Annotated in this window: 55 protein-coding genes, 2 tRNA genes and 1 pseudogene (1 of these 58 running past the window's edge); 15 read left to right on the top strand and 43 right to left on the bottom strand. The window is 68.0% G+C overall.

The annotated features are described in order from the left end of the window. Positions 1-102 carry the 5' portion of an N-acetylmuramoyl-L-alanine amidase gene (locus tag IPG05_07825; GenBank protein MBK6494996.1) on the bottom strand. 1,119 nt of this gene lie to the left of the window's left edge, so only the first 102 of its 1,221 coding nucleotides appear in the window; the start codon lies at positions 100-102; its stop codon lies beyond the left edge, outside the window. Next, on the bottom strand, positions 99-593 hold the full coding sequence (gene smpB, locus IPG05_07820) for an SsrA-binding protein SmpB (GenBank protein ID MBK6494995.1): 495 nt from the start codon (positions 591-593) through the stop codon (positions 99-101). Before smpB ends, IPG05_07825 begins: the two co-directional genes overlap by 4 nt. 72 nt (positions 594-665) lie before the next feature. Between smpB and IPG05_07815 the strand changes: the two genes are divergently transcribed. Beyond that, a tRNA-Leu gene (locus IPG05_07815) sits at positions 666-749 on the top strand. A 23-nt stretch (positions 750-772) separates the two neighbouring features. Here the strand turns inward: IPG05_07815 and moeB are convergent. From moeB to IPG05_07800, 3 genes are all read right to left on the bottom strand, one after another. Beyond that, positions 773-1,942, bottom strand: coding sequence for a molybdopterin-synthase adenylyltransferase MoeB (moeB, locus tag IPG05_07810; protein MBK6494994.1), 1,170 nt, complete (start codon positions 1,940-1,942; stop codon positions 773-775). 3 nt (positions 1,943-1,945) lie between these two features. Next, a complete protein-coding gene (locus IPG05_07805; protein MBK6494993.1) occupies positions 1,946-2,401 on the bottom strand; it encodes an Rrf2 family transcriptional regulator in 456 nt (151 codons plus the stop codon). 157 nt (positions 2,402-2,558) lie between these two features. Further along, positions 2,559-3,074, bottom strand: coding sequence for a hypothetical protein (locus IPG05_07800; protein MBK6494992.1), 516 nt, complete (start codon positions 3,072-3,074; stop codon positions 2,559-2,561). Between the two features lie 153 nt (positions 3,075-3,227). On the opposite strand from IPG05_07800, the gene IPG05_07795 reads away from it, so the two are divergent. Then, positions 3,228-3,779, top strand: a complete 552-nt coding sequence (locus IPG05_07795) for a LuxR family transcriptional regulator (protein MBK6494991.1) — start codon at positions 3,228-3,230, stop codon at positions 3,777-3,779. Positions 3,780-3,835: 56 nt separating this feature from the next. On the opposite strand, the gene IPG05_07790 is transcribed toward IPG05_07795, so the two are convergent. The 18 genes and pseudogenes from IPG05_07790 to IPG05_07705 form a co-directional block, all read right to left on the bottom strand. Then, a complete protein-coding gene (locus tag IPG05_07790; protein ID MBK6494990.1) occupies positions 3,836-5,011 on the bottom strand; it encodes an MFS transporter in 1,176 nt (391 codons plus the stop codon). Beyond that, positions 5,008-6,429 (bottom strand): aspartate ammonia-lyase, encoded by a 1,422-nt coding sequence (locus tag IPG05_07785; GenBank protein MBK6494989.1) that lies wholly within the window; start codon positions 6,427-6,429, stop codon positions 5,008-5,010. The genes IPG05_07790 and IPG05_07785 overlap by 4 nt, the downstream gene beginning before the upstream one ends. Before the next feature lie 49 nt (positions 6,430-6,478). Then, positions 6,479-7,141, bottom strand: coding sequence for an MBL fold metallo-hydrolase (locus IPG05_07780; protein ID MBK6494988.1), 663 nt, complete (start codon positions 7,139-7,141; stop codon positions 6,479-6,481). Continuing rightward, positions 7,141-8,121: a thioredoxin-disulfide reductase gene (gene trxB / locus IPG05_07775; protein ID MBK6494987.1), complete on the bottom strand. Its 981-nt coding sequence runs from the start codon at positions 8,119-8,121 to the stop codon at positions 7,141-7,143. The genes IPG05_07780 and trxB overlap by 1 nt, the downstream gene beginning before the upstream one ends. Positions 8,122-8,279: 158 nt before the next feature. After that, a complete protein-coding gene (locus IPG05_07770) occupies positions 8,280-9,017 on the bottom strand; it encodes a hypothetical protein (protein MBK6494986.1) in 738 nt (245 codons plus the stop codon). Then, positions 9,014-9,751, bottom strand: a complete 738-nt coding sequence (locus IPG05_07765; GenBank protein MBK6494985.1) for an SDR family oxidoreductase — start codon at positions 9,749-9,751, stop codon at positions 9,014-9,016. Before IPG05_07765 ends, IPG05_07770 begins: the two co-directional genes overlap by 4 nt. After that, a complete protein-coding gene (locus tag IPG05_07760) occupies positions 9,748-10,584 on the bottom strand; it encodes a PHP domain-containing protein (GenBank protein ID MBK6494984.1) in 837 nt (278 codons plus the stop codon). The genes IPG05_07765 and IPG05_07760 overlap by 4 nt, the downstream gene beginning before the upstream one ends. After that, positions 10,581-10,847, bottom strand: coding sequence for a hypothetical protein (locus tag IPG05_07755; GenBank protein MBK6494983.1), 267 nt, complete (start codon positions 10,845-10,847; stop codon positions 10,581-10,583). The genes IPG05_07760 and IPG05_07755 overlap by 4 nt, the downstream gene beginning before the upstream one ends. A 1-nt stretch (position 10,848) precedes the next feature. Beyond that, positions 10,849-11,166 carry a hypothetical protein gene (locus tag IPG05_07750; protein MBK6494982.1) on the bottom strand — a complete coding sequence of 106 codons (318 nt, stop codon included), beginning with the start codon at positions 11,164-11,166 and terminating at the stop codon, positions 10,849-10,851. Between the two features lie 2 nt (positions 11,167-11,168). Continuing rightward, positions 11,169-12,555: pseudogene (locus IPG05_07745) on the bottom strand (2-oxo acid dehydrogenase subunit E2). A 25-nt stretch (positions 12,556-12,580) separates the two neighbouring features. Next, positions 12,581-13,558: an alpha-ketoacid dehydrogenase subunit beta gene (locus IPG05_07740; GenBank protein MBK6494981.1), complete on the bottom strand. Its 978-nt coding sequence runs from the start codon at positions 13,556-13,558 to the stop codon at positions 12,581-12,583. Beyond that, positions 13,551-14,651 (bottom strand): thiamine pyrophosphate-dependent dehydrogenase E1 component subunit alpha, encoded by a 1,101-nt coding sequence (locus IPG05_07735; GenBank protein MBK6494980.1) that lies wholly within the window; start codon positions 14,649-14,651, stop codon positions 13,551-13,553. Before IPG05_07735 ends, IPG05_07740 begins: the two co-directional genes overlap by 8 nt. A 110-nt stretch (positions 14,652-14,761) precedes the next feature. Then, entirely contained in the window at positions 14,762-15,790 is a 1,029-nt protein-coding gene (locus tag IPG05_07730; protein ID MBK6494979.1) for an inorganic phosphate transporter, read from the bottom strand. A 3-nt stretch (positions 15,791-15,793) separates the two neighbouring features. After that, positions 15,794-16,420, bottom strand: coding sequence for a DUF47 domain-containing protein (locus IPG05_07725; GenBank protein ID MBK6494978.1), 627 nt, complete (start codon positions 16,418-16,420; stop codon positions 15,794-15,796). Positions 16,421-16,448: 28 nt separating this feature from the next. Further along, positions 16,449-16,739, bottom strand: coding sequence for a hypothetical protein (locus tag IPG05_07720; protein ID MBK6494977.1), 291 nt, complete (start codon positions 16,737-16,739; stop codon positions 16,449-16,451). Between the two features lie 117 nt (positions 16,740-16,856). Continuing rightward, a complete protein-coding gene (locus tag IPG05_07715; protein MBK6494976.1) occupies positions 16,857-18,209 on the bottom strand; it encodes an inositol-3-phosphate synthase in 1,353 nt (450 codons plus the stop codon). Next, complete coding sequence (locus IPG05_07710) at positions 18,178-18,780, bottom strand: CDP-alcohol phosphatidyltransferase family protein (protein MBK6494975.1); 603 nt, start codon at positions 18,778-18,780, stop codon at positions 18,178-18,180. Before IPG05_07710 ends, IPG05_07715 begins: the two co-directional genes overlap by 32 nt. A gap of 153 nt (positions 18,781-18,933) precedes the next feature. After that, positions 18,934-20,220 (bottom strand): DUF1343 domain-containing protein, encoded by a 1,287-nt coding sequence (locus tag IPG05_07705; GenBank protein ID MBK6494974.1) that lies wholly within the window; start codon positions 20,218-20,220, stop codon positions 18,934-18,936. Between IPG05_07705 and IPG05_07700 the strand changes: the two genes are divergently transcribed. From IPG05_07700 to IPG05_07675, 6 genes are all read left to right on the top strand, one after another. Beyond that, positions 20,209-21,981: a hypothetical protein gene (locus IPG05_07700; protein ID MBK6494973.1), complete on the top strand. Its 1,773-nt coding sequence runs from the start codon at positions 20,209-20,211 to the stop codon at positions 21,979-21,981. The genes IPG05_07705 and IPG05_07700 overlap by 12 nt on opposite strands. After that, positions 21,978-23,171, top strand: a complete 1,194-nt coding sequence (locus tag IPG05_07695; GenBank protein MBK6494972.1) for a beta-lactamase family protein — start codon at positions 21,978-21,980, stop codon at positions 23,169-23,171. Before IPG05_07700 ends, IPG05_07695 begins: the two co-directional genes overlap by 4 nt. A gap of 139 nt (positions 23,172-23,310) precedes the next feature. Continuing rightward, positions 23,311-23,640 carry an iron-sulfur cluster assembly accessory protein gene (locus tag IPG05_07690; GenBank protein ID MBK6494971.1) on the top strand — a complete coding sequence of 110 codons (330 nt, stop codon included), beginning with the start codon at positions 23,311-23,313 and terminating at the stop codon, positions 23,638-23,640. 134 nt (positions 23,641-23,774) lie between these two features. After that, positions 23,775-25,244 (top strand): sodium:solute symporter, encoded by a 1,470-nt coding sequence (locus IPG05_07685; GenBank protein MBK6494970.1) that lies wholly within the window; start codon positions 23,775-23,777, stop codon positions 25,242-25,244. Further along, a complete protein-coding gene (locus IPG05_07680; GenBank protein MBK6494969.1) occupies positions 25,241-26,122 on the top strand; it encodes a hypothetical protein in 882 nt (293 codons plus the stop codon). Before IPG05_07685 ends, IPG05_07680 begins: the two co-directional genes overlap by 4 nt. Before the next feature lie 96 nt (positions 26,123-26,218). Next, positions 26,219-27,760 carry a S41 family peptidase gene (locus IPG05_07675; GenBank protein ID MBK6494968.1) on the top strand — a complete coding sequence of 514 codons (1,542 nt, stop codon included), beginning with the start codon at positions 26,219-26,221 and terminating at the stop codon, positions 27,758-27,760. Positions 27,761-27,848: 88 nt separating this feature from the next. Here IPG05_07675 and IPG05_07670 read toward each other — a convergent pair whose 3' ends face one another. The 12 genes from IPG05_07670 to IPG05_07615 form a co-directional block, all read right to left on the bottom strand. After that, positions 27,849-29,345: an amino acid permease gene (locus tag IPG05_07670; protein MBK6494967.1), complete on the bottom strand. Its 1,497-nt coding sequence runs from the start codon at positions 29,343-29,345 to the stop codon at positions 27,849-27,851. Next, positions 29,342-30,133, bottom strand: coding sequence for a hypothetical protein (locus IPG05_07665; protein ID MBK6494966.1), 792 nt, complete (start codon positions 30,131-30,133; stop codon positions 29,342-29,344). The genes IPG05_07670 and IPG05_07665 overlap by 4 nt, the downstream gene beginning before the upstream one ends. A gap of 7 nt (positions 30,134-30,140) precedes the next feature. Further along, a complete protein-coding gene (locus tag IPG05_07660; protein MBK6494965.1) occupies positions 30,141-30,560 on the bottom strand; it encodes a biopolymer transporter ExbD in 420 nt (139 codons plus the stop codon). A gap of 2 nt (positions 30,561-30,562) precedes the next feature. Then, positions 30,563-30,997, bottom strand: a complete 435-nt coding sequence (locus IPG05_07655) for a biopolymer transporter ExbD (protein ID MBK6494964.1) — start codon at positions 30,995-30,997, stop codon at positions 30,563-30,565. Beyond that, complete coding sequence (locus IPG05_07650; GenBank protein MBK6494963.1) at positions 30,978-31,727, bottom strand: MotA/TolQ/ExbB proton channel family protein; 750 nt, start codon at positions 31,725-31,727, stop codon at positions 30,978-30,980. Before IPG05_07650 ends, IPG05_07655 begins: the two co-directional genes overlap by 20 nt. Positions 31,728-31,798: 71 nt before the next feature. Further along, positions 31,799-32,509 (bottom strand): energy transducer TonB, encoded by a 711-nt coding sequence (locus IPG05_07645; GenBank protein ID MBK6494962.1) that lies wholly within the window; start codon positions 32,507-32,509, stop codon positions 31,799-31,801. Positions 32,510-32,617: 108 nt separating this feature from the next. After that, complete coding sequence (locus IPG05_07640; GenBank protein ID MBK6494961.1) at positions 32,618-34,135, bottom strand: HAMP domain-containing protein; 1,518 nt, start codon at positions 34,133-34,135, stop codon at positions 32,618-32,620. 6 nt (positions 34,136-34,141) lie between these two features. Further along, a complete protein-coding gene (locus IPG05_07635) occupies positions 34,142-34,810 on the bottom strand; it encodes a response regulator transcription factor (protein MBK6494960.1) in 669 nt (222 codons plus the stop codon). Further along, positions 34,807-36,267, bottom strand: a complete 1,461-nt coding sequence (locus tag IPG05_07630; protein MBK6494959.1) for a PAS domain-containing protein — start codon at positions 36,265-36,267, stop codon at positions 34,807-34,809. The genes IPG05_07635 and IPG05_07630 overlap by 4 nt, the downstream gene beginning before the upstream one ends. Further along, the gene (locus tag IPG05_07625; GenBank protein ID MBK6494958.1) at positions 36,243-36,734 is read right to left on the bottom strand and encodes a hypothetical protein; all 492 of its coding nucleotides are present in this window, start codon (positions 36,732-36,734) and stop codon (positions 36,243-36,245) included. Before IPG05_07625 ends, IPG05_07630 begins: the two co-directional genes overlap by 25 nt. Continuing rightward, positions 36,731-37,192 carry a redoxin domain-containing protein gene (locus IPG05_07620; protein MBK6494957.1) on the bottom strand — a complete coding sequence of 154 codons (462 nt, stop codon included), beginning with the start codon at positions 37,190-37,192 and terminating at the stop codon, positions 36,731-36,733. Before IPG05_07620 ends, IPG05_07625 begins: the two co-directional genes overlap by 4 nt. Before the next feature lie 10 nt (positions 37,193-37,202). Further along, positions 37,203-37,814: a superoxide dismutase gene (locus tag IPG05_07615; GenBank protein MBK6494956.1), complete on the bottom strand. Its 612-nt coding sequence runs from the start codon at positions 37,812-37,814 to the stop codon at positions 37,203-37,205. 197 nt (positions 37,815-38,011) lie between these two features. Here IPG05_07615 and IPG05_07610 point away from each other — a divergent pair, with 197 nt between their 5' ends. After that, the gene (locus tag IPG05_07610) at positions 38,012-38,530 is read left to right on the top strand and encodes a hypothetical protein (GenBank protein MBK6494955.1); all 519 of its coding nucleotides are present in this window, start codon (positions 38,012-38,014) and stop codon (positions 38,528-38,530) included. Here IPG05_07610 and IPG05_07605 read toward each other — a convergent pair. The 4 genes from IPG05_07605 to IPG05_07590 all read right to left on the bottom strand — a co-directional run bounded on the left by IPG05_07605 (position 38,513) and on the right by IPG05_07590 (position 43,549). Next, complete coding sequence (locus IPG05_07605) at positions 38,513-38,800, bottom strand: DUF167 domain-containing protein (protein ID MBK6494954.1); 288 nt, start codon at positions 38,798-38,800, stop codon at positions 38,513-38,515. The genes IPG05_07610 and IPG05_07605 overlap by 18 nt on opposite strands. Continuing rightward, the gene (locus IPG05_07600; GenBank protein MBK6494953.1) at positions 38,797-40,239 is read right to left on the bottom strand and encodes a peptidylprolyl isomerase; all 1,443 of its coding nucleotides are present in this window, start codon (positions 40,237-40,239) and stop codon (positions 38,797-38,799) included. Before IPG05_07600 ends, IPG05_07605 begins: the two co-directional genes overlap by 4 nt. Before the next feature lie 202 nt (positions 40,240-40,441). Next, positions 40,442-42,073 (bottom strand): M20/M25/M40 family metallo-hydrolase, encoded by a 1,632-nt coding sequence (locus IPG05_07595; GenBank protein MBK6494952.1) that lies wholly within the window; start codon positions 42,071-42,073, stop codon positions 40,442-40,444. A gap of 237 nt (positions 42,074-42,310) precedes the next feature. After that, entirely contained in the window at positions 42,311-43,549 is a 1,239-nt protein-coding gene (locus tag IPG05_07590) for a DUF3472 domain-containing protein (GenBank protein ID MBK6494951.1), read from the bottom strand. A 217-nt stretch (positions 43,550-43,766) separates the two neighbouring features. On the opposite strand from IPG05_07590, the gene IPG05_07585 reads away from it, so the two are divergent. From IPG05_07585 to IPG05_07560, 6 genes are all read left to right on the top strand, one after another. After that, positions 43,767-44,597: an ABC transporter ATP-binding protein gene (locus IPG05_07585; protein MBK6494950.1), complete on the top strand. Its 831-nt coding sequence runs from the start codon at positions 43,767-43,769 to the stop codon at positions 44,595-44,597. Next, entirely contained in the window at positions 44,594-45,379 is a 786-nt protein-coding gene (locus IPG05_07580; protein ID MBK6494949.1) for an ABC transporter permease, read from the top strand. Before IPG05_07585 ends, IPG05_07580 begins: the two co-directional genes overlap by 4 nt. Positions 45,380-45,420: 41 nt before the next feature. Further along, a complete protein-coding gene (locus tag IPG05_07575) occupies positions 45,421-47,025 on the top strand; it encodes a hypothetical protein (protein MBK6494948.1) in 1,605 nt (534 codons plus the stop codon). Then, a complete protein-coding gene (locus tag IPG05_07570; protein ID MBK6494947.1) occupies positions 47,022-48,032 on the top strand; it encodes an ABC transporter substrate-binding protein in 1,011 nt (336 codons plus the stop codon). Before IPG05_07575 ends, IPG05_07570 begins: the two co-directional genes overlap by 4 nt. After that, the gene (locus tag IPG05_07565; GenBank protein ID MBK6494946.1) at positions 48,029-50,158 is read left to right on the top strand and encodes a TonB-dependent receptor; all 2,130 of its coding nucleotides are present in this window, start codon (positions 48,029-48,031) and stop codon (positions 50,156-50,158) included. Before IPG05_07570 ends, IPG05_07565 begins: the two co-directional genes overlap by 4 nt. Positions 50,159-50,344: 186 nt before the next feature. Then, entirely contained in the window at positions 50,345-52,042 is a 1,698-nt protein-coding gene (locus IPG05_07560) for an ABC transporter ATP-binding protein (protein ID MBK6494945.1), read from the top strand. On the opposite strand, the gene IPG05_07555 is transcribed toward IPG05_07560, so the two are convergent. The 4 genes from IPG05_07555 to IPG05_07540 all read right to left on the bottom strand — a co-directional run bounded on the left by IPG05_07555 (position 52,026) and on the right by IPG05_07540 (position 57,212). After that, complete coding sequence (locus IPG05_07555; GenBank protein ID MBK6494944.1) at positions 52,026-53,288, bottom strand: glycosyltransferase family 4 protein; 1,263 nt, start codon at positions 53,286-53,288, stop codon at positions 52,026-52,028. The genes IPG05_07560 and IPG05_07555 overlap by 17 nt on opposite strands. 13 nt (positions 53,289-53,301) lie before the next feature. Next, positions 53,302-53,374: transfer RNA gene (locus IPG05_07550), tRNA-Ala, on the bottom strand. Positions 53,375-53,426: 52 nt separating this feature from the next. Further along, positions 53,427-53,795, bottom strand: coding sequence for a hypothetical protein (locus IPG05_07545; protein ID MBK6494943.1), 369 nt, complete (start codon positions 53,793-53,795; stop codon positions 53,427-53,429). A 1,161-nt stretch (positions 53,796-54,956) separates the two neighbouring features. Next, positions 54,957-57,212: a hypothetical protein gene (locus tag IPG05_07540; protein MBK6494942.1), complete on the bottom strand. Its 2,256-nt coding sequence runs from the start codon at positions 57,210-57,212 to the stop codon at positions 54,957-54,959. Between the last annotated feature and the right edge of the window lie 459 nt (positions 57,213-57,671).

Here is a 57,671-nt window from a genome sequence, read left to right as displayed (position 1 = left end):
CACGCTCACGGTGCCACGCGCCGTGTTGATCTGCAGCCTGGCCGGTGGAGGGCCGACGAACAGCAGCGCGAGGGCGCCGCTCAGGAGCGCGGGGCGATTCACTGGCGTCCCTTCCACGAGGCCGCGCGCGCAATCTCGCGCGTGGCAATCTGCTTCTTGAGAGTCTCGCGCTTGTCATGCGCCTTCTTCCCACGCGCGAGGGCGAGCTGGATCTTGGCCCGACCGCCGAGGAAGTAGAGTTCCAACGGCACCAGCGAGAGTCCCTGCCGCTCGACGGAGCCGATCAACTTCTCGATCTCCTTCTTGTGGAGCAGCAGCTTCCGCGACCTCACCGGATCGTGGTTGTATCGGTTGCCCTGTTCGTACGGGGTGATGTTCATCCCTTCAAGCCAGACTTCGCCCTTGTAGACGCGCGCGAAGGCCTCCTTGATCGACGCGCCGCGCCGACGCAACGACTTCACCTCGGTCCCGGTCAGCACCACGCCCGCTTCCATCGTGTCCAGGACGAAATAGTCATACGTCGCCTTGGGGTTGCGGGCGACGGAGAGGCGAGCTTTGGGCTCGGCGGCGGGGGCGGTGTCCTTGGGGGCCATGCTTCGAAAGTAACGGACGATTGGGTCGACTGCTTGACGCTCGGGCCGCGACGGGACTAGGTTTGCCGCCTCGCCGAAGTGGTGGAACTGGTAGACGCGCTGCGTTCAGGGCGCAGTGGGCGCAAGCCCGTGGGGGTTCGAGTCCCCCCTTCGGCACTCGCAGGACCCGGCACTGCCGGTTAGTACCGCGCCATTTGCTGGTCCACAAGCCTCGCCCAGGCGTCCACTCCGCCGGCGAGGCTTGTCACATGTGGAAACCCCGCGCGCCGCAACAGGTCGCGGGCGGCGGCCGAGCGGAGGCCATGGTGGCAGACCGTCACGATCGGCCGCGTCGTGGGGAGTTCGCGGAGCCTGGCCGGCAGCTCGCCCAATGGGATGACGGTGGAGCCGGGCAACACGGCGATCGCCACCTCCCACTCTTCCCGCACGTCGAGGAGGACCGGGAGCTCGCTCGCCCCGAGGGCGCGCGACAGCTCGGTCGGCGTGACCTCCCCCTCCCCATCGGCCAGCGTGAGCGGCGTCAAGCCGCAGAAGGCGTCGTAGTCGACCAGGGCGGTCACGCTCGGGGTGTCGCCGCAGACGGCGCACGCCGGGTCGCGCGCCACGGCGATCTCCCGCACCGTGAGCCCCAGCGCGTCGACGAGCAGCAGGCGGCCCGCGGCGGAGCGGCCGATCCCCAGGACCCACTTGATCGCCTCGAGTGCCTGCAAGGTGCCAATGAGGCCCGGCAGGACCCCGATCACGCCCGCTTCGACACACGACGGCACCAGCTCGGGCGATGGCGGTTCCGCGAAGAGGCAGCGGTAACAGGGGCCACCGGGCATCCCAAAGAGCGAGAGCTGCCCCTCGAAGCGGAAGATGGAACCGTAGACAAACGGCTTCCCTTCGAGCACGCAGGCATCGTTGACCAGATAGCGGGTCGGGAAGTTGTCGCTGCCGTCGACGACGAGATCGTACCGTGCGATGATCGCGCGGGCGTTGGCTGCGGTGAGCCGTTCGGCGATCGGTTCGACGCGCACGAACGGATTCAGCGCCTCGAGGCGCGCCTTCGCCGACACGACCTTGAGGTGGCCGATCGATGGCGTGTCGTGCAGCACCTGACGCTGGAGGTTCGAGGCGTCGACGACATCGGCATCGACGATGCCGATGGTCCCGATGCCCGCGGCCGCGAGGTAGAGCGCCGCCGGCGAGCCGAGTCCGCCGGCACCGATCAGGAGAATGCGCGCGGACGACAGGCGCTCCTGCCCGGCCACCCCCACTTCTGGGAGGGTGAGATGCCGGGCGTAGCGCTGGAGTTCGTCGGAAGAGAGTCTGGTCACAGGCGAGGGGTGCGGCGCAACGCGCCGCACGGGCTAGGTCGTGTGCTGCAGCGTGACCAGCGTCGGAAGCTGGGCCTCGTCATTGGCCAGCAGATCCGCGAGCGTGATCGACAGCAGCAGTTCGTCGATGCGACCCTGCAGCGCCTGCCAGACGGGACGGATCGAGCAGGCAGTCGTCGGGGAACAGCGTTCGGAGTTCACCGGGTGCGTTGCGCAATTCATTTCGAACGTCTGGTGCTCCGACGCCGTCATCACGTCATGTACCGTGATCCCTTCGGGGTCGCGAGCGAGGAGATAGCCGCCCTTGGCGCCGCGAATCGATTCGACCAGCGCGCCGCGGCGAAGGCGCAGGAGGATCTGTTCGACATAGTCCGGCGGCAGCTTCTCGAGTTCCGCAAGTTCACGCGCGGCGATGGCGCGGGCACCGTCACGGCGACGCCGTGCCAGATGCAGCGAAATGATCAGCGAATATTCAGTCCACGTGGTCACGCGCATAAAATCACTTTGCTCCGAATTCGTGGTAAAGTCGACAGGGGGGGTCGGAGGTGAAGGGTGAATGATCGAGTCGGGTCATTCCCAACTCCCTACCCCCGGAAGGTAAGCGATTCCGACCGGAGTGGTGGGGGAATCGCTTGCCCGCCTGAAGTCACTCCCCGTCTTCGGCCTCCCCAGCCACAGTCGGTGCGCTTCCCCCCGGGGTCTGGGCATAGGCCGAGGCGGCTCCATGCTGATACACCAGCTGCCCGCCAGCGTGCCCGACCGAGTAGCCCGCGGCCAGGACCGCCACGGTCCCCAGGGTGGTCACGATGCGCCCGGCATTCCCGATGGCGTCCCGCCGCAGGCCAAGCAGGCTGAGGGCAAAGACGGCCACGCCGATCACGACGAAGCGATCGGCCGCCTCCTCGTGGGCCTCGAAGGCCGCCTTGGGGACGATCTGCTCGACCCGGTCCTCGCCATCCTCGCCGGTTTCCTTGGCAATGAGCCCGGTGGCGACCAGCGCCGCCGCCATGGCGACGGTGATCCCCCAGGCCGCCCGGGGTGACGCCCCCCGACGAACCGCGATCAGCCCACCGATCGCGAAGAGCGGCAACAGGACGGCGAAGGCAATCGGCAGGTGCACGATGGCCGGATGGAGGGGGACGGGAAGCAGGTCAGCGAACATGGTGGTCTCTCCTGGCTGGCTGGATCGGTGGCGAGACGCCCGGGTGGCACCCCCTGCCGATCGCGTGGGACCAAGGTGCCGAGGATTGGCGCGCCCGGCCATCCGGCATCCGCCTGCCTTGTGGTGGCGGGATGACACTCCGACATTTGCCGGATGCCCCTCCAGCCGTCATCCAGCCCCGACGACCCGCCCGCCCCTGCCGCCCTGGATGCCCTGGTCATCGGCGTCCTCGCCTTGGTTGGCATCGGGGGCGTCGTCGATCTCCTCATGGACGAGCCGACGTCGTGGTGGTCGGCCCATATCCTCCTCGAAGTCGCCCTGGTCCTGACCAGCGCCACGCTCGCCACCTTCCTCTGGCTCCGGTGGCGCGCCGTCTCCGCCGAGCTCCGCCACACCCGTCGCTCCCTCGAGGAGCGGCAGGTCGAACGAGATGCCTGGCGCGCGAGCGCGGAAGGTGCCATTCGATCATTCGGCGACGCGGTCACCGCGCAGCTCACCAAGTGGGAATTGACCCCCGCCGAGCACGAAGTCGCCCTCCTCCTCCTTCAGGGGCTGGGCCACAAGGAGATCGCCGCCCGCACCGGCCGCGCCGAACGAACCGTCCGACAGCATGCGGTCTCGGTCTATGACAAGTCCGGGCAAAGCGGGCGCGCGGAACTGGCGGGATTCTTTCTGAATGGGCTGGGAGGCGAGCGTAACGAGTGACCGTAACCTGTAACCTGTGACCTGTGACCTGTGGTGACCTGGTCACTGGTCACTCGTCACTGATCACTTCCCTTCCGCAACACCCCCACCCCAACCAACGGCCCCACCGCCAGCACCGCCAGCGCCCAGCGCCATCCGAGCGCATCGGCGAGCATCGGCACGAGTTGGATGCTCGCGATGGTGAGCAGGAAGCCAAGCGACGTTTGCAGCGCGAGGGCGGTGCCGACGGCGTGTGGCGGAGCGAGTTCGGTGGCGAGCGCTGAGAACTGCGCCGAGTCGGCGATCACGGCGATGCCCCACACCAGCAGCGCCGCCATCAACAGCCAGGCCGGTGCGCCGAAGAGCAGCGGGGAGAGCGCGGCGAGGGTGCCACTGAGCAGCATCGCCCCGCGCACGACCTGGCGCCGCCCGATGCGGTCGGCCAGCAACCCGCCGCCCACGCAGCCGATGGCGCCGATCGCGACGATCGTGAAGGCCGCCGTCCCGTGCGCGGTCGCCACCTCGCCACGCGCGGCCGCCGCCGCCGTCAGGAAGCCAGGCACCCACGCCCAGAAGGCGTAGACCTCCCACATGTGACCGAGGTAGCCGCCGGTGACGCGACGCAGTGGTCCGTCGCGCACCACCTCGCCGATCAGCCCCCAGTGGAAGGGCCTGGCCGGGAAGGCGTGCGGTCCGTCGTGCCAAGTGGTGCCAATGAGCACGGCGGCGGCGAGGGCGGCGAGCGACGGGACCAGGACCACCAGCTCGATGGCGACGGCGCCATTCCCCTGCAGCAGGTAGGGCAGCGCCTTGCCGATGGTGAGCGCACCCACCACGGTGCCGATCGCGAGCCCGCGCGAGTGACGGAACCAGGTGGCCGCCATCTTCATCGCGGGCGGGTACACGCCGGCCAGACAGAATCCGGTGGCGAGCCGCGACGCGACGAGCCATGGAAGCGTGGGCGCGACCAGCAACGCCGCGTTCGCCATCGCGGCCCCCATCGCAGACACCGCGAAGAGTCGGCGCCCCGGCACCACGTCCGCGATGTTGAGCACCGCGATCAGCAGCGTGCCCAGCACGAAGCCGAGTTGCACGCCGGATACCAACCAGCCGACCTCGCCCGAGGTGAGGGCGAGGTCGGCTGCACGGAGGGGAGCGGCGACGCTCCCCGCAAACCAGGTGGACATCCCCCCGACGACGGCGAAGGCGAGCAGCGCCAGCCGCCGCCATCGGGCGGTGTCGGTGTCGGTCACCCGCTGACCGGCACGCCCTTGCCGCCGCCCGGCACGCCGAGCTCGGTCATCGCGCGGAGGTCGAGCACCTCGTCCAGCTCCTTCCCCTCGAGGACCTTCTTGTCGGTGACCAGCTGCTTCACCGTCTTGCCGGTCGCGAGCGCCTCCTTCGAGAGCTTCGCCGACTCGGCGTAGCCGATCTTCGGCATCAGCGCCGTCACCAGCGCCGGCGACCGCTCCAGCCAGTGCGCGCACATCGCCTCGTCGGCCTCGATGCCGCTGATGCACTTCTCGGCGAAGACCGTGGCGGTGTTGCTGAGGATCTCCATGCCGAAGAGCACATTGTGCGTGATGACCGGCATCATCACGTTGAGCTCGAGTTCGCCCGCCTTCGCCGCCATCGCCACCGTGGTGTCAAAGCCGAGCAGCTGGTAGCAGACCTGATTGACCATCTCGGCGATCGACGGGTTGATCTTCCCCGGCATGATCGACGATCCCGGCTGCACCGCCGGCAGGATGATCTCGGCGAGCCCCGTGCGCGGACCCGAGGCGAGCAGGCGGATGTCATCGGCGATCTTGCAGAGGTCGAGCACGAAGGCGCGCATCGCGCCGCTGAACGTGGCGATGTCACCCATCGACTGCATCAACTGGATTCGATCGGACGAGACCTCGAGCGCGACGCCGGAGAGTCGGCTCATCTCCGTGACCATCAGCCCGGGATAGACGACTTCGACGTTGATGCCGGTTCCGACGGCGCTGCCGCCGATGTTCATCGGGCGAAGCCAATCCGCCGCCTGCGCCAGCTTGGCGCGATGCCGTGCGACGGTGTGCCCGTACGCCGTGAACTCCTGGCCCAGGCGAATCGGCGTGGCATCCTGCAGGTGCGTCCGCCCCGACTTCATGACATGGTCGAACTGCTTCCCCTTCGCGAGGAAGGCCTCGGCCAACTGATCGAGCGACGCCAGCAGCTTCGGCAACGCGCGGAGCGTCCCGAGGCGCATCGCCGTCGGAATGACGTCATTGGTCGACTGCGCCATGTTGACGTGGTCGTTCGGGTGCACCGGCGCGTAGGCGCCGCGGGCCGCGCCGAGGATCTCGTTGGCGCGATTCGCGAGCACTTCGTTGCAGTTCATGTTGTGCGAGGTGCCGGCGCCGGCCTGATACGGATCGACGACGAACTGGTCGCGATGCTGGCCGGCAAGGACTTCATCGGCGGCCTGGATGATCGCGTCCGCATACGCCGCTTCGAGGCGGCCGGTGTGCTTGTGGACGACGGCGGCGGAGCGCTTGATCATCACCACCGCTTCGACGAAGCCGGCGAGGGGGCGCAGTCCGGAGATGGGGTAGTTCTCGACGGCACGAAGGGTCTGGATCCCGTAGAGGGCGTCGGCGGGGACCTGCTTTTCGCCGAGGGGGTCCTTTTCGGTGCGGAATGACATGAGGGCGTCGCGTCCTGGTAAAGGTTCCGGCCCGGAGGCCGGGGGAAGCTTAAGGGCAGAGCGACGGAAGGTGAACGGCGAGGAAGGGATTCAGCCGTCGCTCGCGGCCAATCGTCGTTTCGGGACCGTGTCCGGGAAGGACTCGGGTCTCATCCGGAAGCGGCAGCAGGACCTCGGCGATGCTCCGGACCAGGGTCGGGAGGTCACCACCCGCCAGGTCGGTTCGGCCGATCGAGTCGACGAAGAGGACATCGCCTGCGATGGCGACCCCATGGCCGAGGAAGGCGACATGCCCCGGCGCGTGGCCGGGGACGTGGCGCACGACGAAGCGATACTCCCCAACGGCGACTTCGTCGCCCTCGGCCAGCTCATGTTCTGGAGGCGCCAGCGGCTCGAGCCCGGAGATGCCGAAGAAGCGGCCCTGCTCGGGGAGCGCGTCGTACCAGCGGCGGTCGGCGGGATGCAACCAGACCGGCGCCCCAGTGGCCTCGCGGAGCGCCGTCACGCCGAGGATGTGATCGATGTGCGCGTGCGTCAGCCAGATCCCTCGCACGACGAGACTCCGCTCGGCGATCGCCGCGAGAATCTCGTCACTGCCCTCCCCCGGATCGACGACCACCGCCTCGCGACTCGACTCGTCCCAGACCAACCAGCAGTTCTGCACGAAGCCGCCGGTGGTGATCAACGCCGTGCCGAGCCCGGCGGTGGCCATCACGCTGGCGTGGCGACGGGCTCGAGCCCATGGTGCGCCAACCACCGTTCCGCCTCGAGCGCCGCCATGCAGCCGCTGCCCGCCGAGGTGATCGCCTGACGGTAGTACTCGTCGATCACATCGCCGGCTGCGAAGACGCCCTCGACGTTGGTCTCGGTGCGCCACGAGACCGGCGTCTGGATGTATCCCTTCGGGGTCGTCGCGATCTGCCCGTCGAGGAAGGCGGTGTTGGGCGTGTGGCCAATCGCGACGAAGAGGCCGCCGACCTCCAGGGTCCGCTCCTCACCCGAGATGGTATCTCGCACGATGATGCCGGTAATCTCGTCATCACCGAGGACCGCGGTGACTTCCGAATTCCACTCCACGCGAATCTTCGGATGGTTGAGCGCGCGCTCCGCCATCACCTTCGAGGCCCGGAAGGAATCGCGCCGGTGAATGATCACCACCTGCTGCGCGAACTTGGTGAGGTAGGTCGCCTCTTCCATCGCGGAGTCGCCACCGCCGACGACGGCGAGCACCTTGTTCCGGAAGAACGGCAAGGCACCGTCGCACACGGCACACGCCGAGACGCCGCCACCGCTCTGTGCCAGGCGCGACTCGTTGGGCACGTCGAGCCAGATGGCGCGGGCGCCCGTGGCCACGATCACCGCCTGGGCCTGCACCGGCTCGCTCCAGCTGGGCCGCAGCGTGAACGGGCGCTGGGAAAAATCGACCGACGCGATGTTCTCGCTCACGACCCGCGTGCCGAAGCGCACCGCCTGCGCCTTCATCCGCTCCATCAATCCCTGGCCATCGACGCCCTCGTGGAAGCCGGGGAAGTTGTCGATGTCCGTGGTCCACATCAGCTGGCCACCCGGGATCATCTCGCGCGACGGCTCGCCCTCATAGACCACGGGGTCAAGATTGGCGCGGGCCGCGTAGATGGCGGCGGTCCAGGCGGCAGGGCCTGAGCCGATGATGGCAAGAGTTTCGGTGCGCATGCGGAGATCCGGAAAAGGGGTCGTATGGTGCGTGGCGAATATAGAACGATTGGGGGGTGGGGTGGGTTCCGGGGCCGAAGGTAGCCAGTAACCAGTAACCAGTAACCTGTGACCGGTAACCAGGAACAACTCACTGGTCACTGGTCACTGGTCACTGGTCACTGGTCACTGGTCACCCGCAGCACCCCCACCGCCCCATGACACGCCGACACCGACCCCACGACCAGGTCGGCGCCATCCGGCGTCCCGGCCATCTGGGTGGCCAGCGCCTGAAATCCTTCGAAGGCGAGGCGTGCGCGGTACATCCCCACCCCGTGGACCATGTGGCGGCAGGTGAAGAGCGCCGGGCCCGCGGTGGGCCGCTCGGCACGACGCGCCTCGGTCCAGGCCACGACCGCGTCGCCCATCTCCCAGGTGCGAGGCGCGGCGATCACCGGGCAGGTCGCAGGTTCGACACAGTGGGTCGGGCAGAGCCAATCGGCGAAGGAGACATACCGCACGCCATCGTCGGGGTGCAGCCAGTCGAACGGCGTGCCCACGGCGGCCTCCACCTTCACCATGCTGACACTGTGCTCCGGCCACGCCTCGGCCGCGCGCCGCGTGAGCCACTGCGCGAGCAGGTGCGGCATCAACGGCGAGGGAACGATCTGATCGTCGTCTTGCCGCGTGGAGTCGTCGAGCCACGCGTCGAGGAAGGCGCCCCACTCGGAAACGACCAGTTCGGCAGCCGGAATCGTCGGGAGCGTGGGGACGATGGCGCAATCCGCGGCGCGATCAATGATCAGCAGTCGTCGCCACCTGACGGCGCCCTTGGCGTGGGCCTTCGCAAGTTGTGTGGCGTAGAAGGAGCCGTAGCAGCCGCCACCGATGATGGCGACGTCTCCGAGGGCGATCATCGCCTGAGGAGGCGGCCGCCGTCGACGACGATCGTGTCGCCGGTGACGAACGGCGCGTGGTGCACGAGATAGCGCAGCGCCGCGACGGCGTCGCCGGGGGTACCGAGTCGGCCGAGCGGCGTCGTCTCGCTGAGGAAGGTGCGCCGGGCATCGTCGTAGTCGTCGGGGACGAGGACAGTCCCCGGTGCAATGCCGTTGACCGTGATCTCCGGGGCGAGCGCCACGGCCAGCACCTTGGTGAGCATCACCACGCCCGCCTTGCTCACCGAGTGCGCCACGTAGTTGCGCCACGGTTCGAAGCCACTGAGGTCGGCGATGTTGACGATGCGGCCCTGGGTCGCCTTGAGGTGGGGCGCGGCCTGCTGCGCGACCAGGAAGGGCGCGCGGAGATTGAGCGCCATGGTGGCATCCCAATCCTCAACAGTGGTCTCGGCGACGGTGCGCCGCTCCATCTCGGCGGCGGAGTTGACCAGCACATCGAGGCGGCCGAACCGTGCCACCACTCGACCCGGCAGCGCCTTCGCCGCGTCGGCATCGCGCAGATCGGCGCCGAAGGCCTCCGCTTCCCCGCCCGCATGGCGGATCCCTGCGACCACGGCCTCGGCCTCCTCGGCCGCGCGACCGTAGTGCACCGCCACCGCCAGTCCATCCTCAGCGAGTGCCTCGGCAAAGGCCCGGCCGAGACGACGCGCTCCGCCAGTTACCAGGGCAACGCGCCGCGCCGCGGTGCTCACGCGGCGCGTGCTCCAGTCGGTCGCCGGGCCTCGAGCTCGTCGAGCCATTCGTCCGGCACTTCCTGCGCACCGAGCATCGAATGACCGGCCGCCGCGCCGAACTCGCCGTGCCAATCCGAGCCGCCACTGCGCGCCAGGCCGAGCGCGGCCGCCGCCTCGGTGATGGTGGCGCGCGTCTCACCGTCGTGACTGGGGTGGCGCGTCTCGACGGCATCGAGCCCATCAAGCTGCAGCGCCGCCAGCGTCACCTTGGTGCCGTGCCACTTCAGGTGAGCGGCAGACACGATGCCCCCGCGCGCGTGGACGAGATCGGCCACTTCGCGGAGGGTGGGGAGCGCCTTGTCGACGAAACAGGGGCGGCCGCGTCCGAGGTACTTGTCGAAGGCCTGCTGCTCCGTGGTCACGAGGCCGAGTCGGAGGAGCGCGCGCGCCACGTGCGGGCGCCCGACCGCGCCGCCGTCGGCCTCGCGCTCGACGTCGTCGTAGCCGATCCGCACGCCGAGCCCCACGAGGCGCGTCACCATCTCGCGCGCGCGCCGGCTGCGATCGGTTCGCGCCGACACGAGGAAGTGTTCGATGTCGCGGTCGCCCGGCTCGAGGAAGTAGCCGAGCAGGTGCATCTCCCCCCACGTGGCGGCCACGGAAAACTCGCAGCCACCCACCACGCGCACGCCGAGTTCGGCGCCGGCGGCGGTTGCCTCGACGAGACCGTCGAGCGTGTCGTGGTCCGTCAGGGCCATGGCGCTGAGGCCGACCCGGGCGGCGTGCTTCACGACCTCGGCGGGCGCCAGATGCCCGTCGGAGGCCGTGGAGTGGCAGTGGAGATCAATCACGTCTGGCCGTAGTCCCCGTCCGGCGACGTCCACGCTGGCTGCGCCGAGGCGAGCAGGGCGAGCAGTTCGCGGTCGGTGCTCTCGTCGAGCGCCAGCTCACCCGCCTTGGCACCGCGCGGCGAGTAGCGGCAGTAGCGCACCTGTGTCGGCGATTCGACCGGACGGAATTCGAGCGAGAGTTCGTCGCGACCGTACATGGTCGAGCGCCCACTCAGGGCGACGCGCCAAGCCGTGCCCTGCGGGTCGATGATGCGGCGGGCCATCTCAGCTCCTTGCTTCGGGCGATGGAGTGGGAACTTCTTCCCAGACCGGCACCGACGTGGTGGGATAGTGCGCGAGCTCAAGCAGTCGCCGCTCCAGCCCCGCCTCCTCGGCGTCGGCCGGACCGTGTCGACGGTGCTGTGCGTCGTCCTTGCCCTCGGTGAACTCGAGGAAGGCGCCAGCCTCGTCGCGGGCGCGGAAGACCCAGAGGTGCATCCCTCGGGAGACGAGCCGAGCGGCCAGCGCGTGCACCGTCGCCAGCCACTCGGTCTCTTGCGCCGGACCGACGGTCACCCGCACCGCCGTCAGCACCCGAGGCACGCCTACCCCTGCTGCTCGGGGAAGGCGTGCAGCGTTGCGCGGACGTCGGCGAGGAAGCGATCGGCATCGGCCCCATCGACGATGCGATGGTCGTAGGCCATGCACCACATCCCCTTGGTGCGAATGCCGAGGGCATCGCTGCCATCGGGCAGGGTGATCACGGAGGGCCGCTTCTCGATCGCGCCGACCGCGAGGATCGCCACCTGCGGCTGGTTGATGATCGGCGTGCCGACGTAGGTGCCGAAGCCACCCGGATTGGTGATGGTGAAGGTGCCCTTCTGGATGTCGTCCGGGGCGAGCTTCTTGGTGCGAGCGCGCTCGGCGAGATCCTGGATCGAGCGGGCGACGCCGAGCAGCGAGAGCTCGTCGGCGTGCTTGATCACGGGGACGATGAGGCCCCAGTCGAGTGCGACGGCGATGCCGACATTGATGTCGCGGCGGTAAATCGTGTTGTCGCCCGAGATCGCGGCGTTGACCACCGGGTGCTTGCGGAGGTTGTCGGCGATCGCCTTCACGATGAAGGCGAGGTACGTCAGGTTGACGCCACGCTCGGCGAACTCGCCCTTGAGCCGCTTCCGGATGCCGGCAACGTGGGTGTAGTCGATCTCCATCAGCGAATTGACGTGCGCGGAGACGCGACGCGACATGATCATGTGATCGGCGGTCAGCTTGCGGACACGCCCCCACGGTTCGACCCGATCGCCTTCCCAGGCTTCGACGGCGGGCGACGGCGCGCGCGGGGCGGCCGGCGCGGCGGGCGCGGCGGGCGGGCGCGGCAGCGGCGGGCGCGGCAGCGGCGGGCGCGGCAGCGGCGGGCACCTGGGCAGCCGGCGCAGTGGGCGCGGCCGGCGCACCGGTCTCGAGGAAGGAGAGCACGTCCGTCTTGGTCACGCGACCGGCGGAGCCGCTGCCCGGGATCTGCGTCAAGTCGAGCCCATGTTCCTCGACCATCTTGCGGACGAGTGGCGTCGACTTCCGCTGCAGCCGCTGCTCCGCAGTCTCCTCGGCACCGGCAGCAGCCGGCGCGGGAGCGGGCTTCGGTGCGGCGGGGGCCGGTGCGGGAGCGGGCGTCGGCGCGGCGGCGACCGGCGCCGGCGCAGCAGCGGGCGCAGGCGTCGGGGGCGCGGCGGCCACGGCGCCGGCAGCGGCTTCGGTGTCGATGCGCGCCACGACGGTGCCGACCGAGACGGTCTGCCCTTCGGTGACGAGGACCTCGACCAACACGCCAGCGTTCGGCGCAGGGATCTCGGCGTCCACCTTGTCGGTGGAGATCTCGAAGATCGGTTCATCCCGCTTCACCGCGTCGCCGACCTGCTTGATCCAGCGCGACATCGTCCCTTCGGTGATGGATTCACCCATCTGGGGCATGATCACGTCAATGCGAGCCATCCCGACTCCCTCGTTGGTCCAGTCTTCAGTAGGCGGCGAGCCACCGGCTCGCGCGCACGATGTCCGATGTCTGCGGGAGGACGAAGTCCTCCAGCGGTGGCGCATACGGCAGGGGCACGTCATGGGCCGCGACGCGGCGGATCGGTGCATCCAGCCATTCAAAGCAGCGTTCACTGATCTGCGCCGTGATCTCGCCCGCCACGCCGCCGGTCACGGTGTCCTCGTGCACGATCAGCACGCGGTTGGTCTTCTTCACCGAGGCGACAATCGCCTCGTGGTCCATCGGAAGCAAGGTCCGGAGGTCGAGCACCTCCACCGAGAGGCCATCCTCCGCCGCCAGCTGCTCGGCCGCCTCCAGCGCCTTCCAGACCGTGGCCGCATAGGTCACGATGGTCAGATCCTTCCCTTCCCGGGCCACTCGGGCCTTCCCGAACGGGACCAGGTGGTCGCCCGCGGGCATGGTCCCCTTGATCCGCCGGTAGAGGTACTTGTGCTCGAAGAAGAGTACCGGGTCGGCGTCGCGGATCGCCGACTTGATCAACCCCTTGGCATCCTCGGCCGTCGCCGGGTAGGCGATCTTGAGCCCCGGCGTGTGGAGAAACGCCGCTTCCGGGTTCTGCGAGTGGAACGGGCCGCCGCGGACGTACCCGCCGGACGGACCGCGGACCACCATCGGGCACGGCAGGAAGGCGCGATAGCGCGCCGTCGCGACGTAGTTGGTGAGCATGTCGTAGGCGCAGGAGATGAAGTCGATGAACTGCATCTCCACCACCGGCCGCATGCCGTAGTGGGCTGCGCCGGCCGCCGCCCCGACGATCCCCGCCTCGGAGATCGGCGTGTCGATGACGCGCTTCTCACCGAAGCGCGCCTGCAGCCCGTCGGTCACCTTGAACGCACCGCCGAAGCCGCCGATGTCCTCCCCGAGGAGGAAGACCGACGGATCGCGCTCCATCTCCTCGGCGATCCCCTCGCGAATGGCCTCGAGGAAAGTGATCTCAGCCATCGTGCGTCCCCCAGCCCGCGGGGCGTTCGTGCGCATCGACCGCGCTCCCGACCCCATCGCGGAACCAGAGCGATGGCATCCGCGGCGGGTCGGCGTAGACACCCACCAGCGCGTCGGGCCCGTCGCACGCCGGCGATTGCTCCGCCAGGTCCGTCGCGGTGTCGACCTCGAGCGCCACGGCGGCGTCGACTTCAGCCAAGTCGGCGGCGGTGAAGCCGAATTCGCTCGTCAGCCGCACGATGTAGCGATCGATCGGATCGTTCGTCGCCGCCCAGTGCTCGACCTCGCCCGGCGCGACGTAACTCTGGTTGTCATGCTCGGCATGCCCCTTCCGGCGATAGGTCAACAACTCGAGCAGCGTGACGCCCCCGCCACTGCGCGCGCGCGCGACGGCGTCGCGCGTCACGCGGTAGACCTCGAGCACATCGTTGCCGTCGCAGCGCACGCCCGGAATCCCGTAGCCGATCGCCTTGTCGACGAACTGTGCCGCCGCCGTCTGCCGGCAGGTCGGCGTCGAATAGGCGTAGCCGTTGTTCTCGACCACCACGATCAGCGGGCAGCGCTGCACCGCCGCGAAGTTGATCCCTTCGTGGAAGGCACCGGTGCTGGTCGCGCCGTCCCCGACGTACACCAGTCCGACGCGGTCCTCGTCGCGCAGCTTGAACGTCAGCGTCACGCCGGCCATCACCGGCACCATGTCGCCGAGGTGGGAGATCTGGCCGACGAAGTGCCGCTCCTCGACATCCCCGAAGTGGATGTTGAGTTCGCGGCCACGCGTCGGCGAATCGCCCTTCGCCATGTACTGCCGGAGGATCTCGACCGGCGTCGCGCCCTTCACGAGCATCGAGCCGAGATTGCGGATCAGCGGCGAGAGGACGTCACGGCGCTCGAGGGCGAAGGCGGAGCCGACGGCGCACGCCTCCTGCCCGAGCGAGCGGAAGAGGCCGCCCACCACCTTGGTCTGGCGATAGAGCGCGACCAGGCGCTCCTCGAGGGTGCGCGTGAGGCGCATCCAGCGATAGAGCGCCAACAGCTGTTCGCGGGTGAGGCCGTCCGGCGGGGTGTGGTCGGTGGTGACGCTGGATTCGGCCATGCGGATGCGGCTGCCTCGGGTCGGGGACGTGGTGCGGCGGGAAACTTCGACCGTCACCCGAGGTGGGTCAAGCGCGGGGCGTGGTTCCCCGCGCTACTCCGGAACGCTGGTCAGCCGATGACCCAGAAGACGATCGCGGCCACCAGGGCGCTGCACGGGATGGTCAGGACCCAGGCCCAGACGATCCGGCCCGCGACGCCCCAGCGGACGGCGGCGAGGCGCTTCGAGGCGCCGACGCCGACGATCGCGCCGGTGATGGTGTGCGTCGTGCTCACCGGGACGCCGAGCGACGAGGCCAGCAGGACGGTGATGGCACCACCGGTCTCGGCGCAGAAGCCGCCGAAGGGCTGCAGCTTGGTGATCCCACTGCCCATCGTCTTCACGATGCGCCAGCCACCCATGGCGGTGCCGGCCGCAATTGCCGAATAGGCGGCCATCTCGACCCAGAGCGGGACGTGATCGGCCGTCGGCAGGTAGAAGTGGTGCAGCAGGCCGGTCTCGCCGACGAAGAGCGACTGCGAGGCGACCAGCAGGCCGACGATGATGCCCATCGTCTTCTGGGCATCGTTCGAGCCGTGGGCGAGCGAGTAGAAGCCGGCCGAGACGAGCTGGGCGCGTCGGAAGAAGCGGTCGAGCGTGCGGGCGTCCCGCTTCCAGAGCGCCCACGAGAAGGTCACCGACAGCAACAATCCGAGCGTCATTCCGAGCAGCGGTGACAGGACGATTCCGACGATCGGCTTGATCCAGCCGGCGAGGATGATCGAGCTCGGGCCGGCCTTGGCCAGCGCCGCCCCCGCGAAGCCGCCCAGCAGTGCGTGGGACGACGAGGAGGGGAGTCCCAGCCACCACGTCAGCAGGTTCCAGACGATCGCCCCCAGCAACGCCGCGCAGAGCAGCGTCGGGGTGACGATGCTCGGGTCGATGAGTCCCTTCGAGATCGTCTTGGCGACGGCGGTGCCGACGATGAAGGCGGCGAGAAAATTGAAGGAGGCGGCCCAGAAGACGGCGACGCCCGGCGTGAGGACGCGGGTCGCGACCACCGTGGCGATGGAGTTGGCGCTGTCGTGGAAGCCGTTGATGAAGTCGAAGATCAGCGCCACCACCACGACGACCAGCACGAACGCGATCGATTGATCCATGGATCAGCCGTGCTTGATGGTGACCGACTCCAGCACGTTTGCCGCATCTTCGGCGCTGTCGAGGGTCTTCTCGAGCGTGTCGTACAGTTCCTTCCACTTGATGACCATGAGCGGGTCGGCACCCGGCTCGAAGAGCCGTCCGAGCCACTCGTGATACAGGGCGTCGCCCTCTTCCTCGAGCCGCTTGATGTCGCGGCAGGCGGCCAGCACGGTCGCCGGCGGCCCCTTCTCGAGTGCCTCGACGGCACGCAGCACCTCAACCGCCGCGCGGTGCACCACCTCGGAGAGCAACAGCGCGCCCTCGGGCACCTCGTCGATGCGGAAGATGCGCGACCGGCGGGCGACCGAGTCGATCCGGTCGATCACGTCGTCGAGGCGTGAGGCGAGCTCGTGGATGTCTTCGCGATCGAACGGCGTGATGAACGAGCGGTCGAGGCGCGTGACGATGGCGTGGGTGGTCTCGTCGGCCTCATGCTCCAGCACCTTGATCAACTCGACCGCGGCCCAGCGCGCATCACCCTGCTCGGTGAACAGCTCGATCAGTCGCCGCGCGGCCTCGACCGTGGTAGATGCCAGCTTCGTGAACAGCTCGAAGAAGCGTTCGTCGCGGGGCAGCAAGCGAATGGCCATGGGATCGGCGGACCGGGTCGGAGGCGAACTAGTACGAGCCGCGCAGCTGGTGCGCGGGCTCGGCGAGGACGTGGACTTCGCCCAGGAAGCGCTTGGCGAGCTTGTCGAGCTCACTTTCGCCGGGCTGGTCGGTGCGCACCGTGATGCGCGTGTAATGCCCCCCCTCGGCCTGCGCGGAGACGCGCACGGCACCGAGGGCGCCCGCGAAGCTCCGGCGGCGGGGAGTCTCCTCGGTCGGGGCAAGGCGCGCGCCGAAGAAGGCGGCGGCCGCGGCGATGGCGGCGTCGGGCGACACGGAGGTCCGATGGAAGTATTGCATGTGAGCGGGAGAAACTACCGTCCGGATGAACTTGGGGCAATCGGGAAACGGGGCCGAATGTAACAACGGGGCCACAAAGTGGCCCCGTTGGGTGCGGCAGCTGCATTCCCGACCGGATCAATCCCCGTGCGGGTAGTCCTGCCCGAGGTGGGTGATCATCTCCTCACCCATCATCCACCGCAGCGTGTTCTTCAGCTTGGTGTGCTGGATGAAGAGGTCGTGCTCGGGGTAGAGGCCCGGCGTCACCTGGGGGCTCTTGAAGTAGAACGAGAGCCACTCCTGCACCCCGCTCATCCCGGCGCGCTGCGACAGGTCGAAGAACAGCGCCAGGTCGAGCACCAGCGGCGCGGCCAGGATCGAGTCGCGGCAGAGGAAGTCGACCTTGATCTGCATCGGATAGCCGCACCATCCGAAGATGTCGATGTTGTCCCAGCCTTCCTTGTTGTCACCGCGGGGCGGGTAGTAGTTGATCCGCACCTTGTGATACATGTTGGCGTACAACTCGGGGTAGAGCTGCGGCTGCAGGATGTACTCCAGCACGCCGAGCTTCGACTCTTCCTTGGTCTTGAACGATTCCGGATCGTCGAGAACCTCGCCGTCCCGGTTGCCGAGGATGTTGGTGCTGTACCACCCCGCCACGCCGAGCATGCGCGCCTTGAACATCGGGGCGAGCACCGTCTTGAGCATCGTCTGGCCGGTCTTGAAGTCCTTGCCGCCGATCGCGACGCCCTTCTCGCGCGCCAGCTTCTCGAGGCAGGGGATGTCGCAGGAGAGGTTCGGCGCGCCATTGGCGAACGGCACCCCTTCCATGATCGCCGCGTAGGCATAGAGCATCGACGGGGCGATCGCCGGATCGTTGGCGTCCATCGCCGCCTCGAACGCCTCGAGGGTCTGGTGCTGCGGGCCGGCCACGATGAAGATCTCGGTCGAGGCGCACCAGACGATCACGCAGCGCGCGACGCCGGTCTTCTGCTTGAAGTCGCGGATGTCCTGGCGGAGCGCCTCGGCCAGCTCGCGCTTGGTCTTCCCCTGCTTCACGTTGGTGCCGTGAAGCCGCTTGACGTACTGCTGGTCGAACACCGCCGGCATCGGGGTGATCGACTCGAGGAAATCCTTGATCGGGAAGACGTGCTCGTGCTTGTCGAAGACGCCGCAGTGCAGGCACGACTGATAGGCGTTGTCGGGCACCGGATCCCAGGCGCCGAAGACCAGGTCGCCCAGCGGCGTGATCGGGACGAAGTCCTTGATCAGCGGGGCGCGACCGTCGGTGCGCTTGCCGAGCCGGATCGTCGACAGCTGCGTCAGCGAGCCGGTCGGCTTCGCGAGGCCGCGACGGGCCAGCTCGACGCCGGCGATGAAGGTCGATGCGACGGCGCCGAGGCCGACACACAGGACACCGAGCTTGCCTTCGGCCGGAGCAATCGTCCGGGCATTCTGATCAGCCACGCGTAGTTCCCCTTGACTGGGCATCGTTGGCGGTCTCCCGGTGGACATGGGCGAACCGCTGACCGACGGTGATGAGCGACAACAAGGTGAGCAGGGCGACGATCGCCGTGAGCACCAGGGCACCGGGGCCCGCGCCGATGATCAGCGTCGGGAGGCCGAGCCCGAGAATACGTTCAGCCCGCTGGGCGATCCCGACCTTGCACTCCAGGCCGAGCCCTTCCGCACGGGCGCGCATGTACGACACCAACAGGGCGGCGACGATCCCGACCATGCACAGCACCACCGCGCCGTCCCGCCACCGCACATCCGGCGCCCGCATAAGATAGGCGGCGATCCCGATGAACGAGGCCCCATCCCCCACCCGATCCAGCGTCGAGTCGTAGAATGCGCCGAAGCGGCTCTCCTGGCCACCCAGCCGGGCCACCTGCCCGTCGAGGGTGTCGATCATGCCGCTGATCAGCAGTAGCAGCCCGCCCCACCGGATGGCGCCCATGCCGAATGCCACCGCGGAGGCGAGGATCAACAGCGCCCCGACCGTGGTCAATGTGTTGGGGGTGACCCCGGCACGGAGCAGGGCCCGAACGAACGGGGCCATGCCATCGTGGTAGATCCGCTTGCTCGCAGCTGATACCAATGCCGCCACGCGCCCCAGGTCCGGGTGGGCCCAACAGTTCCGCCGCCCCAGTCGGGGCGGCGGAATGGTGTCAAAACGTAACGGGACGAGGGGGGATGCGGCAACGCGGCCCGGTCAGAGGTAGAGCTGGAACTCCGCGACCCTGGCTCGAAAGGCCGCCAGGGCAGGCCGCCACGCCGCCACGATCGCCTCCGGATCCTCCCCGCGAAGGAGCGCCTCCCGCAGGGCGCTCCCGCCGGCGAGCCGGTCGAAGGAGCCGCCGATCTTGACCTCCGCCGGATGCACCGCCCTGACCGCCGCGAGGAGGTGAACCGCCGTCCGGGTCGGGTCGTAGGTGGCGCGGTCCACGATCCGCAGCCGGATCCCGACGACCTGAGTCTTGGCAAACTTGCCGTCCCCCGGGGCGATCGGGGTGAACTGGGTGCCCTCGAAGGCGACGCCGGGGAGCCGGTCGTGGCGGATCCGGGCCAGGACGGCGGCGGTGTCGAGCCAGGGTGCCCCGATCACGTGGAAGGGGAGATCGGTCCCCCGCCCCACCGACAGCGCCGTCCCCTCGAAGAGGCAGGTCCCGGCGTAGTGAAAGAGCGCATCGACGTCCCGCAGATTCGGCGAGGGCGCGCGGAACGGCAATCCGGTCGCCTCGAAGGCCAGACTGCGGCGCCAGCCGTCGACCGGCACGACGCGGAGGTCCACCGCAATCCCGAGGTCGTGCCGCGCCAGCCGCGCCTCCTCCGCCAGCGTCAGGCCGTGCCGCATCGGCACCGCGAGTCGACCCACCATCGACGTGAAGGCGGTGTCGAGGACATTCCCCTGCACCGCGCCCCCAAGTGGGTTGGGGCGGTCGAGAATGACGACCGGGATCCCGAGCGGTGCCGCCGCCTTCATCACCTCAACCGTGGTGGCCAAGTAGGTGTAGTAGCGGGAGCCAACATCGGGCAGATCCACCAGCAGCAGGTCGATGCCGGTCAGCATCGCAGGCGTCGGACGGACGTTCTGCCCGTAGAGGGAGTAAATTGGGGTCTGCGTCGCGCTGTCGACCGCGGAGGCCACCTTCTCGCCCGGCGCGGCGGTGGCCGCGAGACCGTGTTCGGGGCCGAACAGCGCCACCAGATTGACCCCGGCCGAGCGCAACCGCGCGATGGCACTGACGCCCTCGGCATCGACGGCGGCCAGGTTGGTCACGAAGCCGACGCGACGCCCACGCACCAGGGCCAGCGAATCGGTGAGCAGCACCTCGATACCGGGCCGCACCAGCGTGAGCGTGACGGCCGGTGCCCGGCCAAAGACCGGCGCCGGACTCACAGTCGGCCGAGCGACACTCGCGGGGGCGGCACACGCCGAAATCCCGAGCATCACCAGCATCCACCCATTGCCGAGCCTCGACTGCCCGTGACCCTGCATCCCGCCTCCTCGCGTCTGTGGATCGTTGCCACCCTGATGGCGTGCGCCCCGTTGCCCGGCGGTTCGACGAGCGCGACCGCGACGTCGGCCCCGCGTGTCATCCGTGGCGACACGGTCGCCGTCCTGCTTCGCCAACTGACCGTCCGGCAGAAGGTCGGTCAGCTGGTGATGCCGTGGTTGCTGGCCGACTACGCCGCCACCGATGCTCCAACGATGGTGCGCGCGCGGATGTGGGTGGACTCGTTGCAGGTCGGCGGCATCATCATCTCGACCGGCACGCCGCTCGACATGGCAGCCAAGTTGAACGCATTGCAGCGCCGCGCGCCACTCCCCCTGCTCATCTCGGCCGACTTCGAAGGCGGGACGACGATGCGGGTGGCGGCCGGGACGGGCTTCCCCACCCAGATGGGCGTCGCGGCGACCGGCAAGGTCGAGGATGCCTACACGATGGGGCGGATCACCGGCGTCGAGGCGCGGGCGATGGGAGTGCACCTCGCCTTCGCACCGGTGGCCGATGTCAACAGCAACCCAGACAATCCGATCATCAACACCCGATCGTTCGGCAGCGACCCGCGAGCCGTCGGCGCGCTGGTGGCCGCCACCGTGCGCGGACTCAAGGATGGCGGCGTCCTCGCGACGGCGAAGCACTTCCCCGGCCACGGCGACACCGACACCGACTCGCACCTCGCAATGCCGTCGCTGCCGTTCGGCTACCCGCGGATGGACACGCTCGAGTTGATCCCGTTCCGGAGCGCCATCGGCGCCGGCGTCGATGCCATCATGTCGGCGCACATCGCGTTGCCCGCGATGGACAGCGGCCTCGCGCGCCCAGGGACGCTCTCCCCTGCCATCCTGACCGGGTTGCTTCAGGACTCGCTGCACTTCACCGGGCTGGTGACCACCGACGCCCTCGACATGGGCGCCATCGTCAAGACGTTCGGCGCCGATGAAGCAGTGATCCGCGCCTTCGAGGCCGGCACCGACATCCTGCTGATGCCGGCGGACCCGACCAGCGCGATCGCCGCGATGACCAAGGCTGTCGAGAGCGGCCGCATCTCGATGGCGCGCCTCGATCGGTCGGTGGCGAAGATCCTCGCGCTCAAGGTGAAGATGGGGCTCTTCCAGCAGCGCGAGGTCGACCTCGCCAAGGTGCCTGACGTCGTCGGGACCGCCGCCTCACAGGCGATCGCCGCCGACATCACCTCGCGCGCGCTCGTCCTCTTGAAGGACTCGCTCGGCACGGTGGACGCGCTGCGCGCCGCCCCGCGCAAAGTGGCACTCGTGAGCATCGCCGATGTTGGCAGCACGCTCGGCGGCACGCTCGCCACCGACCTGCGCGCCGCCGGATACACGGTCACTGCGGTGCGCGTCTCCACCACCGAGCCCACGCCGAAGGAACTGAGCGCAGCCGGCGCCGCGATCGATGGTGCCGAGAGCGTGATCCTGGCGACGTCCGCCCGCTGGGGGTCGTACAGCGGGGTGATCGGCCTGGCGCCGGCGACCGCCGACCTGCTCAAGGCGTTGACGGCGAAGAAGCCGGCGGTGCTGATCTCCTTCGGGTCGCCCTACATTATTTCGCAGGTGCCGACGGCGGCGAGCTTCGTGATTGCCTGGAACAACAGCACGTTGGCAGAGAAAGCGGTGGCGCAGGCACTGAGCGGTCGGCGAGCCATCACGGGGCGCGCACCGATCCCGATCCCGCCGACGTGGCCCTTGGGGACCGGGTTGCAGCGGACCACTACGCGCCGCGTCGTCCCGTGAACCGCACCGCCCGCGTCGCCTTCGTGCTGCTGCTCGCGGGATGCAGTCATGGCCTCCCGAACACCACGCCGTTGCCGGTGTCGCCGACGCTGGCCACGCGACTCGCACCGGCTGTGGCCGTGCTCGATTCCGCGATTCGCGCCGGCGCCGCACCCGGCGCCGTCCTCGCGGTCTCGATTCGCGGCGAGCGATTTGTCTACGGCACCGGGCGCCTTGGGCTCGACGACGCCACGCGTCCCGACGGCCGAACGCTCTACGACATGGCGTCCCTCACCAAGGTGATCACGCTCACGACCCTGGCGATGATGGCCGTCGACGACGGTCGCCTCGACCTCGACGCGCCGGTGGTGCAGTATCTCCCCGACTTTGCGCGAGGCAGCGGCAACAAGACCGCCGTGCGCGTCCGCGACCTGCTGCTGCATGACAGCGGACTCCCGCCCGGCCGGCCGCTATGGCTCGAGACGATCGTCCGCGCCGGAGGCATCCTGCGCACCGTGACCACCGATCTCTCGGCACCGCCGGGCACACGGATGGTCTACTCGGACCTCGGTGCCATCACGCTCACGGCGATCCTCGAACAACTTTACGGCGAACGGATCGATCGACTCTTCGCGACCCGGGTCACGAAGCCCCTCGGCCTGACCCGGATGCGCTACCTCCCGCCAACGGGATGGCTGCCGCAGATCGCGCCGACCGAGAAGGACCCATGGCGCGGTCGGGTCCTTCGTGGCGAAGTCCACGACGAGAACACCGCCCGGCTCGGCGGCGTCTCCGGACACGCCGGCCTCTTCAGCAGCGCAGAGGATCTGCTCCGCTTCGGCGAGTGGACCCTCGCCGGTGTCCTGGGGAAAGCGCCCGCCATCGGCCCGACGCCTCCCAAGGCGTTCCCGGTCTGGACTCGGCGGCAGGAGCAGCCGGCCGGCTCGTCGCGTGGGCTCGGCTGGGACACCCCCTCGGGCGTCTCCTCCGCGGGGACGATCATGAGTGCCCGGAGCTACGGCCATACCGGCTTTACCGGCACCTCGATCTGGGTCGACCCGGACCGTGAGATCGTCATTGTGCTGTTGACCAATCGGGTCCATCCCACCCGGAATACCCCGGCCTTTGGGCTGATTCGGGCCGTGGTGGCCGACGCCGTGATGCGGTCGGCCTTCCCGGGGGTCGTTCCACGTGGTTCGACCCCACCCTGATCCCGGGAACTCGCCGGGCCGACTGGGCGTACCCAGATTGACGTCGGCGACCATTCCGACGATGTTCCACGGCAGGCAAGACCCCCTCTGGAGAGGCATCATGAGCGAGACCCTGACGCAGGCCCTCCCCGAGGGCTTCGTGCTGACGATCAGCGACACCGCCGCCGGTGAAGTCCGCAAGTTCCTCGCGGCCGACGACGTCCCTGCCGAGACGGCCGGGCTTCGCGTCTCCGTCCTTCCCGGCGGATGCTCCGGCTTCAAGTATTCGCTCAACATCGAGGACAAGCCGGCCGAAGACGACATGACCGCCGACCTGAACGGCGTGCGCGTCTTCGTCGACGCCTTCTCGGCACAATACCTCTCGGGCGTGGTGATCGATTACGTCACCTCGATGCAGGGCAGCGGCTTCACCTTCACCAATCCCAATGCGACGGGTGGGTGTGGGTGCGGGAGTTCCTTCACCGTCTGAGATCGAGATGTCGTAGGTCGTAAGTCTTAGGTCGTAGGGGGTTCCGTGCTCGGATCCCCCTTCGTCATTTCCAAGACCCGACCTACGACCCACGACCTACGACTCACGTCCTACGACCTCCGACCAAGGCCCCCGTGACCCCCCTCGACCTCGCCGTCATCGGCGCCTACTTCCTCGCCACGCTCGGCCTCGGTCTCTGGCTCTCGCGCGGGCAGGCCTCCAGCGGTGACTATTTCCTCGGCGCGCGCGACCTCCCGGCGTGGGCAGTCCTGCTCTCCATCGTGGCCACGGAGACGTCGGCCGTCACGGTGATTTCCACCCCCGCCCTCGGCGCGCGCGGTGACCTCACCTTCCTGCAATTGCCGATCGGCTACCTCATCGGTCGCATCGGCGTGTCGCTTTGGCTCCTCCCGGGCTACTTCCGTGGTGAGCAGGAGACCGCCTACGCGCGGCTCGAGACGCGCTTCGGAGCGTCGACCCGACGCGCCTTGTCGCTGGTCTTCCTCGCCACGCGCTTTCTCGGCGATGGCGTGCGGATCTTCGCTGGTGCGATTCCGCTCGCGCTGCTGACGGGGTGGAGCATCCCCCTCTCGATCGTCGTGATGAGCATGGTCACCTTGCTCTACACCTGGTTCGGCGGCATCAAGGCAGTCATCTGGGCGGACGTGGTGCAGCTGGTCGTCTATCTCGGTGGCGGAGTCGCCGCGCTCTGGATCGCCTCGCAACTGGCTGGGGGGTTCGATCAGGTGCTCGCGGTGGCAGGCGAGGCCGGGAAGCTGCGCGTCTTCAACCCGAGCTTCTCACTGACGGCACCATATACGCTGCTCGGTGGACTCGTCGGTGGAGCCCTGCTCTCGGCGGCGTCGCACGGGACCGATCACCTGATCGTGCAGCGGCTCCTCGCCACGCGCTCACTCCGCGACGCGCGCGTGGCCCTGATCGGCTCCGGCGTCCTGGTCATCGGGCAATTCCTGCTCTTCCTGTTGGTGGGCACGGCGATCTGGGCGGCGAATCTTGCGCCCACCACGATCCCCTCCAATGAGATCTTCGGCCGCTTCGTGCTTGAGCATCTCCCCAGCGGCATTCGCGGCCTGGTGATCGCGGGGATCCTCGCAGCCGCGATGAGCACGATCTCCTCGTCGATCAACGCCCTCGCCTCCTCGCTCACCCACGATCTGTATGCGTCGATCACCGGCGAGCGTGACCCCGCCAAACTGCTGCGCGTCGGGCGTGCTGTTTCGATCATCTGGGGTACTGCCCTGATGGGCGGCGCGCTCGGCTTTCATGCCTTCACCACGGGCAACGACACCCCGGCCGTAGTCCTCGCGCTGTCGATCGCCTCGGTGACGTACGGTGCGCTGCTCGGTGCTTACCTGCTGGCAGGCATGCAGGGCCGGGTGATCGGCACCGACGTGATCCGCGCAGCGGCGGTGACGGTGGCGGTCATGCTGGTCACGGTGTTTGCCGCCAAGCTTGCCGCCTCCGGCCTCCCGATGCTGACGACGCTCGGTACGCTGGCCTGGCCGTGGTACGTCCCGCTCGGCACGGCCATCATGGTGGGGACGGCGATCCTCTCATCGCAGCTGCGTCGAGTCGCGACGTGATTGTGCTCGGCGCCGACCTCGGCGGGACGTCGTGCCGCGTGGCGCTCTTCGATGGCGCGACGGAGCGAGGCCGCGCCGAGGGGTCCGGCGGTGCGATGCGGAGCGGTCTGGGGGCGACCCGCGCGGAGGAGGTCACGGCGCTGGCGGGACCATTGCTCCATCGGGCGGGCATCAAGCGCGCCGACGTGCTGGTCGTCGGCGCAGCGGGGGCCGGCCGCGACCATGAACGCGAGGAGCTCGAGGGGGCCCTCGGCGGGAGGCACCTCGCCTGGCGCACCCTGGTCACGACGGACGCGGAGCTTGCGCGCGCCGCTGCCTTCGGGGTGGGTGCCGGGGTCCTGCTCATCGCCGGTACCGGGAGTATCGCGATCGGGCGCGATGCGCAGGGCACGGCTCGACGCGCCGGCGGCCTCGGGTGGCGGATGGGCGACCAGGGCTCCGGGTACTGGATCGGCCAGCGCGCGCTTGAGGCGGTTGGTGGGATGCACGAGGGCTTCGGTCCAACCACCCGACTCGCCGAGGCGCTCTGCGCCGCCGCTGGGGTCCAGGGGATCGCCGGCCTGGTCCGGTGGTCCACCACCGCGACGCCGGCCGCCGTGGCCGCGCTGGCGCCCGCCACGCTGCAGACCGCGGAGCGTGGCGATGCGGCCGCGGTCGAGATCCGCCAGGGAGCGCTGGACGCACTCTGCCGTCTGGCACGCGCCGCCGGTGCCGGCCCCGGCGCGGCAGCCGTGGCGTTCTCGGGCGGCCTGATTGCACCCGGGGGACCGTTACGCCCCCTGCTGCTCGCAGAGTGCGCCCGCCTCGGGATTCCCGTGCACGGCACCGCGATCGACCCGTGCCGCGGTGCCATCGTGCTGGCCGCGAGCGTCTCCTGACGGAACATTCACCCGTGGACGGCACGTTCTTCCCCCTTCGTGCGTACTATGCGTGATGCACCACTTACTCGTCCCCCACTTGTCGAGGCCCACGTCGTGACCCACCGTCGCCCGTTTCTGCTGGCCCTCTTGCTCGCCGGTGTTGCCGGTGCCCTGCCTGCGCAGGGTCCGGTGCGTCGTCCGGCGGCGGGCCAGGAGCTGCTCGGCCAGGTCTTCAGCATCATCGCCAACACCGCCGTCGATTCGATCCCGGTCGACTCGCTCTACGAGCGGGCGGCCCGTGGCCTGATTGCCTCGCTCAACGATCCGTACGCCGCCATTCTCTCGCCCGACGAGCAGGCGCGCTTCCAGCGCCAGTCGATCGGCAATCGCTACGCCGGCATCGGCGCCCTCGTCCGCAGTCAGGGCGGCCATGTCACGCTGTTTCGCGTGTTCGAGGGAACACCGGCCGCGCGCGCTGGGCTGACCCACGGCGATCGGATCCTCAAGGTCGACGGCCGCGACGTCTCCGGGATGATCGTCGATTCCGTGACTGCCCTGCTGCTCGGCGCACCAGCCACGCCGGTCCGCGTCACGTACGAGCGTTACCCAACGCTGACACCGGTGACGACGACGGTCACCCGCGGCGTGATCCGCACGCCGGCGGTGCCCTTCACGCTGATGCTCGATGGACAGATCGGCTACATCCCGATTCAGCGATTCAACTCCACCGCCGCCGAAGACGTGCACGCGGCGATGCTCCAGCTCGCCCAGCGCGGTGCGGCGAAGTACGTCCTCGATGTGCGCGGCAATCCGGGCGGCGACCTCGATGCGGCGACCGTGATGGCCGGTCTCTTCCTGACGCCAGGGATGGAAGTGGCCCGCGTGCAGCACCGCGGTCAGGCGCCGATGCTGTACCACGCCGAGACCACATTGCCGATCGGCACCGCGCCGATCGTCGTGCTGGTCGATGGCGGCTCCGCGTCGGCCTCGGAGATCGTCGCGGGCTCGTTGCAGGACCACGACCGCGCCCTGGTCATCGGCACCCGCACCTTTGGCAAGGGGCTGGTGCAGACGCAGCGCACCCTGCCCTCGGGCTGGGCGGTACGCCTCACCACCGGCAAGTGGTACACGCCGAGTGGGCGCTCCATCCAGGCGGATCATGGCGGGATGGGCGATGAGCGCTTCGTCGAGACCGACACCGCGGGCAAGCGTCCGACCTTCCGCTCCGATGCCGGCCGCACCGTGCTGGGCGGCGGCGGCGTGACCCCCGAAGTCCTGATCAAGCCCGACACGGCCACCACGCCGGAACAGGTACTCGCGCGGGCCCTCGGCCAGCGGATCACCGATTTCCAGAACGCCGCCTTCGAAGTGGCGCGGATGGCACAACCGACCGTCGTGAAGGGCTTTGCTGTGGCGCCGCAGTGGCGCGACTCGCTCTACGTCCTGTCGGAACGGGCCAAGTTGCCGATCACGCGCGACCAGTTCGATGCGGCCCAGGATGTGGTAGATCGGCTGCTCGAGAACCAGATGGCCGGCCTCGCCCTCGGCGACGGCGCGGCGTTCGAGCGCGGCATCGCCCGCGACAAGGCGATGGTGGAAGCGATGACCCGCCTGCAGAAGGCGAAGACCCAGAAGGAGTTGCTCGCGGGGGCGTAAGCGAGGGATCGAGAAGCGAGAAGCGAGAAGCGGGGCCCAGCGGAGAGATCGTTCCGCCGGGCCCCGCTTCTCGCTTCTCGCTTCTCGCCTAGTCCAGCTCTTCCGTCACCACCGGCTTCCCTGTCCGCAACACCGAGTGGCGATAGCCGTAGAAGACGTAGATCGCGAGACCAACCAGCAGCCACCACCCGAACATCATCCAGGCGCGCGCCGGCAGTCCCTTCATCACGAAGAGGCATGCGCCTGCCGCGAGGGGCGAGACGACGTAGATGAACGGCACCCGGAACGGCCGGGGCCGATCCGGCTCCCGAATGCGGAGCGCGAGCACGCCGACCGAGACGAGGAAGAACGCCGCGAGGGTCCCGATGTTGGTGAGGTCATAGATCATGTTCTCTTCGGCCACCAGCGCGCCGCCGGCGACGAGCACGCCGGTGAGGATGGTCGTGATGTGCGGCACGCGCGTCTTCGGATGGAGCTTGGCGGCCCACTTCGGGAGGAGGCCGTCGCGCGCCATGCCGAAGAAGATCCGCGGCTGACCATACTGGAAGACCAGCAACACCGCGGTCATCGAGACCACGGCACCGGCGGAGATGATCCAGCTCGCCGTCTTCAGGCCGGCGAGGTCGAGTGCGCGCGCCAGTGGGTCGGCCGAGGCGAGTTGCTGGTACGGCACGAGGCCGGTGGCGACGGCGCCAACAATGACGTAGATCAGCGTGCAGACCGCGAGCCCGCCGAGAATGCCGATCGGCAAGTTGCGCTGCGGGTTCTTGGTTTCCTCGGCAGCGGTGGAGATCGCGTCGAAGCCGATGTAGGCGAAGAAGACGATGGCGGCGCCCTGGTGAATGCCGCGGAAGCCGTTCGGCGCGAACGGGACGTAGTTGTCCGGATTGATGTGCTGCATCCCGACGACGACGAACAACCCGAGGACGAGGAGCTTGATCACGACCATGATGTTGTTGGCGCGGGCACTCTCGCGGACGCCGAGGAGGAGCAGCCAGGTGACCGCGGCGACGATCAGAAATGCCGGGACGTTCAGCAACACCGGCACGCCAGCGATCCGCGGGGCCGTGTCCATCAACATCGCGATGTCGGGATTGGAGGAGAGCTTGACCTGCAGGTAGCCGTGCGTCAGCCAGCCGGGGAGGAAGATGCCGAATCCACTGAGCAACGACGTGAAGTAGCCGCTCCACGCGACCGCGACGGCGATGTTGCCGACGGCGTACTCGAGAATCAGGTCCCAGCCGATGATCCAGGCCAGCAGTTCGCCGAGCGTCGCGTAGGTGTAGGCGTACGCGGAACCGGCCTGGGGAATCATCGCCGCGAGTTCGGCGTAGCAGAGCCCCGCGAGCCCGCACACCACGCCGAGCAGCACGAACGAGAGCACCAGCGCGGGACCGGCCCCGGCGCGGATGATGGTGCCGTCGCCCGCCACTTCACCGGCCGCGGCGGTGCCGAGGGAGGCGAAGATGCCCGCCCCGATGACCGCCCCGATCGCGAGCATGATGAGGTCGCCAGCTCCGAGGGTTCGACGCATGCCGCGGTCCGATTCCGCCATGATCGGCTTGCGGGAAAAGAGACCGCTCATTGGGCTCCGAAGGTGAACGTGTAGGTGTAGGTGCTGGCGACGTCGTTGCCATCGGCGTCCCGGGCGGGGCGGAACCGGTAGGCTCGCATCACTTCGTCGAACTTCTTGGCGAAGCCCTTGTCGGTGATCGGCGGCGTCACCGTGAAGTCCGTGACGCGACCTTCACTCGAGATGCTGAATACCACCTCGGCCGTCTTGCCCCGCAACGATTTGGGAAAGTCCAGCGGAGGAATCATCAGCGAGCGGGGCACCGGCGGCATCCCCGCCCGGCCCGTGCCTGTCCCGCCACCCGTCCCGCCACCGCTTCCTGGCCCGACACCGCTGCCCGTCCCGGTGCCCGCGCCGGTCCCCGTCCCACCACCGGTCCCGCCGCCACTCCCTGCGCCCGCCACGGCCGCACCCGGGGCCGCCGCTGGTGGAGGGATCTCGGTCGGCGTGGGGACCGCGGGCGTCGGCGTGGGGACGACGGTCGGGGTCACCACCGGTGGGGTCTCGACCGGGACGACTGTCGGCGCGGCCGGCGGCGTCACGGCAATGAAGGTACCGCCCTTTCCGCCCCCGCCTCCACCGCCCGACATGAACTCCTGGAAGGCTTCGGCAAAGTCGCCGCCGCGCGGCTCCACCACCACCGCGCTGACCCGAATGGCCAGGTAGATGAGCACGGCATGGAAGAGCAGCGAGACCGCGGTCGCCACGGGGTCGCGCCGCGGCGGCTCGGGGAAGGATGCCGAAACGCGGACGCGCCCGGAGGGTGCGCCCGCGTGGTTGTCGGCCGGGGTGTGGCTCACCCCTGGCTCAGTTCGCGTTCGATTCGATCGGGGTGAAGCCCACCACCGCGACCCCGGCACCCCGGGCAATGTCGATCGCCTCGATGATGTCGGCGTAGACCCGATTCTGCCCCGGCTTGACGAAGAGGAGCTTCGCCGGGCGCTGGTCGTAGATCTCGTGGAACTTCCGGTCGAGCTGCGCCTTCGGGGTCGGCGCTTGCCCGTTGATGACGTAGCTGCCGTCATCGCGGAGCTCGAGCACGATCTGGGTGCTCGGGGCGTTGGACTTCGACCCGGTCTCGATCGGTGGAATCTGGATGTCGATGGCCGCCCGCTTCAGCGCCTGCACGATCATGAAGATGATCAGCAGCACGAGGAGCACGTCGATCATCGGCGTCACGTTGATGTCGGAGGTGACGTCGCCGCCTCCGCCCGTGGACATCGACATGGCTATTTCTCCTCTGACATGAGGCCGCCGTTGCGGTCCGTGATGGCCACCAGCACGCGGGCACCAGCCCGGCGCGCCATTTCGACCGCTTCCTGCACCTTGGAGTACTTCAGGCCGGCATCGGCCTTGAAGTAGAGGATCTTGTCCTCGGTCCGGGCGGCGTAGATCGCCGTGAGCTGCGCCTCGGCCTTCTCCTTCTCAATCGACTTGCCGTCGATGAAGTAGTTGCCGGACACGTCGAGCCCCAAGGTGACCTCGTTTTCGTCTTCCGGCGCCGGCTTCACGTTCGCGCCGGTCGGCATGCGGGCGGTGAAGCCCGACTCGAGGACCGGGGTCACGATCATGAAGATGATGAGGAGGACCAGCATCACGTCGATCATCGGCGTGACGTTGATCTCCGCATTGACGCTCCCCTTACTACCCGTGGATATGGCCACTGCCACTCACCGCCTTCTGGGCCTGGAACTCCTTCGTGAAGATCGAGCGTCCGAACTCGGCCCCCACGCTCTTGATCAGGTAGTCAATGAGCTCCTTCGAGGTGTAGGTCATCTCGACGGCGAGGTTCTCGATCTTGGTGGTGAAGTAGTTGTACGCCCACACGGCCGGGATGGCGACCATGAGGCCGAAGGCCGTCGTGATCAGCGCCTCGGCGATACCGGCGCCGATGCCCGCGAGGCCGCCCGACGCGCCGCCGGCGCTCATCGCCTGGAAGGCGTTGACGATACCCATCGTGGTGCCGAGCAGCCCGACGAACGGAGCGGTCGAACCGACCGTGCCGAGCACGCCCGAGCCACGCTTGAACTCGGCCAGGGTGATCATCATCTGACGCTCGACCGCACGCTCGGCCGAGTTGATGTCGGCGGCGGTGATCGTCGCCCGGTCACGCAGGAGGGGCTTCACTTCGGCCAGGGCGCCGCCGAGGACGCGGGCGACGTGGCTGTCCTTGTTCTTCTCGGCCATCGTGATGGCCTGCTCGATGTTCTCTTCCTGGATGGCGCGGGAGAACTGCGGCGCAAACTTGCGGGTCGCCGCCTCGCTCTTCTTGATCTTGATCAGCTTCTGGATCGTGATCGTCAGGGAGTAGACGGACATGATCGCCAGCAAGATGACGATGCCTTTGGCGAAGTAGCCGGCGTCGTGCCAGAGCTTCAGGAGTGACGTATTCATCGCTCAACCTCTTCCGGGTGGATGACTGGCCGCGACGGCGCGGCCCTGGGTTCCTGCGGCGTGAAGCGCCGTCAGCGGATATCGAATGCGATTGACTGCTGGACCAGCTGGCGCACGGCCTGACCGCGCATCTTGGCCGGCTTGAAGCGGGCCCGGCTGATCGCCGTGACCGCGGGATCCTCGAAGGCCTTGTTGGTGCTGCTCATGACCTTGATGGAGGCACGCTCGACGCGCCCGTCGGTGCCGACGATGAACTGCAGCGTCACGCGACCGGCGATGCCGGCGCCACGCATGGCCGGCGGGAAGACCGGGTCGGCGCCATCGATGTAGGCGACCGGATCGTCGACCTGGTCCTGCGTGAAGGTCTCGCCGGCGATGATGTCGCCCACGGGGCCGGTGCCGCCGATGATGCCCTTGGCGATGCCGCCCTCGACGCCCTTTCCGGAGAAGTCCTTCGCGTCAAACTTCTCGTTCAGGTTCACCGGCGGAATCTCCGTCGGAATCTTGTCCGGCGGCATGATGGTCTGGAATCCCTGCGGCGGGGGATTGTTCGACACCAGCACATCCGGCGGCGGCTGATCCGGCGGCGGCGGCGGTGGCGGCTCGGGGGGCTTGATGAACACCGCGGTGGTGTCCTCAAGCATTTCCTTCACCGTTTCGGCCGCCCCTTGGGTGGCTTTGACGGCGCCGAGCACCAGAAAGATGTGGACGACCACCGAGGCGACAGTCTGCCCGATGGTACGATCCTTCTTCGGTTTGGACTCAATCAGGTTTTCAAACACGCGGACGAACCTCCGCAAGTGGGGCGGGACCAACAGACTCGGCAAGGAATGTCGCGGGGTCACTTCGCACCCGCGTCACCGCCGGATGACAATTCGATGACAACTGCGTTAGCGATCACCTTCAGCCACGGGGGACGGCACCTCCAGCTCGAGCTTGGGGATGGTCACCACGAAGGTGCTCCCCCGCCCCGGCCGGCTCTGGACCTGGATGGAGCCGCCGTGCGCCTCCGCGACCCATTTGACGATGGCGAGTCCCAAGCCCGTCCCAGGACGGTCGCCGGTGCGGGAACGGGCCGGGTCGGCCCGCCAGAAGCGGTCGAAGACGTGCTCCAGGTCCCCCGGCGCGATCCCGATCCCGGTGTCCTGCACCGAGAGAATCGCTGCCTGCGGCTGATCGAGCAAGGTCAGGGTGACGGTGCCCCCAGCCGGGGTGTACTTGACGGCATTGGTGACGAGGTTCATGAGGAGCTGGCGCATCCGGGGCGGGTCGACCGGCACCTCGACGGCGACGTCGGGCAGGTCCAGCACCACGGTGACCCGCTGCTGCTCCCCGAGGATCTCCGCGGTCTCTCCCGCCTCCGCCACCAGGCCGCGCAGGTCGGCCGGCCGGAGCACCAGGGAGGAGCGGCCCTCGTCGGCGCGCGCGAGCGTCAGGAGGTTGGTGACCAGGTCACTCATCTGGTTGATCTGGCGCAGCGTCTCGTCCAGCGAGGCCACCAGTTCGGCCGGGGTGCGCGGATCGGTCAAAGACCGCTCGACGCCGGCGCGGAGGACCATCAGCGGCGTCTTCAGTTCGTGCGAGGCATCGGCCGTGAAACGGCGCAGCGCGACGAACGACTGTTCGACGCGGTCCAGCATCGCGTTGAGGTTCTGCGCCAGACGGCTCAACTCGTCCTGCCCCGGCGGCACGGCGATCCGGCGGTGGAGGGAACGGCCGTCGCGCATCGCGACCAGTTCCTCGACCATGGTGTCCATCGGCTGCAGGGCGCGCCCGGCCAGCCAGTAGCCGAGGACGATGGAGGCCACCAGAATCACGGGCGCCACGATGAGCATCGCCATCAGCAATTCGTTCGGCCCATAGCCGGTCGAGTCGTCGGGCCGGGCGGCGAGGAGCACCGCGCGCACTTCCTTCACCGAATCGGTGGGCAGCATGAAGTAGCGGAACGGTTCGCCGTCGGCGCTGAGCCGGACTCGGCCCGAACGCTCCACCACGGGGTTCCGGATCAGGATGTCGCGGATCTCCACGAGCTCGGCCGGCTCGAGGTTGTTGGCGGACGCGGAGACGAAGAGGAGGCGGCCGACCGGATCGGCCACGAAGAGATAGTCCTGCCCCAACCCCTGGAAGTAGCCGCGGACTTCCGGCAGCAGATCCCAGGTGGAGTCGGCCGGATTGGTGGAGCCGATCCGGCGCATCCCGCGCACCAGGCGCGGATAGATGCGCGACTGCTGCTCCAGCCAGGAGACCGCGAATCGTGCCTCGACCCGGAGTCGCGTCTCGACCCGCTCCTCGCGCTCGCGGGCCGCAGCGCTGCGGCGGTCGAGGTAGAGCGCGGCGCCGAAGACGGCGATGGTGGTGGTGAGCGCCAGCGCGTAGGAGAGGGAGAGGCGGCGCCGGATCGATTGCACGCGACGCTAGCCCTTCACGACGTATCCGACACCGCGGACCGTGTGCACCAGCTTCTGCGTGGCGCCGGCGTCGACCTTTTTCCGGAGGCGGTTGATCACGACGTCGACGATGTTGGTGCCCGGGTCGAAGTGATAGTCCCACGCATACTCAGTGATCAGCGTGCGCGACATGACGCGACCCTGGTGCCGCATGAGGTACTCGAGGACGGCGTATTCCTTCGGGGTGAGCTCCACCAGCGTGCCGGCCCGGCGCACTTCGCGGGCATCCAGATCCACTTCGAGATCGGCGACGCGCAGCGATCGCGAGGAGAGGAGGCGGGGTCGGCGCGAGATCGCCTCGATGCGCGCCAGCAGTTCGTCGAAGGCGAACGGCTTGGTGACGTAGTCATCGGCGCCGGCCCGCAGCGCGTCGACCTTGAACTCGACGCTGTCCTGCGCAGTCAGCACCAGCACCGGCATCGTGAGGCCGCGGTCGCGGAGCGTCCGCAGCACTTCGAGCCCGGTCATCCCCGGCAGCCGCAGGTCGAGAATGATCAGGTCGTAGGCCGTCGCGGTCATCAACCGCAACGCCTCCGCCCCGTCCCCGACCCAATCGGCGAGGTATTGCTGTTCCTCAAGCCCGCGCTTGACGTACTGACCAACGGTCCGGTCGTCCTCCACCACCAGCAGCTTCATGAGGTCCGTCCCTCGCGGGCGATGGGGAGTGCCATCCGGAAGACCGAGCCGCGGGAGGACTCGCTGCGCACATCCAGCCGCCCCTGGTGGTCGGCGACGATTCCGTAGCAGATGGCGAGGCCGAGTCCGGTGCCGCGGGCGGGGCCCTTCGTGGTATAGAACGGCTCGAACACCTTCGGGAGGACGTCGGGCGGAATGCCCGGTCCGTCGTCCTGGAATTCCACCACCACGAAGGTCCCCTCGACCCGCGTGCGCACCACGACCTGCCCGCGGCCGCCCGTGGCATCGGCGGCGTTGAGCAGGATGGCCATCGCGGCCTGAATCAACCGCTCGGCGTTGCCCATCACCTGCGGCAGCGGCTCGGTGAAGTCCCGGATCACCTGCAGGCGGCGGAAGCGCTGGTGATGCTTGAGCAGGTACAGCGTCCGCTCGATCACCCCGTGGATGTCGGTCGGCTCCATCGCGCCGCCGGCGCGTCCGGCGCGGGAGAAGTCGAGCAGGCCATCGACGATGTTGGTGCACCGCACGACTTCGCTCTCGATGATGTCGAGATACTCCCGGACCACCGGTTCAGCCGAGGCCCCCAGGCGCGACGAAATCGCCGCGACGCAGGCGCCGATCGTGGCGAGGGGATTGTTGATCTCGTGCATGACGCCGGCCGCGAGTTGCCCGACGGCGGCGAGCTTCTCCGTCTGCTGCATCGCGCGCTGGAGCGCGCGCGTCTCGGTGACGTCCTCGCCGATGGTGATGACGTGGCTGATGCCATCACCCTCGAGCCGCATCGGCAGGCGCGAGGTGCGGAAGATGCGGCGCTCCGTGTCGGCCGAGACTTCCTGTTCGGTCTCGAAGACCTCGCCGGTCCGAAAGACGTGGTCGAATTCGGCGAGGAGCGCCGCCGCGTCCTGGCGATGGAGCACGTCGACGACCGGGCGGCCGATCACGTCGTCGCGTCGGAGCCCCTGCGTCCCGGTTTCCCGCTTCCGATTCCAGACCACGATCTGGTACTGTCGATCCACGACGTACAGGCCGACCGGCAACGAATCGATGGTGAGTCGTGCCAGGCGACGCTCAAGCCCCTGCTCATCCGTGCTGCCCTCTTCGAGGACCGGCAGGACGGTGGCCAGCAACGCCGCGACGGCCTCGAGGACCGGCCGCAACTCGGCCGGGGGACGACGGCTCCCCAGCACCTCCAGCACCGCCGGCTGATCGGTGCGCCACGGCACCGCCACCGCGAAGAGGTCGGCAGCCGGCTCGCGCGGGACACCGGCGCGACGCTCGCCTGAGCGGAGCCGCACTTCGTCGGCCGGCAGCGTGTTGCGCAGGTGTTCGCAGAGCGCGCGCAGGCGAGATGCCGAGGTGCCGGCTGCGCCGAGCACGCGCGCAGCGCCCACCACGACGGCGAGCGGCGGCGCCAGCAGCGGCGCGGCGGGAATCAGGGTGCCGACCGTGTCCGCCATGACCCGAATTGGGTGTGCGCGACCCGCCACGTCCCGTCGCGCCGACCGAGGGTGAGCAGGTCAGCCGCTTCCACCTCGCCGGCGCCGCCAGCCGCTGGCGCCGTGAGGATGACGCGTGCCACGGCGGTGTTGCCGTCGACACGCAATTCGGTGTGCACCAGCCGCGGCGGCGTCCCGGTCGAGCGGCGCTCCGGCACACCGAGCAGCGCCAGCATCGGCACCAGCGTCACGTCACGCCCCGTGGCATCGAGCAATGCGCTCCCTCCGGTGAAGGCCACCCGTTCGAGTGCCACGGTGTCGCGCGCCGCCAGCGCGCGATAGAACCCGTCGACGGCGCCCTGCGCGGCCGCGTCATCGCGCCGGGAGCCACTCGGTGGGCGCACGTCGAGTTGGCAGGCCGTCAGCGCGACGACCCCCGCGAGCCCGACCAGCCGACGCCAGGTGCCGACGTGGCCGGACGCAGTCACCCGAGCGCCGCGAGCTGCTCGAGCAGTTCGCCGTTGGGCCGTGAGTGACCCAGCTCGGACTCGACATGGACCCACCGCACTATCCCGGCCTTGTCGATGAGAATGTAGGCGCGCTTCGAGACGAAGGCCGCGTCGAGATAGACTCCGTACGCCCTGACGACCTCGCGCTTGGAGTCGGACAGCAGATCAACCGTCATCTGCTCGTGCGCCTTGAAGGCCTTCAACGCCGGGACCCAGTCCACGCTGATCGGGAGGACCACGGAGTCTGCCGAGGTGAAGCGGCTGTACTCCTCCGAGATCGCGCACATCTCGGCCGTGCAGACGCCGGAGAACGCGGCCGGGAAAAAGGCCAGCAAGACGTGCTTGCTGCCGCGAAAGCTCGAGAGCGTGACATCGGACCCGGAGGTCGACGGAAGCGTGAAGTCTGGTGCTGGCGATCCGATCGCTGGGGTGGTCATTGCGCGCCCCTCAGCGGCCCGCCGCGAAGCGACGGCCGACCTCGGTCCAGTTGACGACATGCCACCACGACGCGACGTAATCGGGACGACGGTTCTGGTAGTGGAGATAGTACGCATGCTCCCAGACATCGCAGCCGAGCAACGGGGTGCGCCCTTCCATCAGCGGCGAGTCCTGATTCGCGGTGCTCTCGACGAGCAGCGTGCCGTCGGCCGCGCGCGAGAGCCAGGCCCAGCCGGAGCCGAAGCGGGTGGTACACGCCTTGAGGAACTGCTCCTGGAAGCCGGTGAAGGAGCCGAAGGTCGACTCGATCGCCGCGGCAAGATCACCGCTGGGCGCCGTCGCGCCGCCCGGCGCCATGATCTCCCAGAACAGCGTGTGGTTGGCGTGGCCGCCACCATTGTTGCGGACGGCCGTCCGCTTCGCCTCGGGGACCTGCGCCAAGTCGGCGATCAGGCGCTCGATCGGCATCGCCAGCAGGGCGTCCTGCCCTTCGAGCGCCGCATTCAGGTTGGTGACGTACGCGGCGTGGTGCTTGTCGTGGTGAATCCGCATCGTCTGTTCGTCGATGTGCGGCTCAAGCGCAGTGTAGTCGTACGGGAGAGGGGGCAGCGAGAACGACATGGGGAAACTCCTGGGGGGATATTGGAGACACACCTCGAATATGGGCGACGGCGGGAGGGAGGGCAACGCGGTCCGCTCCCCTTCCGGCACGTGCCTGTTCGAGGCAACTTCCGCTGTGGCGACGCGCCGCTTCCATCCCGCCACACACGGTGCCGATACTCAGGCATAGTCACCCCCTCTTCCGGACCACGACCCGCATGGCTCTTTCGCTCCGTTTCGCCCTCACCACACCCGGTCGTGCCGTGGTCGCGCTGGAGGCGGATGACCTGCGGGTGGCGATGCAGGCCACGGACGACACCGACGCGCTCGGCGACCTCACCCGCGCCGCTGTCACCCTGCTCGAGGGCGCGGAACGGGCGACGGTGGTGTTGGAGGATGCCCCGGGGGTGCACGAGTGGACGTTCGAGCGTCAGGACGAACTGGTCCAGCTGCGGATCCACAGCTGGGCCGACCGCCGCTCGGGCACGGCCGAAATGACGCTGTCGCAGGAGCGGACTGTCGCCATCGTCTGTCCGCTCAGCGTGATTGCCCGCGAACTGATCCTGGTCCTCGATGTCCTCTGGGTCGGTCATGGCCCCGAAGGATGGAATCGACTCTCGCCACGGCATCCCTACCCCGCCGCGGAACGTCGCCGCCTTCGGCAACTGCTGGCCGTGGCCGCCCGGCGGATCGCCGAGCAGGCCGGCTTGCCGGAAGGATCACCCCCCGAGGAATAGCGTCGCCGCGCGCGCGGCCGTCAGCCCCTGGACCTCGATGACCTTCGCACGGGACGATGCCCCCCGCACCATCGTCACGGCGCGGACAGGCACCCCGCTCACCTCCGCCACAAACAACAGCAGCGCCTCATTCGCGCGCCCATCAACGGGCGGCGCGGCGAGGCGCACCTTGATCGCGTCGCCGTGGCGACCCGCCACGGCGGTGGTGCGCGCCCCCGGCTGCACGTGCAGCGCCAGCTGCACGCCGCCGGGCACGGCGCGAATGCTCACGGGCGCTTCGGCACCCCGACGGTCGGTGCCGTCACCGGCGGGCCACCGGCGGCGGGCGTCACGCCCGGTGCCTGCGGCGCGCCGGGCTGCGTCGTGGTCGTGTCGTTGGCATGCAGCTCCGCCCAGAGCGTCTGGGTGGCCTTCACCACCTTGCTGATCGAGGCCGTATCGATGCTCACCTCGAACTTGCTGCGCAGCACGCCGGAGAGCGCGCCCGGCAGCGGCCGATAGCGCGAACGTCCCAGCACCAGCGAATCGACGTACACCGAGGGCGCCAGGGCCGCCGGCACCCCCGCCGTGCGGATGCCAAATTCAGTCAGGAGTTCCGCGACCGCGGAATGGTACTGCGGCGCGAGCAATCCACGCGCCTTCGCCCCGACCTGGTGACTCGCACCGGCCCGCGCCAGGATCAGCTCGCGCTGCATCATCTCACGCAGGAAGGAGGTGATGGCCGAATCCGAGGCGACCGCGAGGGTGGCTCGTTCCGTGGAGGGAATCATCACGACCCAGTCGTGCGCCAGATCAGGCGTCAAGGCGCCGCCCGTCCACGTGACCAGCGGCCCGCCGCCACCCACCCGCAGCGGTTCGTGCAGCATCGCGCGGACCCGTTCGCGGGCATCCTCGGCGATGACCATCTGCGCCGCCCGGGCGAGGGAGTCGACGTAGGTGGAGTCGGCGCGTCGGCTGTAGCGCGGGGCGAGCCACCGCTTCAAGCCACGACGGGACTCCGCCAACGTCGCTCGGCGCACAATGTGAAGGCCGATCGGCGACGGGATGATCCGCGAGACGGCGCCCTCCTCCAGGCTCCACGCCACACCGCGAATCTGGGGCGGCACCTCCTCCCGCGCGACCGCCGGGAGGAAGCCGTCGGAGGCGCGCGTCGCGGAATCCTCCGAGGCCTCCCGGACCAACTTGGTGAAGTCCTCGGTCTTGGCACGCTCGAGGATCGCGCGCGCACGATTGGCGACCCCCACGACCGTCATCGAGTCGGCGCCGCGCGGGATCGCCAGGAAGAAATGCTGCAGCACGCGGACGTTGTCCGCCTTGGCCAGCGAATCGGCCTGGCCGTCGGTGGGGGCCGGTCGCGCGTTGGCCCGACCCGCCCAGAACTCGAGGATCATGCCGCGCGCCGCGTCGGGACCAATGGCGGCGTCGGTCAGCGCGGAATCGTTCAGCGACAGCCCGGTGACCTTCGACTGCTGGAGCAGCGCCGCGTCGAGCCAGGAGCCGACCAGGATCGAGGCCGTCGAGGCCACCGGTGCCACCGGCGACTTGAGGAGCCACTGCTGGAGCACCTTGCCTGTCAGCTTGGCGTCCCCGACCTGCACGACGGTGGCATCAAGGGCATCCTGCGGCACGGCATCCTTGCCGCAGGCCGCGGCGAGGACCAACGCCGCCAGGAACAGGGGCGACCGGATGGAGCGAGGAAATGCGCGCATGTGGGGTCTGGGGCTCGAGGAGGGGGCTGGCGCCCCGATCAGTTCCGGCAATGGAGGAAACTTGGCCATGGGTCCCGACGTGGCAAAGGGTGGGCCAGAACGCGGTGGAGGCGGGGGTGCCGGGACCGGAGGCACCCCCGCCCCGTCCCGACACCCCCGCCTCCACCCCACCGCCGCCCCCGGACCCTCAGGGAGCAGCGGACTAGGGCGTGGGCCGCGCCGCCGGAGCCGGCTCAGGCTTCCGCGGCAACTTCTCGTCCCGCTGCGCCGCCTGCCACGCGAACGCCGCGAGGACCGCCGCATTCCACTTCATGTCCTCGGGCTGGATCTTCTCGTAGACGTCCATGTTGGTGTGGTGCGTCCGGGTGCCGTAGTCGAGGCCATCCTGGATGAACTGGAACCCCGGGAGTCCGACGCCATCGAACGACAGGTGGTCCGTGCCGCCAGTGGTCGAGATCGTCACCGTCTTCATCCCGCCGGCATTGAACGGCGCCATCCACGCCTGAAAAATCGGCGCGACAGCGGTGTTGAGCTGCTGGTAGACGCCGCGGATCTTGCCGCCGCCGTTGTCGACGTTGAAGTAGGCCGCGAACTTGGCCTGCTCGGGCGTGACCTGGAGACCCGTCGAGTCACGCTTGCCGTAGTGCTTGGCGACGTAGGCACGCGACCCCATCAGCCCCTCTTCCTCGGCCGTCCACAGTCCGATCCGGATGGTGCGGCGCGGCTTCAGGTCGAGCGCCTTCAGGATCCGCATCGCCTCCATCATCGTCGCCGACCCGGCGCCGTTGTCGGTGGCGCCGGTGCCGGCATGCCACGAATCGAAGTGGCCGCCGATCATCACGACCTCGTCCTTGAGCGCCGGATCGGTGCCGGGGATCTCGGCGATCACGTTGAACGACGTCGAGTCCGCCGGGATGAAGCGGTTCTGCATCTCGAGTTCGAGCTGGACCGGCACGTTCTTGTCGGCCATGCGCCAGATCCGCCCGTACGACTCGTAGCTGACGTGCACCATCGGCACCTGCGGCGCCTTCATGTCGCGCTTGGCACCGTTGTCGGTGAAGATCGTGCCATCGCTGCCGCGCGCGAGCATCAGCACCGCGGCCACGCCCTGCTGCTCCATGAAGCGAAGCGCGAACGTGTCGGTCGTCAGGTTGAAGCGTCGCAGGCCGCCGGCGCCGAAGCCACCCCGTCCGCCGCCCGGTGCACCGCCACGCCCGCCGCCCGGTGCAGGGGGCGCGATCGCGGCCATCTGCGCCAGCTGCTCGTCGGTGAGCCGCACGGCGTCAGCGGTGAACTTCTGCGACGGCAGCCCGTTCGGCGCCGTCAGCATCATGAACTTCCCCTTGATCTTGCCGGCGTACTTCGCCTTGAACGACTCGAGGGTCATCGCCGTGTCGGTCGGCACGATCACGACCCCGCCCGCCACCTTTCCCTTGGTGCCCGCCGACCAGGCCCGCGGTGCGGAGAGCACCTGGAAGAAGTTCGGCGCCGTGGCGACGAAGGTGAAGCGCTGGTTTTCCCAACCCAGGCCCGCCGGCGTGCTCCACGGCTCGAGGGCGACGTTGCTGAGGCCCCAGCTCTTCATCGTGGTGGCGGCCCAGTTGCCGGCCTTGGTGAGATTCGGTGACCAGGCGAGCCGCGGCCCGTAGACGTCGGTCAGCCAGCTCATGATGTCCATGACCTGCGAACGATCCATCGCCTCGGACTTGATCTTCTCGATCGTGGCGACGTCCACCTTCTCCTGCGCAAGGAGGGGAGCAGTCGGTGCAACAAGGGCAAGCGCCACGGCGGCGCGGAGCGCCGGGACAAAGCGCGGCACGAAAGCGTGCGACATCAGTGGGAACTCCGGATTGGGGACAGGCGGCAGGGAACCGACGAACTATGCCGTCCGGAACAGCGGAAGTCACCCCCGGCCGAACGGACGTATCAAAGCGATACGCACCCTGCGCGGGAGACGTTGATGCTATGCCGGCAGACGGTCGCCCTGGGCAGCAGCAACGTCATCATCTTGCCGTAACGACAGCGGGCTCGCCGGGGTCGGACAGTCGTCCGGTCCCGGCACGTCGCCCGGCTAGCGTTCGCCGGGTAGCGTGATCCGTGGTGGCACGCCGGTCGCTGGCCGAGTAAAGACCGCCCCAGCGGAGGTCCACCCCGGCACGAAGCCGCCGTGACTCAGGAAGAAGCGCCCCTCCTCGACCCCCATGAAGCGGTCGCCGCGATTTTCCTTGCCGGTCGCGTCGTGCGAGAAAGTGGCTGTCGTAAGCTCCCGCCATCGTCCGTCGGCCAGCCGAATCCATTGCGGTCCGAACAGCGCCTTCCGGCGCAGGTGGCCGGTGCTCCCCCCAAAGTTCTCGCTGAACGCGTACAGGCGCCGCAGTCCTTGGCCGTCCTTGGCGGCGCGAAACGATGCGATCAGCACCCATGCCTGCTTGTCGGGATGAAACCAGTATCCGCTGTAGATCGTCGCACTCCCTTCCGGCCGGGCCGCCACGAAGAAGCGCTGCCGCGACCCCGTCTTCCACGGATACACAAGGTGTGAGTGCCCGCCGGTGCCTTCGTTGCCGAAGACCTCTGCGACGACGCCCTCGCCCTTGGCCACCAGCTGGGTGTAGTTCTCCGCAGCCACCGTGCTGCGGTCCCTGGCATTCGTGCCACCGGCCGCGTCCCAGACGGAGAAGATGATGCGCCGTTCCGTCGCCGAGTTCACCTGCATGCCGAAGTAGCCGCGCGCGAAACCGGTCGCCATGTAGTACGTCGTCACGGGATCGTCGACCGCCGTCACTTCATCATAGAAACCGGTGACAACCGATGTCGTGTCGACCGGAAAGCGAAGATGCACACTGGCTGCGTTGCGGCGGGCATCAAGATTGAAGTGAGCCTGCGGCAGCGACGCTCCCTCGACGAGCAGCGCACGCACCTCGGCGGCGTCCGCGCGCCGGCCCTCGGCGGTCAGCAGGAAGCGATGGTACCCAGTCGTAGGAAGCGTCACCCGCCCGAGAGCGACCCGAGCTTCCTCCCCCGTGCCGACCACCACGGCCTCGAGCCGGGAGGACGCCACACTGAGGTAGAGGCGCAGGGTATCCCCCGGCTCCGCTCGGATCGCGACTGCGACTTCGAGTTCACCGGCTCTGCCAAAGTCGCCGAACCACGCGATGCCTGCCCCCGCCGCCACGAAGGGCCGGATTGGCCGATCTGGCGAGACGGGCACGGCGTCCGGCATCGGCACCAGATAGCCCGTGGCTGCCGGGATCCGCAGCTCCTCGGGCGCAGCCGTCGGGGCGATCGGGAGGAGGAGGGCCACGGCAAGCAACGGCTTCATCATGGGAGATGCCTTCGCGACTGGTAGGGCCGCCGGAGATTCAGAGGGGGCGGTCGGTACCCGACTCGGTGCCCGAACGCTCGGCAATATAGAATCTCCATTTGGACAATGACCCGACGGGAGGACAATTTTGGGCCATGCACTCCCCGGCCCACAAGACCGCCCCCCGCTCCCTCGCTCGCCATGCCGCCCGGCCGGTCGGCCCCGCATGACGAGCCAGCCCCAGCGCAAGGGTGAGCTGTCAGTCACCACGACTGGTCCGGGCCTCTCGGTCCACTGCCAGGAACTCAGCTGCTCCTATCGCAGCGAACGCGGCTCGGTCCCCGCCCTCGATCGAATCTCGCTCTCGCTCCGCCCGCAGGAATTCGTGTCGCTGGTGGGTCCGAGTGGCTGCGGCAAGTCGACGTTGATCCGGGCCATCGCCGGGCTGATGACGCCGACCTCTGGCCGCATCCTCTATGGTGACGTCCCCGGCGGGGCGGGCAGCCCGCGCGGCGGCCTGGTCGTGCAGGAGAACGGCACCTTTCCCTGGATGAGTGTCGTCGACAACGTCGCCTTCGGACTGGAGATGCAAGGCGTCGGTCGCGCCGAGCGCCGCGAGCGGGCGCAGCGCTACCTGGAACGGGTGGGCCTCGCACGGTACGCGCACCATTTCCCGCACGAGCTCTCGGTCGGCATGCGGCAACGTGTCGGCATCGGCCGTGCCTTCGTGGCGGAATCGCCGATCCTGCTGATGGACGAACCATTCGGCGCACTCGACGCGCAGACGCGCTGGGTGCTCCAGACGGAGTTGTTGCGCGTCTGGTCGGAGAGCAAGCGGTTGGTCCTTTTCGTGACGCATGACATTCACGAGGCCGTGCTGCTCGCCGATCGTGTCGTGGTCATGAGCGGCCACCCCGGGCGGATCCGCGAGGAGATCCCGGTCACCGTGGGGCGGCCGCGCGACCCCCGCGACGTCTCGCGCAAGGCGCAGGAATTGATCTCGCACATCTGGCACCTGCTCGGTGAGGAAGTCGGCAGCGGGCTCACCGAGCGATGAGAGCGGCCACGCGCGCCCCCGATCGGCTGGCCTGGATTTCCCCGGCCGTGGTCGTGGCACTCCTCGGCACGTGGGAAGCCGGCGTCCGGTGGGGCGGCGTCTCCCCGCTGCTCACCCCGGCCCCGACCACGATTCTGCGCGAACTGCTGGCGCTGCTGGCGAACGGGGTCATGCTCACCAATCTGAGCGCGACGCTGCTCCGGCTGACTATCGGCCTGCTCCTCGGCGCTGGTGTCGGCGTGGCGCTCGGCCTCGCGATGGGGTGGTGGCCGACACTTCGCCGAGCGATCGATCCGATCGTGGCGGGGATTCACCCGATTCCGAAGATCGCCCTCTTCCCGATCCTGATCGTCCTCCTTGGCATCGGCGAAGAGTCGAAGATCGCGGCAATCGCCATCGGCGCATTCTTCCCGAGCCTCATCAACACGATGGCCGGTGTGCAGGCGATCAGTCCGGTACAGCTCGACCTGGCGCGCAACTACGGCGCCGGAACTCGGGCAATGTTCTTTCGCATCCTCCTCCCGGGCAGCCTGCCACTGGTCCTCACCGGCCTGCGCATCTCGGCCAACGTGGCATTTCTCTCTGCCATCGGCGTGGAGATGATTTCCGCGCACACCGGGCTCGGCTCATTGCTGTGGCTCTCCTGGCAAGTCTTCCGGATCGAACAGCTCTATGCCACGCTGATCGTGGTGGCGCTGGTTGGCATGGCGCTCACGCTGGCCATCCGGACCCTGACGCATCGCTGGGCGCCGTGGCTGACTGACTCGGGCGTCGGCATCTGAGCGCCGCCCGTGCCACGCCAGGGGACAACATCGCCTCGGAGGTGACCGCCTTCGGGCGCTTCCTGCTCGGACTGCCGCGTTTCCTCCGTGAGCGGATGTCACCGGCGCAGGCAGAAGCGATCCTCGTCGACCGACTCGCGCATCGCGCTGCGAACTTCCTCACCCTCGTTCGGCGTGGCGTGGTCGAGCATCCCCAGAGTCCCTACCGCGCCCTGCTGGCCGAGGCGCGCTGCGAGTATGGCGACCTGGAGCGGATGATCGCCGACCACGGGCTCGAACCCACACTTCGTCAGCTGCACGACGCCGGTGTGCACCTCACCTTCGAGGAATTCAAGGGACGGACACCCATCGTGCGGAACGGGCGCGAGATCCCCTGCACGGCGGATGACTTCTCGAACCCGACGCACCGACGCTATTTCGCCGTGGGCTCCGGCGGCACCACGGGCCCGTCACGCCGGGCGCGGATGGACCTGATGGCGATGCGCGCGCGCATGCCGCACCGGGTGACCTTTCGCGCCGTCCACGGCATCCTCGACGCGCCGGTCGCCCGCTGGCAGAACATTCCGCCGGGCAACGGACTGACGCATGCGCTGATGGCGATTCCGGCGGGCGAGCGCCTCGAGCGGTGGTTCACCTCCTCCGTCGGCGGCCGCGATGGTACGTCATCACGGTTCCTCTACGCCACCGAGGTCGCCGTGGCGTGGGCGCGACTCACCGGCGCCCCGGTGCGCCGGCCGGTCTTCCTCCCATTCGACAAAGCCGAGCGCCTGGCGCGCTGGGCGCACGAGACGGCGCGCGCCGGGGGCACGGCGGTGGTCCGCGCGCCGGTGAGCCGATTGGTCCGGGTCGCGGCGGCCGCCATCGACGCCGGCCTGTCGCTCGAGGGCGCGATCATGGCAGGCGGGGGCGAGCCGCCAACCCCTGCCAAGGTCGCCATGGTGCGGCGGAGTGGCGCGCGGTTCATCGCCAACTACTCCTTCTCGGAAGTGGGGTCAGTCGGATCGGCGTGTCTGCATTCCGACGACCCCAATGACCAGCATTTCCTCCAGGATCATCTGGCCGTGATTCAGTCCTCGCGCACGGTCCCAGGGTTCGCCGTCGAAGTCGCCGCCTTCTGCTACACCACCCTCCTCCCGACGGCCGGCAAGGTGTTGATCAACGTGGAGTCGGACGACTACGGCGTGATCGAACAGCGCGCCTGCGGCTGCCCGTGGGAGCGGCTGGGGTATCCGACGCACCTCCGGGGGATCCGCAGCTTCAAGAAGCTCACCGGCGAGGGGATCACGCTGGTCGGGAGCGATGTCGAGCGGGTGATCGACGAGGTCCTGCCAGCTCGCTTTGGTGGCTCGCCCCTCGACTATCAGCTCGAGGAGCTGGAGGACGAGCGCGGATTCACGCAGGTGGTCCTGCGGATCGCGCCACACCTTCCCGATGTCGACGAGGCCACCGCGGTGCAACTCGTGCTCGACGCGCTGCGCCGGATCGATGCCGGCGGCGCCTCGGCGTCCAACGCCTGGACGCAGGCTGGTACGTTGCGGGTGCGGCGCGAGGCCCCGTATGTGACGGCTCGCGGCAAGGTGATGCCGCTCCACTCCAGTCGCGCGGGCAGTGTCCCACCGGCACCCCCCTCTGGAGTCGTGGCATGATCCGCATTCGTCGTGGCCTTGCGCTCTCCGGGCTCGCCGCCATCCTCAGTGGTTGCGGCGGTGACACCCGGACGGCCGCCACGCCGCACCTCGACACCGTGCGGGTCGCCAATGCCACGGGACTCAGCCAGGCCGCCATGTCGCTCGCCGCCGAGGCGGGCTACTTCCGCGAGGCTGGCGTGGCCATCGAGTTCGTGCCGGTGCGCCAGCACGAGGACGTGCTCGTGGCGCTGCTCACCAACAAGCTCGACGCGGCCGTGGAGCTCTTTCAGGCCGGCTACTTCGGGGCGATGGTGCGTGGCGGCGCCATGAAGTTCATCACGTCGACGGTGTCCCTGACGCCGACGGCGTGTCCCTACGTTGGCGTGGTGCTCCGCCCGGGACTTTCGCCGGCCGACGCGCCGCGCCTGATGCACAAGATTCGCGTCTCAAGCGATGGGATGTTCCGCTATTTGATGAGCCGCGACCTCGAGTCGCAGGGACTGCACCTCGCCTCCTTCGAACTGGTCCGGTTGCAGGCCGAGTTGGCCGAACAGGCGTTGACGAAGGGGACCTTCGACGCCGCGATCCTGGCCGAGCCGTTCTTGAGTCGAGCGACCCGCAGCGGGACTTTCTGGTTGCGCTCGCAGGACGCCACGCCGAACGTGGAAATCGGTGGACTGCTTGTCGGCGAACGGCTGCTCACCCGGGATCGGGATGTCGGCATTCGCTTTCTTGCCGCGTACCGCCGGGGTGTGGCCACCTTCAGCGAGGGGAAGACGTCGGCGAATCTCGCCGCACTGCAGCGTGCGACCGGGCTGGATTCCACCGCGCTCGCGAACGCCTGCTGGCCGACCTTCCGTGCCGACGGACGGATGAACCTCGACGGCGTGATGGCCTACCAGCAGTGGCTGGTCGGACAGAAGCTCGCCGCGACTCCCGCGACGCCGGCGCAGTTCTGGGACTCCACGCTGGTAGCCGCGACCGACACGATCCTGCTCCGCACTTCACCAAGGACCGCGCAATGACCCCCACGCCCCGGCCACGCCGCTTCCCCACACCGACGCTGCTGATGCCGATGGCACTGCTGCCCGGCCTCCTCGCGGCGCAAGCGACGCCGGACAGTGCGCTCAAGCGTCCGGTCACCAAGCTCGGCGAGATTGTCACCACCGCCTCGCGGGTCAGTGAATTGGTCGGCCAAAGCCCCGTCAACGTCACGGCGATCACGCGGCAGGATCTGGCGACCACCAGCGCCTCGACGGTGCCGAGCCTGTTGTGGCGCATCCCCGGCTTCACCATGCGCGATCACCAGAGTGCCTCGGCCAGCAGCCCTGGCCGGCGCGTGGCGTCGTTCCGCGGACTCTCCGGCAGTTCGGGTGGACGGACGCTGATCCTCGTTGACGGCGTGCCGCTCAACGATGGGTTCAACGGCTACATGCAATGGAATCGGATTCCCCTGGCCCTGGTTGATCGGATCGAGGTGATCCGCGGCGGCGGATCGATGATCTGGGGCAGTCGGTCGCTCGGGGGAGTCGTCAACATCCTGACGCGGATGCCGACCGTCTCGGGGCTGCAGGCGCAGGCGGAGGGGGGCACGGGCGGCAGCTACCGCGGCACGTTGACGGGCAATGTGGTGGCGTCACGGCTCCGTGGGTCGATCACGACGGATTGGGCTGGCACGGACGGCTACTTCGTCACCCGCCCCGACCTGCGCGGCACGGTGGACGTCCCCTCGGGCGACAAGACCAAGGTGGTCACCGGCCAGTTGGCGTACGACCTCTCGTCGTCGCTCCAGGCCACGGCCAGCGGAAGCTACTTCGACCTCGACGCCCGTGGCCCGACCCCTGGCGGCGGCAACGCGTCGAGTGCGTCGGAGTTCCGTGCGGGACTGCGCTGGCTCTCGGCGGCAGGTGGTGTCTGGTCGTTGCGCAGCTATCGGACGCATACCAACTACCTGAATCACAGCGGCATCGTTTCCAGCGACCGCAATACCGAGACGCCCAACCGCGATCAGACGCAGTCGGCCACGGTGACCGCCGGCTCGCTGCAATGGTCGCAGCTGGTGGGCGGCCGCCACCAGCTGGCGGCCGGACTCGACGTCTCCAACGCCGACGGGACGATTGACGAACTCGGCAACTTCGCCAACGGCGTGTGGACGCTCAATCGCGGCAACGGGGGACGACAGCAGCTGGGTGGCCTCTTCCTGCAGGACAACCTTCGGCTGACCGATCGCTGGCAGGTGCAGGTCGCGGTGCGTGGCGACCGGATGCGGAATGTTGACGGCTACCGTCTCGACACCACGCTCCCGGCGGGAACCGCGGTGATCGACACGGCCTATGCCACCGCCACGCGGAGTCGCCTCAACTACAGCGTGGGCGTGCGCTTCGAGAGCTCACCGCAGCTGACGTGGCGTGCCGGGACCTACACGGCCCTCCGCGCGCCGACGCTCTTCGAACTCTACCAGACGAACTATTCGACCCGCGGTGCGGTGATTGCGGCGAATCCGTCACTCCGTCCGGAGACGTTGCGCGGCGTGGAACTTGGGGTCGACTTCCTCCCCTCGCGGTCCACGGTGCTGCGCCTTAACACCTTCCTGAACAAGGTCGAGGATGCAATCCTCGATTACACCATCGGCACCTCGACGGCCAATGGGCAGGTCTTCACGGAATGTGGCCCCGTGCCCCGCAACCAGGCCTGCCGGCAGCGCCGCAACGTCGCAGGCCTCCGCACCCTCGGCCTCGAGTCGGAGCTGGAGCTTCATCCGGCGGCACACTGGAGCATCTGGGGGAGCTACACCTTCAACCCGACGCGCGTCGACGCGCCCGGCGACGAGATCGATGGCAAGCTCGCCCGTGGTGCGGCCAAGCACATGGCCAGCGCAACCATCACCTTCGACCAGCCGCGGCTGGCGACGATCACGGTCGAGCAGCGCTATGTGGGGGCGCGCCAGGACGACGACCTGAACACCACGCCACTCAAGCGCTTCTTCGTCACCGGCGTTCGCGTCTCCCGCCAGCTCGTCCCGCAGGCGACGGCCTACGTCAAGGTGGAGAACCTCTTCGACACCCGGTACGAGGTGACCCGCAGCACCAACGGCTACGTGGAAGTCGCGATGCCGCGGTGGATCACCGTGGGCCTGAAGTCGTCGTGGTAACCCCGGACGCGTGACGGGGGCATCGTGCGCATAAGGCCGTCACACCGCGGCGAAGGCCAGGGCAAGTTCGTTCCGGCCAACGCGGAGGACACGCGCCACCAGCGCGCGTCCCTGCAGACCGCGTGGCGGGAATCACGCGACTTGTTGCGGCAGCATCGCGCCCGGCTCGGCGCCGGCGTGCTCCTCATGCTGGTCAGTCGGGGCGCCGGGCTGGTCCTGCCGGCGTCGTCGAAATACCTGATCGACCATGTGATCGTCGCCGGTCAGTACGACCTGCTCCTACCGCTTGCTGGCGTCGTGGCGCTGGCCACGCTGATTCAGGCGAGCACCGGCTTCGCGTTGTCGCAGGTGCTCGGCATCGCCGCCCAACGTGCCGTCGCCAACATGCGCCGACGGGTCGAAGCGCACGTGTTGCGACTGCCGGTCCGGCAGTTCGATGCGACGCAAGTCGGCGTGCTGGTGTCTCGCATCATGTCGGACGCCGATGGACTCCGCAATCTGGTCGGCACCGGCTTCATCGAGCTCCTCGGTGGCCTCTTCACCGCCACCGCCGCCCTGGCGGTGCTGCTCCACATCAGCTGGCAAATCACCGCCGTGGTCATGGTGGTGCTGGCGATCTTCGGCGCCACGCTTGCCGTCGCCTTCTCCAGACTGCGGCCGGTCTTCCGCGAACGCAATCGGCAGAGCGCCGAAGTCACCGGACGGCTGGCCGAGACCCTCGGTGGGATCCGCATCGTCAAGTCCTACGTCGCCGAGCGGCGTGAGGATCTCGTCTTCACGCGCGGCATCCACCGGATCCTTCGGAGCAGCGCCATCTCGATCACGGGGTGGTCGCTGATCAGTGCGCTGACCACGGTGGTGATCGGTGCCATTGCGGTGATCATGATCCTGCTGGGCGGCAATGCGCTGCGGGCCGGCACGCTCACGTTGGGCGACCTCGGCATGTACGTCCTCTTTGCAGGACTGGTCGCGGCCCCGCTGATCCAGATCGCGCAGGTGGGGACCCAGGTGGCGGAGGCATTTGCGGGCCTCGATCGGATCCGCGAACTGCTCGACCTCCCCACCGAGGATCAGGAGGACGCCGGCCGCGTCGCCGTGCCACCGCTCCGCGGCGAGGTGCAATTCGAGCAGGTCAGCTTCGAGTATGTGCCGGGTGTCCCCGTGCTGCGTCAGGTCTCCTTCACCGCGCCCGCCGGCACGACGACCGCCCTCGTCGGGGCATCCGGCTCCGGCAAGAGCACGCTCCTCTCGTTGCTGACGGCCTTCAATCGCCCCACCAGCGGCACCATCCGCATCGACGGGCTGGACCTCGCCACGCTGCACCTCCGCGATTTCCGCGGCCGTCTCGGCATGGTGCTGCAGGACAACTTCCTCTTCGACGGCACCATCCTCGAGAACATCCGCTTCTCGCGCCCCGAGGCGTCGCTGGAGCAGGTCCGCGCGGTCGGTCGCATTGCGCACTGCGACGAATTCATCGCGCAGTTCCCCGGGGGGTACGACACGATCGTCGGCGAACGCGGCGTGAAGCTCTCCGGTGGCCAGCGCCAGCGCGTGGCAATCGCCCGGGCGATCCTGGCCGACCCCGCGATCCTGCTGCTCGACGAGGCGACCTCCAGCCTGGATAGCGAGAGCGAGGCGATGGTGCAGGAAGGGCTGGAGGCGTTGCGCCGCGGACGCACCTCCTTCGTGATCGCGCACCGACTCTCCACCATCACCAGTGCCGATCGGATTCTGGTGCTGGAGGCGGGTGCGATCGTTGAGTCGGGCACGCACGAACAACTGCTGGCGCTGGGCGGCCGATATCACGCGCTCTATCAGCGGCAGTACCGGCGCGAACAGAATCGCTTCACCAATCCCGGCGAGGAGCTCACGCCTCCGAGCTGATCGGCGATGTCCCGGCCGGCACGCCACGCTCGCGTGCTGCCCTGACCATGGCCAGGAACTGTTCGACGACCACCGTTTCGGACCAGTGGGTCGCCACGGCGGGCAAGGCGCGCAACGCGAGCCGATCCCGATACCCGCGATCCTCCACCAGGCGGCGCAGGATCAGCAGGAGCTCCTCCGGCGTGGCGAAGAGCTCTCCCGCGCCCGAGACGGCGGCCACCTCGACGGCCGGGCCGATGCGGCGCGCCACGAACGGCACCCCCGCCTGCATCGACTCGATCAGCACCCTCGCGAACGCCTCGAACCCAAGCGAGGGGACCACGGTCGCGATCGCGTCCCGGTAATAGCTCGCGACGCGCTCGTGGGCGATCCGGCCGAGGAAGTGCACATTCGGCGCGTCGCGCCCCACCTCGCGGAGGCGGTCGCCGTCGCTCCCCTCCCCCACGATCAGCAGGTCGACATCGGGGAGTGCGTGGAAGAGCGGGATGACATCGTCCAGCCCCTTGATGCGCTCGAGCCGCCCGACGAAGAGAAAGTAGGGCCGTCGGCGTGCCGGCCCGTGCGGCTCGGCGAGGGGATCGACGGGAGCCGGCTGGTCGGGGACAAAATTGGGCAGCACCGTCATGGGCCGGGTCACCCCGCCTTCGCGGTGCTTGTCGCGACTGAATTCACTCAGGGCGATGACGAGGTCCATCTTCGCCAGGCCGCGCGCCATCGCGCCGGTGTAGCGCCACAGCTGCGGCGGCCGGCGATAGACCAGGCTGCAGCGCAGGCAGCTTCGCGTGGTGCACGGCTCGCGCTTGTTGCGCAGCAGCACGTGCGTTGCGCAGACCAGCCAATGCTCCCGCGCCACGTAGACCGTCGTGGCGGTGGTGGGCCACGCGAGCATCCCCGGTCCCCCGATCAGCGAGGGATTGTGGTAGACCACCACGTCGAAGCCGCCGTGCTGCAGCAGGTGGCGGAGCTGCCGTCGATGCAACACGGGCGCGCCGACCTGCTGCACGAGCGCCGCGGAGAGGGTCGGCCAACGGCTCTGGAGGGCGATGACCTCGATGCCGGCATCGTCGGGGGTCGAACTCTGCGGGGGGAGCGGATCGGGGTGGAGCGCCGTGAAGGCCTCGGCAGCATGCACCACGGTCACGTGGTGGCCGCGGCGCACGAGCGCCTGCGACCATTCGCGAATGCTGATCGCGTCGCCACCAAAGGAGTATGGGGGGTAGAACGTGCAGACCATCAGGAAGCGCATCGTGACAATCCAATGGAGCGGAGGGGAATCGAACCCCTGACCCCCTGCTTGCAAAGCAGGTGCTCTCCCAACTGAGCTACCGCCCCGTCAGCCCGCAAAGTAGTGCGGTGGCGCCCGCGGATAAAGGCGTCGGGCGCCCTAGTGCCATTCCGGAAAGAGCTGGATCAGGGCGGCGATGAGGTCGCCGCGGAGGGCCTCGACCCCGACCGAAGGCGGCGCACCGTCGGCCCCATGCCGCCGGGTGACCAGGAAGCGGATCTTGCGCTTCACCTCGTCATAGGCGAGCGAGACCTCGACCGCCACCGCTGCGCCGTCGCGCAGGAGGAGACGGTCGCCCTCGGCCACGACCTGGGCGCCGGGAAGGAGGGCTTCGCCGAACTGGGTGAGCACCTCCCGTACCATCGGGAGCTGCGCCTGCCACCGTCCGGCGACATTCATCCCCTCTTCGAGCGCCCGACGTTCGAGCGCCCGTTTGCGTGCCGCGAGTCCGAGAAACGGGTTGTCCACGACCTCCCCAAGTGAGTGTGCCCTGCTCGTGGGGCGTACCGCGCCCACTGCCGTCACGCAGTCCATTGAGGGGCTGTCGGCCGCCGCGGACCGGCAGCAGCACGCGCTGGTGAGACCGCAGGGTCTAACCGCAGCCCTTCGCTTCAATGGTGGCAAGTTCATCCGGATTGGGGTGCGATGCCTCCTGGAGGCTTCCGCGCCACTCCTGCCCAAGGGAGACGAGCGAGTGCCCCGCCACCATTGAATCCATGGTTGCACCGTGTCTCCAAAGCTCCTTGATGGGACCCGGGCCAACACGGCGAAGGAGATAGTCGACGAAGCCCGCGGCATGCAGGTAGGCCCGGAGATCTGGCAGGGCCTGGAAATTGGTGAGCACGCTTGAGAACGGGATCCAACCACGACGTGTTGCGAGGCCGATGAGAACGTCTGCGTTGGAGTAGCTGCCGCACCGACCATCAGCCGCCTGGGCAACGCCCTCTACCAGCCAGTCCGTGTTCGGCCCAGCCTGCCCCCATGCCTGACCAGCGATCACATGCATGATCTCGTGTCGTTCGAAGGCTCGTCACGTGTGGTTGGTGACCAGGAGCACGGTGCAGGTCGACGGTTCGGCAAGTCCGGTGGCCCGTCCCCCGATCAACTGGGTCATCTGTTCTCGGGACTCGATGAAGAACAGATCGATCGGAGCCGTGGGGGGCTCAACCTGAAGAAGCGTCGCGGCGTGTCGTGCTGCAGGCACAAGCCGAGCCAACAGACTGTCCTGTTGTCGGGCCGCGTAACTGCCTTCGAGAAAGGCCACGCAGAAGCCTGGCGTGGACCGGTGCACCCAAGTGACCCCTGGACTTGCCAGAGCAGCCGCAGCCAAACCGGTGGGTGCCTGAGCCCTTCCGGCACACCCACTGGTGCACAGGAGTATCGCCACCGTGATCACGGGCACCTGGCGAGGCATGGACCTCTCCACTGAAGGGTTTCGACCGCGTACGACATCGAGCAGACGATGGTTTCGCTGCGGGCGAACCGGCGTGGGTTTCTGCGGCGGGGTCTGCCGAGGCCGGCGCGTACCTCTACAAGACTACAGCGCGTGGGCTATCGCACTCCGGAGGAATGCTATGGACGGTGAACTATCGTGTTGCACTACAAACGTGATATCTGGCCGCAGCCTGGTCAGTGGACAACTTCCAGGGCCCTCCAGAAAGCGGGATTAATTCGGAACATTGTGTCCTTGAGCTCGTTCTTGAAGGCAAGCGCTCGCAGCCTCTTCATGTCGTATTTCACGGAATACATGTAGCTGGTGTCTCCGTCATCGCGTACAACACCGACGAAGCCGTACCAAAGGAGGAGATCCAGAAGGCCGTGCCACCTATCACCGGCTTTCGACTCAATGAGTGCACGCAGTTCCGTGCCCACAAGCAACTCACGTGCTCCAATGAACTCATAGAGGATGTCCCCAGCGGCCGGATAGACATCACGCACTTCAAAATTCACATTTTCCAATAGGGCACTCGAGTATGCCTCTTCACCTTGCTCGATATCCGCAAGCTCAATGCGAGTGTGTCGGAGATTGACCGCATGACTCCGGCAGAAGCGCAACAATTCGATTAATGAACGCGGCCTCATCAGGCTCCGGTCAATTAGGTATTGAGATGATTCCTCGCCCTGGACATGGGACACCACCAGCTGGCGCCAGATGTCCTCGAATGTCGTCTTGTCATCGATACCCCCGTACACGAAACGGCGGCGTAGCACTTCACGCAGGAGATCGGGGTCCGTCCAATCCAGGGCGATACTTGCGACCTTGCCTCGATCAGGTGAATTGTCGACCAGCAACTCGAACACATCGTTCCGGATGAACACCACTCCATGGCATTCGATGTCACGTTTCTGCATGGCGTGCTCGATCTTCGCCATCGCATCAATCAAGCTCCGCAATGTCAGCACATCTTGGCCAGTTACGCCCTGCGCTGGCCACCCCTTGTCCAAGTTGTCAAAGAGCAGCCACACACCATCCTTCAGCTCAAGGTACTCGGCGACGCGATCTCGCAAGGTAGCAACATCATGACGGTGAAGGAGCTCGGTGACTTCGCCACTACTAAGGCGCAGCCCCTTTGTCTTGGTGCGGTGCGTGGCCTCAAAATCATCGGCGATGCGTTGCGTCAAAGCAAGCATCCGTTCGGAAAAATCTCCTTCCGAGATGTCTTCACCGCTGAAATATGCATCTGCCATCAAGCGATATGGCGCGTAGAGGATGCTGTTCCGCATGTGATTGTCGACATCTTTTTCGAGGAGCTTTTGGCACATCTCCAACAGGAGCAGGTACTCCCAAAACGCGGTGATGGTGTGCTCCCTCGATCCTTCCTCCAAGAAATCAAGCACACGTTCACGAAATTTCAGAAGCTGGAATCCTTCGGGCTTTAGATCGAGAACCAGCTTGCTCCGGTCCCTTCTTGTCCGGTCGCGAAGCTGTGAGAATAGCGCAGTCTTTCCGGCACCCTTCCGCCCGGTGATGATTCGCACCTCGCCTCGCAAGGCTCGCCGAAATTCATCCGTTTCCAGGTAGTAATGCCCTAAATCGAGGAGTTCGTTCTCAGCAGCGGAAGCCCCGAGATTGAGCTCCTCGAGGAAGGTTCGACTGGTGCTTGCAATAGGAAGTGACATCGCCTGAAAGCGTTCACCAATGCTCGCGGCGAAGTCCGCAACGTATTCATCGATCTGGTTTGGAAAGCGGACGCTGCGGACCAAATCCCGGTAGTCCAGAGGAACAGGGTCCTCACCCGTCTGCAGCAATAAGAGTGTGCGCTCCATTGCCATTGTAAGCCCGGCAACAAATGCCGACCTGAAATTGTGGACTTCCGCGTCGACGCGTTCACGCGGTAGCAGGGACAAAACCACACCATGTGATTTCGCAACGTTTTCAATCGCATCTAGCGCGGCAAGTCGACCTTGTTCCTCGGGATCAAAAGATCGGAACTGTAGACGTGCCTTCTTGAGTCTACCAAGGACGCGCACTTCGGCGTCAGTCTTAATGCGGGGAACCACGAGGTAGACAGGCGAGCCACTGTTGACTTGGTACGAGGAGAGAGGAATGGGAAGGGTGTCGGTGACCCCATTCAGTAGGGCAACCAACTCTGCTGTCTGCGAATACTCGGAGTAGCCAAGAGTGTCGAAGAGTCCGATTTCCCTTACAAGCGCATCAGAAGAGGTCAACGCGCGATTGCGGACCAAGACAACGCGCTTACTCCGCCCGATAGCGTAGCCTATCTCGAATACTACATTGAAATTCAGGCGTGTAATGTCGGCAACAAGGAAGTCTGTCGAGTCAAGTTGCTCGAGAATTGGCTGAGAAAGGAACCTTTCGGCGATATCATTCTCTTCCCACGCCGTAACACGCGGGGCATTTGGTGTCGTTCGCAGCGTTTCCAACGAACTCCGGATCGTTTCCCCTATGCTCTGAGGATGTGACGGGTACGCGAAGAAGGCGTTTAGCTGGTTAGTGCCTGGCATAGCGCTCTGCTCTGAGAGAGTGTGGGACTGGCCAACCCCCAAGGTCCTGGCCTGCCGTACGATTGGTGCCGCTCACACCAACGATCTTTGCATCACCCCATAGAGTTGTGCTGTCGGCCTAACGTCGTGCGTTTCTGCGGCGGGGCCTGCCGAGGCCCGCGCGTACCTCAATGAGTCTACAGCGCGTGGGCCGAGGCGTCAGGCCCCGACCGCAGCAAACGCTTGTTAGAGCGCTCGTTTCGAGTCAGCGCACGATGTCGAGCGCCACCAGATATTTGATCCCGTCTGGGTCGGTGACGAAGCCGTAAATACGTCCCCCCCGGAAGAGAAGAGGCCCGCGGGCGTTGAGTGGGAAGGAGTCCACGCGGGCGATAGCTT

The sequence above is a fragment of the Gemmatimonadota bacterium genome (genome assembly GCA_016704275.1).
Taxonomy (GTDB): domain Bacteria; phylum Gemmatimonadota; class Gemmatimonadetes; order Gemmatimonadales; family GWC2-71-9; genus Palsa-1233.
Note: the sequence above shows the minus strand (reverse complement) of the source record. Positions and strands in the feature narration are given on the sequence as shown.

What these genes read in the sequence shown, in the direction of transcription:
- IPG05_07565 (MBK6494946.1), top strand. Translation starts at nt 48,029, where the DNA reads ATGACCCCCACGCCCCGGCCACGCCGCTTCCCCACACCGACGCTGCTG.
- trxB (MBK6494987.1), bottom strand. Translation starts at nt 8,121, where the DNA reads ATGCGCACCGAAACTCTTGCCATCATCGGCTCAGGCCCTGCCGCCTGG.
- IPG05_07630 (MBK6494959.1), bottom strand. Translation starts at nt 36,267, where the DNA reads ATGGCGGACACGGTCGGCACCCTGATTCCCGCCGCGCCGCTGCTGGCG.
- IPG05_07710 (MBK6494975.1), bottom strand. Translation starts at nt 18,780, where the DNA reads ATGGCCCCGTTCGTTCGGGCCCTGCTCCGTGCCGGGGTCACCCCCAAC.
- IPG05_07780 (MBK6494988.1), bottom strand. Translation starts at nt 7,141, where the DNA reads ATGGCCACCGCCGGGCTCGGCACGGCGTTGATCACCACCGGCGGCTTC.
- IPG05_07610 (MBK6494955.1), top strand. Translation starts at nt 38,012, where the DNA reads ATGGCTCTTTCGCTCCGTTTCGCCCTCACCACACCCGGTCGTGCCGTG.
- IPG05_07740 (MBK6494981.1), bottom strand. Translation starts at nt 13,558, where the DNA reads ATGGCTGAGATCACTTTCCTCGAGGCCATTCGCGAGGGGATCGCCGAG.
- IPG05_07785 (MBK6494989.1), bottom strand. Translation starts at nt 6,429, where the DNA reads ATGTCATTCCGCACCGAAAAGGACCCCCTCGGCGAAAAGCAGGTCCCC.
- IPG05_07595 (MBK6494952.1), bottom strand. Translation starts at nt 42,073, where the DNA reads ATGTCGCACGCTTTCGTGCCGCGCTTTGTCCCGGCGCTCCGCGCCGCC.
- IPG05_07615 (MBK6494956.1), bottom strand. Translation starts at nt 37,814, where the DNA reads ATGTCGTTCTCGCTGCCCCCTCTCCCGTACGACTACACTGCGCTTGAG.
- IPG05_07735 (MBK6494980.1), bottom strand. Translation starts at nt 14,651, where the DNA reads ATGGCCGAATCCAGCGTCACCACCGACCACACCCCGCCGGACGGCCTC.
- IPG05_07795 (MBK6494991.1), top strand. Translation starts at nt 3,228, where the DNA reads ATGCCCCTCCAGCCGTCATCCAGCCCCGACGACCCGCCCGCCCCTGCC.
- IPG05_07715 (MBK6494976.1), bottom strand. Translation starts at nt 18,209, where the DNA reads ATGCCCAGTCAAGGGGAACTACGCGTGGCTGATCAGAATGCCCGGACG.
- IPG05_07585 (MBK6494950.1), top strand. Translation starts at nt 43,767, where the DNA reads ATGACGAGCCAGCCCCAGCGCAAGGGTGAGCTGTCAGTCACCACGACT.
- IPG05_07755 (MBK6494983.1), bottom strand. Translation starts at nt 10,847, where the DNA reads ATGGCCCGCCGCATCATCGACCCGCAGGGCACGGCTTGGCGCGTCGCC.
- IPG05_07650 (MBK6494963.1), bottom strand. Translation starts at nt 31,727, where the DNA reads ATGAATACGTCACTCCTGAAGCTCTGGCACGACGCCGGCTACTTCGCC.
- IPG05_07705 (MBK6494974.1), bottom strand. Translation starts at nt 20,220, where the DNA reads ATGCAGGGTCACGGGCAGTCGAGGCTCGGCAATGGGTGGATGCTGGTG.
- IPG05_07730 (MBK6494979.1), bottom strand. Translation starts at nt 15,790, where the DNA reads ATGGATCAATCGATCGCGTTCGTGCTGGTCGTCGTGGTGGTGGCGCTG.
- IPG05_07620 (MBK6494957.1), bottom strand. Translation starts at nt 37,192, where the DNA reads ATGACCACCCCAGCGATCGGATCGCCAGCACCAGACTTCACGCTTCCG.
- IPG05_07725 (MBK6494978.1), bottom strand. Translation starts at nt 16,420, where the DNA reads ATGGCCATTCGCTTGCTGCCCCGCGACGAACGCTTCTTCGAGCTGTTC.
- IPG05_07720 (MBK6494977.1), bottom strand. Translation starts at nt 16,739, where the DNA reads ATGCAATACTTCCATCGGACCTCCGTGTCGCCCGACGCCGCCATCGCC.
- IPG05_07670 (MBK6494967.1), bottom strand. Translation starts at nt 29,345, where the DNA reads ATGAGCGGTCTCTTTTCCCGCAAGCCGATCATGGCGGAATCGGACCGC.
- IPG05_07660 (MBK6494965.1), bottom strand. Translation starts at nt 30,560, where the DNA reads ATGTCGATGTCCACGGGCGGAGGCGGCGACGTCACCTCCGACATCAAC.
- IPG05_07580 (MBK6494949.1), top strand. Translation starts at nt 44,594, where the DNA reads ATGAGAGCGGCCACGCGCGCCCCCGATCGGCTGGCCTGGATTTCCCCG.
- IPG05_07800 (MBK6494992.1), bottom strand. Translation starts at nt 3,074, where the DNA reads ATGTTCGCTGACCTGCTTCCCGTCCCCCTCCATCCGGCCATCGTGCAC.
- IPG05_07600 (MBK6494953.1), bottom strand. Translation starts at nt 40,239, where the DNA reads ATGCGCGCATTTCCTCGCTCCATCCGGTCGCCCCTGTTCCTGGCGGCG.
- IPG05_07635 (MBK6494960.1), bottom strand. Translation starts at nt 34,810, where the DNA reads ATGAAGCTGCTGGTGGTGGAGGACGACCGGACCGTTGGTCAGTACGTC.
- IPG05_07555 (MBK6494944.1), bottom strand. Translation starts at nt 53,288, where the DNA reads ATGCGCTTCCTGATGGTCTGCACGTTCTACCCCCCATACTCCTTTGGT.
- IPG05_07770 (MBK6494986.1), bottom strand. Translation starts at nt 9,017, where the DNA reads ATGATCGCCCTCGGAGACGTCGCCATCATCGGTGGCGGCTGCTACGGC.
- smpB (MBK6494995.1), bottom strand. Translation starts at nt 593, where the DNA reads ATGGCCCCCAAGGACACCGCCCCCGCCGCCGAGCCCAAAGCTCGCCTC.
- IPG05_07560 (MBK6494945.1), top strand. Translation starts at nt 50,345, where the DNA reads ATGCTGGTCAGTCGGGGCGCCGGGCTGGTCCTGCCGGCGTCGTCGAAA.
- IPG05_07570 (MBK6494947.1), top strand. Translation starts at nt 47,022, where the DNA reads ATGATCCGCATTCGTCGTGGCCTTGCGCTCTCCGGGCTCGCCGCCATC.